The following is a 57,671-nucleotide window of genomic DNA, read 5'->3' on the forward strand; positions in this document are numbered from 1 at the left end:
TTCTGGCGGGACGCTGAGCATCCCAAGGGTCTCTGGCGGCGAACCACCTGGGAGAGTTACACCGGCCCCGCCACCGAGTGGGAGGTCCTGCTGGATGTAGACGCACTCAGCTCCACGGAGGACACCGAATGGGTCTGGGGCGGCGCACGGTTCCTGCGGCCCGAGGACGGCAACTCTTACCGCAGGGCTCTGGTGATCCTCTCCCCCGACGGCGGGGACGCCTCCCGATACCGGGAGTACGACGTCGTGGACCGCGCCTTTGTGCCCGGCGGCTTCGACCTGCCGGTGGCCAAGACCCAAGTGTCATGGGTCGGAGAAGACACCCTGTACGTCGCCACGGACTTCGGCCCGGGCAGCATGACCACGTCCTCCTATCCGCGCACTGTCCGCACGCTGCACCGCGGAGAAAAGCCCGGGGATGCCCAGCTCTACTTCGAAGTGCCCGAGGACCACATGATGGGGTACGTCCACCATGACCAGACCCCGGGCTTCGAGCGGGACCTGGCCGTGGACATCATCGACTTCTACGACAGCATCACCTACCTTCGCCAGGACGGGGACTGGACCCGGATCGACGTTCCGCTGGATGTGAACGTTGACCTGCACCGGCAGTGGCTGGTCATGCGCCCGCGCACCGACTGGCTGGTCGGTGACACTCTGCATAAGGCCGGTTCGCTCCTGGCAGCGGACCTGGCGGATTTCCTGGCCGGCGGCCGGAACCTGCGCACTCTGTTCACGCCCGAACCCACAGTCTCGCTTCAGTCCTGGAGCTGGACCCGCGATTACCTGCTGCTGAACCTGCTGCGCGACGTCTCCTCCGAGATCCAGGTACTGGATCCTGGCGCGGACTGGTCCGCGGCAGAACTCGATGCCTGCCCGCCGCTGCACTCCGTGGATGCCTACGCCGTGGACGATGAGGACGAGGCAGCCGGGAACGACTACTGGCTGGTCAGCACCGGCTTCACCACCCCGTCCACGCTCTCCCGCGGCACCCTGGGCAAACCGGGGAAGCCCGCTGCACCCATCAAGACTTCCCCGGCGTTCTTCGATGCCTCCAGTTGCACGGTGGAGCAGCACTTCGCCGTGTCCAAGGACGGCACCCGGGTGCCGTACTTCCAGGTGGGACATAAGGACATGGTGCTCGACGGCGGCAACCCCACCGTGCTGTCCGGTTACGGCGGATTCGAACAGGCCCTCACCCCTGCCTACTCCGGCGTTGTGGGACGCGGCTGGCTCGAGCGCAGCTACACGGACGATTCCGGCGTCCTCCGGCGCGGAGTCTATGTGCTGGCCAATATCCGCGGCGGCGGTGAGTACGGACCGGACTGGCACCGTGCCGCCCTGCAGCAGAACCGGCACCGGGCATACGAGGACTTCGCCGCCGTCGCCCGGGACCTTACGGAACGCGGAGTCACTTCCCGCGAGCACCTGGGCTGCACCGGGCGCAGCAACGGCGGCCTGCTGGTGGGGAACATGCTCACCCTGTACCCGGAACTTTTCGGCGCCGTGTCCTGCGGTGTGCCGCTGCTGGACATGCGCCGATACACCAAGCTCTCCGCGGGTGCGTCGTGGATCGCCGAGTACGGTGATCCGGATGATCCCCAGCAGTGGGAGTTCATCAAAACCTTCTCCCCGTACCACCTGCTCCGTGAAGACGTGCAGTACCCGCCGGCGCTGATCTGGACGGCCACCAGTGATGACCGGGTGGGGCCCGTCCAGGCCCGCAAAATGGCGGCCCGGATGAAGGCTCTGGGTGTGGACCGGGTCTGGTTCCACGAAGCACTGGAGGGCGGTCACGCCGGAGCTGCGGACAACCGCCAGTCCGCGCGAATGCATGCGATGTCCTATGAGTTCCTCTGGGAAACGCTGACCGGCCGTCTCTCCTGAACCTGTTTTGCCGAAAGCACCCCGTTGTGGGTAGTCTTGACAGGCTGGCAGCGTGAGTTTGCCAGGGCAATTGGAGACGTGCCAGAGCGGCCGAATGGGCTTCACTGCTAATGAAGTGTGGGCCTAAAGCCCACCGGGGGTTCAAATCCCCCCGTCTCCGCCAACGTGCTGACACCCCGGTCTTCGGACCGGGGTGTCTTCATATCCGATCAATTGCATGAAGGGCAGGTGAACCGCACGCATGGACGACGGAAACAGTCGATCTACCGAACCGCGCGGGCCTCGCCTTCGCCCGGGGAACCTTACCTTCGCGCCCTCCCGGCTCTAAACGATTTCCTGCCGTTTTGCGGCAGTCTCCGGGACGGCCACGCAGATCAGCTGCGTGCCCCTCGATTCCCTCCGGCCTGAACCCGTGCGGTTGCGGCAGCGCTCCGAGACAGCACATTCATTCCCCGCACGCTCCGCGGCTACACCGCGGCTTTCTTAGGTGCGCCCCCTCAGGAGGGAACCGGATCATGATCAAATCACCCACTCTTTCGTTCGACGCCAGCGCCGAGCGGCTCGCTGAAGCACTCAGCCAGAACAGCATGCCCCTGGTTGCCCGGGCCCTTGAGCCCCTGGACGTTGCCGAGACCCTTGAACAGCTGGAACGGCTGAACACCATCGACCGGGCACTGGCTTACCGCACGTTGCCCAAGGGACGTGCGGTTGAGGTCTTCGAGCGCCTGGACGCCCGGCTGCAGGCTGACCTGGTGACCGGGTTGCAGGATGCGCAGGTGGCTGAGGTCTTTGCTGCCCTGAGCCCGGATGACCGGGTGGCACTGCTCGACGAGCTGCCGGCGTCGGTGGCCAACCGCCTGATCCTGGGACTCAGCGAAAAGGAGAGGGCCCTCACCAGCACGGTCCTTGGCTACCCGCAGGGTGCAGTGGGACGCTACATGAGTCCCCAGTTCGTCACCACCCACCCGGATATGACAGCTGCCCAGGCCCTGGGCCGTGTCCGAACCCGGCTCGACGACGCCGAGAGTATCTACACGCTTCCCGTCACCGATGAGAGCCGTCATCTGGTGGGCGTGGTCTCGCTGCGGGACGTGCTGCGCGCCCCCGAATCCGGCCTGGTCACGGAGTTCATGAAGGAACCCCTGTCCGCCCCTGCCACAATGGACGCGGAGGAAGCAGCCCGGTACTGCGCTGACGCCAAGGTCCTGGTTTTGCCGATCGTCGATGCGGAAAACCGGCTCGTCGGGATTCTGACCGTGGATGATGCGCTCAGGATTCTTGAGGACGCCGAAAGCGAGGATGCCGCACGGGCCGGCGGTGCCGAACCGCTGCGCCGCCCGTATCTTGCCACCCCGGTGCGCAGCATCGTCCGGGCCCGGGTGGTGTGGCTGCTGGTCCTGGCAGTCGGCGCCACGCTGACGGTGAAGGTCATGGGCACCTTTGAAGCTACCCTCGCCGAACAGGTGGTCCTTTCCCTCTTTATTCCGCTGCTCATCGGCACCGGAGGGAACACCGGCAACCAGGCAGCCACCACCATCACCCGAGCTTTGGCGCTGGGCGATGTCCGGCCCAGGGACGTGTTCAAAGTTGTTGCCCGCGAGGTCCAGGTAGGGGCCTGGCTTGGCCTGCTCCTCGGCGGGCTGGGGTTTGCCGTTGCGGCCACCATCTTCACAGTGCCCCTCGGCCTGGTGATCGGGGTGACGCTGCTGGGTGTCTGCACCATGGCAGCCGCCGTAGGCGGTCTTATGCCGCTGCTGGGCAAGGCCCTGCGCGTGGATCCTGCAGTGTTCTCCAATCCGTTCATTTCCACCTTCGTCGACGCGACCGGACTGATCATCTATTTCCTGGTAGCCGCGGCCATTCTGGGACTTTGACAGGGAAGTTCCCCTCCCCGGGTGCCCCGTCTCCCGCCCGTGGCCCTCTACACTCACCTCAGGACCAGCGGGAGGACACTGGAGTGGGCGAACAACGCATAGCCATCATCGGCGGCGGCATCGTGGGCATTGCCCTTGCCCGGGCACTAACCATCCGCGGGCTCGGGGAAGTCACCGTCTTCGAAAAGGAAACCCGGCTGGCCACCCACCAGACAGGCCACAACTCCGGAGTGGTCCACGCCGGGCTGTATTACAAACCGGGGTCGCTGAAGGCCCAGCTCTGCGCTGACGGCAGGCAGCGGATCCGGGACTACTGCCAGGAGAAATCCCTGCCCTACCGCGAGGTGGGCAAGCTCGTGGTGGCCGTGGATGAGGCAGACCTCCCCGCCCTGGCGGACATCGAGTCCCGTTCCCTTGCCAGCGGCGTTCCCGGCCTGACCCGCATTGACGACCCCGCGAAGCTCCGCGAGATTGAACCCCATGTGGCCGGTATCGCTGCCGTCCACTCGCCGTGCACCGCCGTCGTCGACTACGCCGCCATCACCGAGGCCATGGCCCAGGACGTGCGCACCGCCGGCGGCACCATCCAGCTGGGACAGGAAGTGACCGGGCTCTACACGGAGAACGGCCGGGTGCGTGTCCGGACCGCGGTCTCCGAGCAGCTCTTCGACCAGGTGATCGCCTGCGCAGGCCTGCAGTCCGACGTCGTGGCCCGGCTCGCCGGAGCGGACCCGTCGCCGAAAATCCTGCCGTTCCGCGGCGAATACTGGGAGCTCAGCCCCACTAAGAACCACCTGGTCAACGGGATGATCTATCCGGTCCCGGATCCGGCGTTCCCGTTCCTGGGTGTGCACTTCACCCGCGGGGTCTACGACGACATCCATGTGGGCCCCAACGCCGTCCCCGCCCTCGCCCGCGAGGGGTACAGCTGGGGAAAAATCTCCGTGAAGGACACCCTGGAGTCGCTGCGCTGGCCCGGGGCGCGGCTGCTGGCAAGGCGGTACTGGAAGATGGGCCTGGACTCAGTGGGCGAATCGCTGTTGAAGCCCGTCTACTTCTCACGTGCCCGCCGGTTCATTCCAGAGCTGAGGCCCTCCGACCTCACGGCCAAAACGGCTGCCGGTGTCCGCGCCCAGGCATGGGGCCGAGACGGCTCCCTTGTCGATGACTTCGCCGTGGACCGGCGCGGACCGGTCACACTGCTGCGCAACGCCCCCTCGCCCGCAGCGACGTCGTCCCTGTCCATTGCCGACTACCTGATCGGGAACTACCTGTTCCCGGGAGCCTGAACCCCGGCCACCGCCGGCACGCCACCTGTTCCGTGCCGCGGGATGGGGCTTAGGCTGGAGCGCACCACCACGAACCGGTTCGGAAGGAAATACCCATGGAGATGCGCCTGCTGGGCAAGAGCGGCACGATTGTCAGCAACTACGCCCTGGGCACCATGACGTTCGGCAATGAGACGGATGAAAAAACCTCGCACCGGATGCTCGAGGACTATCTGGCAGCCGGCGGTAACTTCATCGACACGGCAGACATTTACAACGAAGGCGCCTCTGAAGAGATCGTCGGCAAATGGCTGCATGCCAACCAGACGGCCCGCAACACCATGGTGCTGGCGACCAAGGCCCGCTTTCCCACCGGTGAAACCGCGAACGACGCCGGCAACTCCCGCCGTCATCTGCGCAGGGCCCTGGAGGCCTCGCTGCGGCGGCTCGGGGTGGACCACATCGACCTGTACCAGCTGCATTCCTGGGATCCGCTCACGCCGCTGGAAGAGAGCCTCGGCTTCCTTCAGGACGCTGTCACCGCCGGTCTGATTAGTTACTACGGTTTCTCCAACTTCACCGGCTGGCAGCTCACCAAGGCCGTGTGGATGGCGAAACTGCACAATTGGCGGGCTCCGGTGACCCTGCAGCCGCAGTACAACCTGCTGGAACGGGAAATCGAATCCGAGATTGTGCCGGCAGCGCTCGACGCCGGACTTGGACTGCTCCCCTGGTCGCCGCTGGCAGGCGGCTGGCTGACGGGCAAATACCACCGGGAGACCGTTCCATCCGGCAACACCCGCGTCGGCGAGAACCCGGCACGGCAGTTCCAGGGCTGGGACCTTCGCAGCTCCAATCCGCAGACCTGGGAGGTTCTGGATGCCGTGCACCAGATCGCCTCGGCCCACGGAGCGACGCCGGCACAGGTGTCTCTGGCCTGGCTCGCCGGCCGGCCCGGCGTAACGTCAGTGATTCTTGGTGCCCGGACTCCGGACCAGCTGGACGGCAATCTGCAGGCAGCGCAGCTGGAACTGACCCCGGCGGAAACCCGGATGCTGAATGATGCCAGTGCTCCGAACGTGGGCAACTACCCCTACGGGCACGATGGCCGGAACCAGCGGGCGCGGACGCTTTAGAAGTCTTCGGGGCGCAGGTTCTGCGCCCAGCGGCTGATCTCGGCGTCGTCGGGGGCGGCCGGTTCCTTGTCCTTCGCCTTGTCCTGCGGCTTGTCCTTCCCGGCTGCGCCGGTGCCGGCTGCGGCCGGGGTTGCGCCGGCGCTGCGGGGAGCAGCGTCCCGGGTAGCGGCGTCGCGCGCGGCAGTCTCCTGTCCCGCCTGGTCTTCCGGAGCAGCTTCCTTCGCCGGCTCTGCAGCCTCAGCGGGCGCGGAGTCAGCAGCTGGCGCGGCTGCGGCCGGTGGCTGTTCCTGCTGTTCGGGCCGCGGCTGGGGGCGGGTGAATGGAACCGGGTGTGAGGCCATGGAGGCTACCGCGGCGCTGGCGGCGCGCAGGCCGCAGCCGGTGTTCTGGGCATAGATCTGGATGGCGCGGATTGGCTGGCCCTGGGCAATGGCGGCGTACACCTGCTGGTGACCCTTTTCGTCCAGCTGGGCCACGGCTTCGCGTGCAGCCTCCAGGGATGTTCCGGCTGGGGTGCGGAGGGGTTTTGCCGAGTTGCCGGCGCTGGGCTGCTGCTTCGGTTTCTCAGCTGCCGGGCGGCCGGCACGCTTGCGCTGGGCGCGTCCGACCAGAAAGTTCACGAGCACGATCGCAGCGACGAACAGGACAATGACCACAAACTCCATACCTTGATCCTAGCTTTTTCCCGGCTGCCCAAGACGCGCCGCCGGTATATTGGCGCGCAGGACACATCCGGGGCTACCCGCCAACCACGTAAGGACGCCATGAAAACCGATTCCGAACTGCGCTCCCTGCACGTCACACTCAACGGTCCGGTGGCCGAGGTGCAGCTGATCGGCCCCTCAAAGGGCAATGCCATGGGCCCGGATTTCTGGACCGAGCTTCCGGAGGTGTTCGCGGAACTGGACGCCAGCGAGGACGTCCGCGCCGTCCTGCTCTACGGGTCCGGGGAGAATTTCAGCTACGGCCTGGACCTGCCCGGCATGGAACCGGTGTTCCGTCCGATCCTTCAGTCGCGGGGTACGGATGCGCGGCTGCGCGCGGAGTTCCGGCTGAAGATCAAGGCGCTGCAGGATGCCGTGAGTTCCGTGGCCCGCTGCAGCAAGCCGGTTATTGCAGCTGTGCAGGGATGGTGCATTGGCGGCGGGATTGACGTCATTTCGGCTGCGGACCTCCGAATCGCAGCCCCCGGCGCCCGGTTCAGCATCCGGGAAGTCCGCGTCGGCATTGTGGCGGACCTCGGCTCACTCCAGCGGCTTCCGGCCATTATCGGTTCCGGCGCCACCCGGCATCTGGCGCTCACCGGCGAGGACTTCGACGCCGTCCGTGCCCGTGACCTGGGTCTGGTCACAGAACTGGCGGACGACGTCGTCGGGCGCGGCCGTGAGCTGGCAGCGCAGATCGCTGCGAACCCGCCACTGGTGGTGCAGGGTGTGAAGCAGGTCCTGAACCAGGGCAGCGAGCCGGCTGCGCAGGCCGGGCTGGACTACGTGCAGGTGTGGAACACGGCCTTCCTGCCCAGCCGTGACTTCGCCGAAGCCGGCGCTGCCTTCGCCGAGCGCCGTCCCGCCGTCTTCACCGGCGACTAATCCCTGCACCCCGGCCCCCCTCCCCTAACATCGAGAGGCCAGTTACGGCTCTTTTCAGCCCTGAAAGGAGCCGTAACTGGCCTCTCGATGGGGGAAGGGGCGGGGACGGGCAGAACTAGACTTGGGGCATGGCAGTAACGGACGAGGCGATCACCAAAATCAAGGCAATGCTCATCAGCGGTGAGCTGAAGGCCGGTGACCGGATTCCTCCGGAGAAGGATCTCAGCGAACGCCTTGGCCTCTCCCGCAGTTCGCTGCGCGAGGCGGTCAAGGCTCTGGAACTGGCCCGGGTGCTGGATGTACGCCGCGGCGACGGCACCTACGTCACCAGCCTCGAGCCGGCCATCCTGATGGAAACCATGTCATTCGTGGTGGACCTGCATCAGGAAAGAGCAGCCGCAGAGCTGCTGGAAGTGCGGCGCATCCTGGAACCGGGGTCAGCCTCCCTGGCCTCCCGCCGCATCACCGAAGACGCAGCCACGGAGCTCAGAGCATGTGTGGCAGATGTGGAGGAGGACTCCAGCGTGGAGGACCTGATTGCCCACGACCTCGCGTTCCACGCCCTTGTTGCCAAAGCCTCCGGCAACGCCTACCTGCACGGCCTGCTCGAAGGGCTCTCCGCCGGCACCCTGCGCGGCCACATCTGGACCGGCCTGATGCAGGACAAAGCAGTGTCCGCCACCCTCGCCGAGCACGCGGCCATCGCCGAGGCCATTGCCGCCGGGGACCCGGATCTGGCGCGCGCCCTGATGACAGTGCATGTCAGCGGCGTTGAGTCGCGCGTCCGCACCGCCGCCTAGCCAACCCGGGCTACGCCTTCAGCGCCAGCACAAACGGCAGCACGGATTCCGCCCCGGCCAGGCGCAGGGTGCGGCCCGCTTCGGTGAGCGTCCACCGGCTGTCCGCAAAGTCATCCACCAGCAGCACCGGTCCCGGGTTAGCGGCAAACCAGGCAGCACCCTCGGCCGGTACGGCGAACTGCTCCCAGACCGACGCCAGACGGAACGCACTGTTGCCGCCCGGACCGCCCGTCGGCCCCCCGTGTGGCAGCTGCAGGGCTCCCAGGTACGGGATGCGGCCCAGCTCCGAGAGCCCCTGGGCCAGGGAGCCCACCAGCTGCGGCCGGGACCGGCTGGGCACGGAGACAATCGCGACGGGCCGCTGGGACCAGCCCCACTGGGCGAGGACCTGGACACAGCCGTTGAGCAGTGACTGGTCCACCGGGGCGTCCTCTGCGCCGGGACCAAAGATCTCTCGCAGCCGTCCGCCCCAGCCGAGGTCTGTCAGGCGTGCCAGCGCGCGTCCGGTGGAGACGACGGCGTCGGGCTTGATTTTGCCCTTGACCGGCACGCCCAGGCGGTCCATGCCGGTGGGGTACATCCCGCGCGGATCAATGTCCACGCCCACCCGGGAGAGCGCCTGCCCGGCGCTGTCCGCTGCCTCGGTGGCGACGTCGTCGGAGTACCAGCGGCCGGCGCAGTTGTCGCAGCGTCCGCAGGGAGCGGCCGCGGGATCATCCAGCTGCCGGGACAGGAACTCCATCCGGCAGCCGTCCGTGTTTTCGTAATCCAGCATGGCCTGCTGTTCCCGAACCCTGGCTGCGGCGATCCGCTCGTAACGCTCCCGGTCATAGGTCCAGGGCCGTCCTGTCCCCCGCCAGCCGCCGGTGACGCGTTCGACGGCGCCGTCCACGGCCAGTACCTTCAGCAGCAGTTCCAGCGGGGAGCGCTTCAGGTTTACGAGGGTTTCCAGGGCGCCGGTGGAGAGCACCGATCCGTCGGCCAGTTCACGCAGCACCGCGTTGGCCGGTCCTTCAGAGGGCATGGAGGATGTAGCGAAGTACTCCCAGATGTCCCGGTCCTCAGAACCGGGCAGCAGCAGCACGTCAGCGTTGGGGGTACCGCGGCCGGCTCGGCCCACCTGCTGGTAGTACGCCACGGGAGAGGACGGCGCGCCCAGGTGAACCACAAAGCCAAGATCAGGTTTGTCGAAGCCCATTCCCAGTGCACTGGTCGCTACCAGTGCCTTGACCTCGTTGTTCTTCAGCGCAGCTTCGGCGGCTTCACGGTCTGCCGGGTCAGTCCGGCCGGTGTACGCGAGGACCGGATGCCCCGCTTTTTGCAGCAGCCGTGCGGTGTCCTCCGCGGCAGAGACGGTCAGCGCGTAGATGATGCCGCTGCCGGGCAGGTCATTCATGTGGGTCAGCAGCCAGGCCAGCCGGCTGCGCGGACTGGGCAGCCGCAGCACCCCCAGCCGCAGGGAGTCCCGGGCCAGCGCCCCGCGGATGGTGAAGACCTCCTCGCCGCCGGCAGCGAGCTGCTCCTCTACATCCTTGACCACGCGTGAGTTGGCCGTGGCCGTGGTTGCGAGGACCGGCACAGAGTGCGGCAGCTGTTCGATCAGGTGCCGGATGCGGCGGTAGTCCGGCCTGAAATCGTGGCCCCAGTCGGAGATGCAGTGCGCTTCGTCGATCACCAGCAGCCCGGACCGGCGAACCAGTTCGGGCAGGTGGTTCTCCCGGAAACCCGGGTTGTTCAGCCGTTCCGGGGAGACAAGAAGCACATCGACGGTGTCCGCTTCCAGCTGCGCGGAGATATCCTGCCACTCCAGCTGGTTGGCAGAATTGATGGCTGCGGCACGCACGCCTGCCCGGGCGGCGGCGGCAACCTGGTCCCGCATCAGGGCCAGCAGCGGGGAAACAATCAGGGTGGGGCCGGCGCCCCGTGCCCGCAGCAGCAGGCTGGCGACGAAGTACACAGCGGACTTGCCCCAGCCGGTGCGCTGGACCACCAGCGCCCGCCGTCCGCCGCGCACCAGCGCCTCAATCGCCTCGTACTGGCCTTCGTGGAACTCGGCGTCGTCCCGGCCCACCAGGGCACGCAGCAGCGCTGTTGCCTCCGCGCGCAGAGCGGCGGGGTCGTCGGGTTCCCGGGAAGCCAGCGGGGCGGACGGATTCTGGGCGGATACAGGTTCCATACCCTCCACTATTCCAGCCGCCACGGACAGGATCCGACGCCGCAGGGGGAGATTGTGGAAAAGACCTCACCCGCTGCCTGCCCCGGCCCGCTGCGCGCCCCCTATAGACTGCAAGGCGTGACTACTGCATACGATCTTTCCGCGTCCTTCAAGGCTTACGATGTCCGGGGCGTTGTTGGCGAGACCATAACCCCGGAAATCGTCAAGGCTGTTGGCGCTGCCTTTGTCGATGTCCTTGGCCTGGCCGGGGAGACCGTCCTGGTGGGCGGTGACATGCGCCAGTCCTCACCCGAATTCATCAAGGACTTCGCTTCCGGAGCCACCGCACGCGGTGCCTACGTGCTGCTGCTGGACCTGATTTCCACCGACGAGCTGTACTACGCCTGCGGCTCGCTCAACGCGGCTGGTGTGACTTTCACCGCCAGCCACAACCCGGCCCAGTACAACGGCATCAAGATGGCCAAGGCGGGGGCGATTCCCATCTCCTCTGAAACCGGGCTGAAGGAAATCCAGGCCGCGGCGGAACGTTACCTGAACGCCGGCATGATCGACTCCGTGGAGACCCCGGGGCAGATCAGCGTGCGCGATGTCCTCGGTGACTACGCCGCGTACCTCCGCGAGCTGGTGGACCTGCGCGGCATCCGCCCGCTGAAGGTGGTGGTGGACGCCGGCAACGGCATGGCGGGCCTGACCACCCCGGCAGTGCTGGGCGACTCCATCCTTCCGGGCCTGCCCCTGGACATCGTGCCGCTGTATTTCGAACTGGACGGCTCGTTCCCGAACCACCCGGCCAATCCGCTGGAGCCGGAGAACCTGCGGGACCTCCAGGCCGCCGTCGTCGAGCACGGTGCTGACCTGGGCCTGGCGTTCGACGGCGATGCTGACCGCTGCTTTGTCATCGACGAACTCGGCGCCCCGGTGAGCCCTTCGGCGATCACCGCGCTGGTGGCACGCCGCGAGATCCTCCGCGCTCAGGCCTCCGGTGAGGAACGCCCGGTCATCATCCACAACCTGATCACTTCCCGGGCCGTCCCCGAACTGGTGGAAGCTTCAGGCGGCCGCGCAGTGCGCACCCGTGTGGGCCACTCCTTCATCAAGGCGCTGATGGCGTCCGAGGGCGCCGTCTTCGGCGGTGAGCACTCCGCGCACTACTACTTCCGCGACTTCTACAACGCGGATACCGGCATGCTGGCCGCCATGCACGTCCTGGCTGCCCTGGGCGAACAGGACCTGCCGCTCTCTGACCTCGCCCGCGAATACGAGCCCTACTTCTCATCCGGCGAGATCAACTCGAAGCTCGACGACGTCCAGGCCGCCGTGGACCGCGTCCGTAACGAATACGACCGCGCAGCCGTCACCGTGGATGAGCTGGACGGATTGACTTTCACCGCAGATGACGGACAGTGGTGGTTCAACCTCCGCGCGTCCAACACCGAACCCTTCCTCCGGCTCAACGCCGAGGCAGAGGACCTTTCCACTATGGAAATGGTCCGCGACCGTGTACTTGAACTAGTAAGGAAATGAGCTCATGGCTGATGTTGAACTGACCGGCGGAGAACCTTCCGCCCAGGTACAGGATGACCTGAACTCGCTGCTGGGCACCGCCCTCGGTGTCACGCAGGAACAGCTGGAGGCGCAGGGCGCCTTCCTGCCCGCAGCACTGGTAGTCCAGGCCGACGGCGAGCTGCGCATGGTTGCAGTCTCCCCCGAGGAGAGCGACGAGGATCTGGACGCCGAGGCCATGATTGATGACCTCTACACCGTCCTGCGCGAGCAGAAGGACCAGAACCGCGCGGTGGCCGTGTTCTCTGATATCACTCTGCCGGATGAGGGCACGGACGCTATCCACGTGGTGGCGGAGCACTCTGAGGGCGTCTGCATCTCTGCTATCCAGACCTACTCCGAACAGGACGGGAAGTGGACGTTCAACGACCCCATCTGGGAGTCCGGCGAGCCGATCGTCTGGGAAAAGGACGCCGAAGCACCCGCTGAGTCCTAGTCCCAACCGGACTTAAAAAGCCGGGCCCCGCACTCAGTCGCTGAGTGCGGGGCCCGGCTTTTTGGTTTACTTCGCCGCGGCGAAGCGCTCCTTGAGTTCTGCCAGCTTGGCCGAGAGTTCCTCGGGCAGCGAGGCACCGAAGCGGGCGTACCACTCGTCGATGCCGGCCAGCTCGGTCTCCCATTCGGCCGGATCAACGCGCACGGCTGCTTCGACGTCGGCCGGGGTCATGTCCAGGCCCTTGAGGTCGATCGAATCGCCGGTGGGCACAAAGCCGATCGGGGTCTCGACGGCGTCTGCCTTGCCTTCGAGGCGCTCGATGACCCACTTGAGCACGCGGGAGTTCTCGCCGAACCCGGGCCAGGCGAACCCGCCGTCGGCCGTGCGGCGGAACCAGTTGACCAGGAAGATGGCGGGCAGCTTCTCCTGGTTGGCCTTGGAGCTGAGCGTGATCCAGTGCTTGAGGTAGTCACCGGCGTCGTAACCCATGAACGGCAGCATGGCCATCGGGTCGCGGCGCACAACGCCCACGGCACCGGCGGCTGCCGCCGTGGTTTCCGAGGAGAGCGTTGACCCCATGAAGATGCCGCTGGTCCAGTCGCGGGCCTGGGTAACCAGGGGAACGGTGGTCTTTCGGCGTCCGCCGAAGAGGATCGCGGAGACAGGCACGCCGTTCGGGGAATGGTATTCCTCGGCCAGCATGTCGATCTGGTCGATCGGGGTGCAGAAACGGGAGTTCGGGTGTGCGGCCGGGGTGCCGGACTCCGGCGTCCACTCGTTTCCGCGCCAGTCGATCAGGTGCGACGGCGTCTCATCCGTCATGCCTTCCCACCAGACTCCGCCGTCATCGGTCAGCGCCACGTTGGTGAAGATCGAGTTGCCCTTGGCGATGGCGCGCATCGCGTTGGGGTTGGTGCTCCAGCCGGTTCCGGGTGCGACGCCGAACAGGCCGGCTTCCGGGTTGGTGGCGCGCAGCTCACCGTCGTGGCCGAAACGCAGCCAGGTGATGTCGTCGCCGAGGGTCTCGACCTTCCAGCCTTCGACCGTCGGGTCCAGCAGGGCCAGGTTGGTCTTGCCGCAGGCGGACGGGAACGCAGCGGAAACGTAGTAGTCCTTCTTTTCCGGGCTGGTGAGCTTCAGGATGAGCATGTGCTCGGCCAGCCAGCCCTCGTCCCGTGCCATGACGGAAGCAATGCGCAGGGCGTAGCACTTCTTGCCCAGCAGCGCGTTGCCGCCGTAGCCGGAGCCGTAGGAGTAGATGGAGCGGTCCTCGGGGAAGTGCACAATCCACTTCTCCTCGTTGCACGGCCAGGCAACGTCTTCCTGGCCCTCTTCCAGGGGCGCACCCACGGAGTGCAGGGCCGGCACAAAGAAGGCGTCCAGCTCTTCCATCTTGCGCAGGACATCGGTGCCGATACGTGCCATGATGCGCATCGAGGCGACCACGTAGGCGCTGTCGGTGATTTCGACGCCGAACTTCGGGTCCTCGGCATCAAGGTGTCCCATGACGAACGGAATGACGTACATGGTGCGCCCGCGCATTGAACCGGCGAAGAGCCCGTTCAGCTTGGTGCGCATCTCCGCCGGGTCCATCCAGTTATTGGTGAAGCCGGCGTCTTCCTTCTTTTCGGAGCAGATGAAGGTCTGCTCCTCTACCCGGGCCACGTCCTTCGGATCGGAAAACGCTGCGAAGGAGTTCGGAAAGGTCTCCGGGTTCAGGCGGGTCAGGGTTCCGGCCGCAACCAGCTCATCCGTAAGCGCCTTGTTCTCGGCTTCGGAGCCGTCGACCCAATACACTTCGGCGGGCTGCGTCAGCTCTGCCACTTCCTGGACCCAGGCGAGCAGGGCACTGTGGGTGGTGGGTGCCTCACTGGAGGCCCCCCGGTTCTTGCTGTCCTGCAACTGGCTAGGAGCAGCGTTGCCGCTCTCATCGAGAACTAGCTGACGCGCGTCATCGCCCATGACTCTTCCCTTCGTTGGGTCAGTGGTATTTTTTGATGCTATTTCCAAGGCCCGGGGCTCCTGAGGCGGAAAGATGTTACCTATGTGGCGTACGACTCCAAGTTTGCCTAGATTTCAAGGGATATTCAGACCCGGTCACCCTTTTGTGTGACGAAGGTCATATAGACCGGTCTAGTTTTTGACCGTAACGGAACTCGATTGGCGTTCCCCCCAAAACCCCGCTATAGTTATTCACGGCCAAACAGCCACGGAAGAACTTGAAAGAAGCAGGGGAAACCCGGCAACTTCCAGAATATTCCTAAATGCGTGCGTAGCTCAACGGATAGAGCATCTGACTACGGATCAGAAGGTTGGGGGTTCGAATCCCTTCGCGCGCACCACGGAGAAACCCCGCCTGACCAGGTGAAAACCCGGTCAGGCGGGGTTTTTTGCTGTCCGGCGATCCGGGCGCACTTGCCCGCTGCAGCAGAGACTGAAAAGCTCTGCGGCATGAGCGAATCCCTGGAAACAGACGTAGTGGTCCTCGGCGCAGGAGCCGCGGGAGAAAATGCGGCCGGCCGGGTGGTCGGCGCCGGGCTGGAAGCAGTCCTCGTGGAGTCGGCACTGGTGGGCGGGGAGTGCTCCTACTGGGCATGTATGCCCTCCAAGGCACTGCTGCGCCCGGGCACTGCCCTGGCCGAGGCCCGCGCGGTGGACGGCTCACGCGAAGCGGTCACCGGAAGCCTGGACGCTCCGGCTGTCCTGCGGCGGCGGGACTCCTTCACTTCCGGTTGGGACGACGCCTCGCAGGTGCAGTGGGTGAAGGACACCGGCATTGGCCTGGTCCGCGGACGCGCACGCCTGACCGGGGAACGCACCGTGGAGATCACGGACGACGCCGGAACCCGGGTGAGCATCACCGCCCGCCACGCGGTGGTGCTGGCCACCGGCTCCGTTCCCGTGGAGCCGCCCGTGGACGGCCTGGCGGACGTGGACTACTGGGGCACCCGGGACGCGACCTCTTCGAGTGAGGTTCCGGCCCGCCTGCTTGTGCTGGGTGCCGGCGTCGCCGGCACCGAATTGGCCCAGGCCTACGCCCGGCTGGGGTCCAAAGTCTCCATGGTCGCCCGGCACGGAGTCCTAGACTCGCTTCCTGAACCGGCCGCGAAGCTGGTCGTCGAATCCCTGGAAGCGGACGGCGTCGAAATCCACACCGACACGTCCCCGCAGCGGATCTTCACCGACGCTTCCGGCTCGATCGTGATGCAGCTCCCGGACGGCCGGTCGCTGAGCACTGACCGGCTGCTGGTCTCCACCGGCCGCCGCCCGGCGCTGCAGGGCCTTGGCCTGGAGGACCTCGGCCTGGACCCTGCCTCGCTGCAGACGAATGACTCAGGCCTGGTGGCCGGCGCCGGCACCTGGCTCTACGCCGTCGGCGACGCAGCCGGCAAAGTGCTGCTGACCCATCAGGGCAAATATGAGGCGCGTGCCACGGGCTCGGCCATTGCCGCGCGGGCCCGCGGTGAGATCGGCTTTGGCGAGCCGCCGGCATACAGCCGCTTCGCCGCAACAGCAGACCACACCGCAGTGCCGCAGGTGGTCTTTACCGATCCGGAAGTGGCCATGGTTGGCCTGAGCTTTGAGGAGGCGGCAGAGCGGGGCATCCGTGCCAGCGAAACGTCCCTGCCGCTGAGCGTTGCCGGCTCGTCGCTGTTCGCGGACGGGTACAGCGGCTGGGCTCAGATGGTGGTGGATGAGGACCGCGGCGTTCCCGTGGGGTTTACCTTTGCCGGGCCGGGGGTCGCGGAACTGCTGCACGCGGCCACCATTGCGGTCACCGGCGAAGTGCCGCTGGACCGGCTCTGGCATGCGGTACCCGCTTATCCCACCATCAGCGAGGTCTGGCTGCGTCTGCTGGAGAAGTACGGGATGTGAGGACCTACCCCCGCGGAACCACAAAGTCCGTGATGCGTGCGTCCCGGCCGTCGAGTTCCGCCCACGGCGCCTGGACCTCCATCACGGTCAGTCCGGAGGTTGGATAGTGCGTAGCCATTTCCATCACGGCGTCTTCATCCGAGGTGACGGAAGCCAGCCGCATGGCCACTTCCTGGACGCCCGGCATGTGCGCGATGACCAGCAGGCTGGTGACCGTCTCCGGGACATGGTTGATGACAGTGAGGATTTCGGTGGCTGAGGCGTCGTAGAGCCGGTCTTCGAGCTTGGCGGTAGGCGCCTTCTCCCCCAGCTCGTCGCAGACCCAGGTGCACGTCTGCCGGGTGCGCAGCGCTGAAGAGCAGAGGATGAAGTCCGGAACGGCGTCGTTCTCCCGCATCCAGATGCCGGCCTGCGGGGCATCCCGGTGCCCGCGCCCGGACAGCGGACGCTCATGGTCGGAGGTGACCTCGCGCGGCCAGTCTGCTTTGGCATGCCGCAGCAGCATTAGTTTTTTCAGGTGGTGGCCGCTCATGGGCCAAGTCTATCGGCGCCGGGGATCCGGACCTGGCTGCGTCCCGTCCCGGCCGGATCCGCCGTCCCCGAGATAACAGAAAGTGCTGGTTTGGAGGCCCAAACCAGCACTTTCTGTCATCTCGATGCGGTGCCGCAGGAGCAGCTAGATGCTGTACTCCGGTGCAGCCCAGACAACGACCTCGGGGTGTTCGTAGAACCGGTAACCCTGCCCGCGCACGGTACGGACCGTGTTGGCCAGGCGTCCCAGCTTGGAGCGCAGACGGCGGATGTGGACGTCGATGGTCCGCTCGTTGGGCACTTCCTCGGCATTGCGCCACAGCCCGGAGAGCAGTTCTTCACGGCCCACGGTGCGGGAGGCGTTCTCCACGAGGTAGTTCAGGAGCTCGAACTCCTTGAACGTGAGGTTCAGTGTCTCGCCGTCCAGGTGCACCTCGCGGCGGGAAAGGTCAATCAGCACACCAGAGGGGCGCGGGGCACTCTGCTGGACAGGCGACGGCGAGGACGCTTCGGGGCGCGGAGCCCGGCTGACCGTGGGGTCGCCCAGGGCCTGGCGGACCACGTCGATGTCCGACCCGGCGGCGCCCGCCGGCGCCAGCGCGACGGCGGCGTGGCTCTGGGCACCCGGAACAAGTGTCTGGACGTGGGCGCGGATTTCCTGCGCGAGTTTGGTCAGCGTTGTGCCGCTGGCAGCTGCCGTGTCCTCGTCGAGTCCCACGTAAATCACGAAGCCACGGGCTACGGTGTCGCTGCTGACGGGCTGCGGCCCGGGTGTTCCGGAAGGTGCCACCACGGGAGTCGGAGCGGTGAGCGGCATTCTCTCACCCAGAGGGGACCGCGGGGAACGCATCCCGGTGGGAACAACCTGGCCTGGGAACTGCTGTCCCGCGGCGGGCGTGCCGAATGGGCGGGGGAACCCGGCCGGACGTGCAGGCATTCCTGCTGCCCGGCTCTGGGCATTGCGGAGTGAAATGTGGACGTACCCGGATGCTACTGACATTTTGGGACCTCAGTGGTGAATTGCCGTGTGCACGGCACTATGCAGGGAGTGTGCCCAGGAGAGCGGCGCAGGGGTTGCGCCCTTCAAATGGACGGGTGTGTTGCCCGGGGATGGGGGGTGGTTCTCCCTAGGCCTGCATTCGACGACAGCAGCTCTTCCTGCCAGCATTGCTGCCGAAAAGAAGATCTGCGACACATGCTGTCGTGTGGATGTTCACGTTACGGATTATTGCATGTAACAAAGCCCTACGCACAAGTAACAATGATGCTTATGTCTCACCATATGGACACAAGGGGGCTCTTTGTGAGAGAAATCACTTGAAACGTCGGCATTCCTCGAGTCCACTTGGGGTTTGCCAATCACCAGAATCCGCGGACTGACAAGGATTTTTTTCGACTCCGGAGGTTAACGACAGCGGCGGCTCGTAAGCATGCTTACGAACCGCCGGAAGTCAAGTGAAGAGCAGTGTGTCCAATATGTGAGACATATTGGCCCCTGGGTGGGGCTTTTTGGGCTAGTGGACGATGCCGTAGAGGCGGTCTCCAGCATCTCCCAAGCCGGGCACGATATAGGCCTTTTCATCCAGGCGCTCGTCGATCGAGGCGAGGACGATGGTGACGTTGGCGTCGGCCAGTTCCTCTTCGAGGACGCTCAGGCCTTCAGGCGCACCCAGCAGGCAGATGCAGACGATCTCCGCTGCACCCCGGTTGAACAGGAACTTGATGGCTTCGCGCAGCGTACCGCCGGTGGCGAGCATCGGATCCAGGACAAACACCTGGCGCCCGGTCAGGTCATCCGGAAGGCGCTCGGCGTAGGTAATGGCTTCGAGGGTTTCCTCGTTGCGGGCCATGCCGAGGAAGCCGACCTCCGCGGTGGGAACCAGCCGGGTCATGCCTTCGAGCATGCCCAGCCCGGCACGCAGGATGGGAACAACCAGCGGCGTGGGCTTCACAAGTCCGGTGCCGACGGTCGAGGTGACGGGGGTTTCAATATTGACGGGCTCAACCCGGACATTGCGGGTGGCTTCGTACGCCAGCAGGGTCACGAGTTCTTCGGTGAGGAGCCGGAAGACGGGGGAAGGGGTGTCCTTGTCCCGGAGTACCGTCAATTTGTGGGCTACGAGGGGATGATCCACTACTAGTACGCGCATGGTTCCAAACTACCACCGAGGCCCCCGCCGAACCGGGCGGAATTACTGGCCGCGGGGCTATTTGGGGGACCATGTCCCTATGGAATCGCCCACAGCCGCCCGCCAGGACTGGATGGGGCTTGCCCTGGAGCAGGCCCGCGCCGCTCTGGACACCGCCGACGTCCCTATTGGCGCCGTCGTCGTGGGTCCTGACGGGACCATTCTCGGGACCGGACGTAACGAGCGCGAGGCGACCGGGGATCCCACTGCCCATGCCGAGGTGGTGGCGATCCGGGAGGCCGCCGCAGCCCTGGGCAAGTGGCGGCTGGAGGGCTGCACCCTGGTGGTCACCCTGGAGCCCTGTGCCATGTGTGCCGGGGCGATCGTGCTCGCCCGGATCCCCCGCGTGGTCTTCGGAGCGTGGGATGAGAAAGCCGGCGCCTCCGGTTCGGTTTTCGAGATCCTGCGTGAGCCGCGGCTGAACCACTGGGTCGAAGTGTTCCCGGGCGTCCGCGAGGAAGAGTGCGCCCAGCTGCTGCGGGAGTTTTTCGGCTCACGGCGTACGCTGCGCGGTTCACAGGGCACTTAACCGTAAGTAGGCTTGCTTTTATTCGTGGAACCCACCCAGCGAACCCACAGCTAGGAGCAGGCATGACTTCAGAGCACCAAGAAGGCGTAGACCGCGTAGTCAAGATTCTGGAACACGCGAAAATCGGCAACCTGACCACCGTGGACCTGCAGGGCAACCTGGTGAGCCGGCCGCTGGCACTGCAGGAGACCGATTCGGAAGGCAATCTGTGGTTCTTCACCCAGGACCCCTCCCCCAAGGCTGACGAAATCCGCGCCAATCCGCATGTGAACGTGGCGGTGGAGGACAAGGAGGGTTACCTCTCTGTCAGCGGACTCGCTGAGATCAGCCACGACCAGGAGAAGATCCAGGAGCTCTGGAATGCCTCCGCGTCGGCATGGTTCGAGGAGGGCCGGGAAGATCCGTCGATCGCCCTGATCAAAGTCAACAGTGAGACGGCGGAGTACTGGGTGTCGGACGAGCCCAAGATCGCCACCCTGTTCAAGATCGGCAAGAGTGCCGTGACGGGCGATACCCCGAATGTCGGCAAGAACGACGTCGTGGACCTCTAGCCTGCGCGTACGCCCCGGACCCCGGAAGTTCCGGGTCCGGGGCGTTTTGGGGCTGGAGCCCAACACCCGGTAAGGTTGTTCCGTTGGTGACGTGTCCGAGCGGCCGAAGGTGCAACACTCGAAATGTTGTTTGGTGTAAAAGCCAACGTGGGTTCAAATCCCACCGTCACCGCCATTGAAAACCCCCGGGAAACCGGGGGTTTTCTGCATTCTACGAGTCTTCGTGGTGCATATTTGGTGCACGTTACCTATGTTCGTCGACACGCTGGGGTGATGCCCGTTGTTGCCTCAAACTGCCTCCGGACGGTGCCGTCTGCGCTAAGAGCGGCTGTTCAGGCTACTCTGACGGGGTGATTTCAGACTCGATTCCATGGCGCGTTGAACTTGGCCGCATCGCAGGTCGGCTCGAACGAAAATCACGCCAGGAGAGTTGGTCCGATCGCAGCACTTTTCGAACAGAGAAGGACCTGATGTTGGCTGGTTATGCGATCCGCCGTCTCAACGAGGCCCGCAAGCTGTCCGACAGCCTGGTTGCTACCCCAATAGCCGTCCTCCGGTACCCCCGTGCGGGAGCTGTTCCTGACGTGTACAACAGAGAAGAAATCGATAAGCTTTACGATTTGAATACACCAGTACGGACGCAGATATCACTCGGACACTTTTGTAATCAACTCGTCCATAGCTACATCATGATGCATAGCTTTGAGGACATTATCGAACCGGTCGAACAGGAAGACGGCACGATATTAGAGGGGCTGCGCTACTTCAATGGGGCGTTCGTAGCATCCGAACATGAGCGGCACAAACACCTCTACTTCTTCTCCTTGGAAGCGGTCATCGGCTTATGCAGGAAGATTGCGACCGAGAATGTAGTCGGTGTCGATATGCGGCGGGACAAGAATGGGCTCATGCACATCACTCGCGTCATCTCCAGTGCGGATCCAGTGCATGATGCTGATTGAGGACCGAAAGGAGACCTCTGGTGGCCGTAACCGTAAGTGAGGCTCGCCGTCACCTTGCCCGGCTCATAGAGCGAGTAAACCTCGACTGCACCGAGATCGAGATCGTCGCTAAGCGCGAATCAGCTGTCTTGATCTCAAAGGCTGAGTACGACGCATTGGTGGAGACAAGCTACCTCCTGAGCTCCCCTGCGAACGCCCGCCGCCTCATGTCGGCCCTGCAGTCCGTCCGGGAGACAGCTACCCATCGGAACGACCCTTCGTGAGCCCCGTAGCGGACTGGTTCTTCTTGTATGGCCTGATCAAGCACCGTGGTCATCTCTTGGAGCAGGTCAGGGTCTACGAGCCCCAGCGCTTTCACAGCGAATTCCCGCACCCCTAAGAGTCTTTGGAGCCGAAGCTGCGGCAGCACCTCTTTCACTTCCGGGGGAAGCTCCGCGTTCTCATGGAGAAGGTATTCGGGGTCGACACCAAATACGTTGGCGATTGCACGCAGGCAATCGTCTGAGACGACTTGGGCCTGGCCCTCTTTGAGCCGCGACCACCGAGTTCGGGACAGGTGGATGCCGAACTTTTGAACGCCGGCGCAGATCACAGAAAACTTGTACCGCTGCCCTGACGGGTCCACTCTGGCATCCAGCAGCAGATTGATCTTCCACGACAGGGCCTGAGCCCGACGCAGTACCTCTTCCTGAGCAAGTTTCCCTCGGATACCGAGGCGCGAGAATGAGGCGCCGCTGTTCTCCGCGGCCGACTCTCCCTCTGGCCACTGGCTGACCAACTCCTGGACGTCAACGGCGTCCACGTGTGCCTCGATAATCGATCCGAGGTAATCTGTGCCGGCGACGTCCAGGGTTCCCAGAATCTCCTTCAGCTTCGCACTGCGCTCCGGGTCGAGCTTGACGGTGAACGGGTGCCGGGGCCCTTTCGAAGGCCGACCCAGCTTTCTTTTCGAGTTTTCTTGCACGAAACAAGTATCGGTTGGTTTACAGCTTCAGAATTCTCCCCTTCTGCGAATCACCGGCTCCCTTGGATGGAATCTCCTCATAAACGAGAATTTCTATAGGCGAGGAAAATCACAAAACTCGTCTCCCGTCGCCTTCCTGGTGGGAGTGTCATTTGCTGGGACTTTCGGGCGGACCGTTCATGTCGGCAACTTGGTTGGAAAAGCTCGCTGCGTCGATCTTCCTCTGCATCTCCAGACCCCGGCCCTTCCACTGCTCGTAGCTGGGGCCGTTATAGCGGCCGAGGGCGTCGCTGCCGCGGCGCTGATACGCCGCGAACGACCGACGCTGGAACTCCTCGAACTTGTCCTCCAGCGTGGAGCCGTCCTTAAGTTTCATTCCCCTAAGGAACTTCGCGAGCAACTGTGGTTGTGCTCCGAGGATGTCCTGCCGCATCTCTTCGTAGGTCGGCGGTCCCGGTGTGGTGACGAGTTGCTGTTGGATTTGCGCACGTAGGGCCAACAGGTCTCGGACGGCGGCGCTATGGCGCCGTTCGGCCTCCGCAGCACGGCGCTCCGCCGCCCGGGCCGCCTCTCTAGCCTCTGCGGTTTCCTGGCGTGCAGCTGTTCGAGCAGCTTCTAACCCGTCGTCTATTGCTCTGCGCCTCAGACGGGGCAAGTCCTGTAGCTGTGCATCAAGTTGATGCCTGTCGTCTTTGATGGCCCGGGCCTCAACATCCAGCTTGGCCTTCTCCGCCCGCAGCTGCTGTCGTTCCTCCCAAAGCTTCCGACTATCCCGCTGGGCCACAGCGAGGGTGGCTCTTGTCTTGTCCGCTGTACGGGCATACTCGGCGCTGGAGGTCCGTTCGGTCGACCTGTCGCTGACCGAGCGCTGGGGGTCATACCCCGCTGCTTCGAGGGCGTCGCACAGCTCTTTGCGCTGCTTCTTGAAGTGCCCCGGCCCTCGGAAGAAATCCTTTTGTGAGAGCCTGCAATCTTCGGTGACCGGCACGACTGACAACTGCAGGTGCGGGCTGGTTTCGTCCAGGTCGAGGGATCCACCGACGATGTTCTGCTGCCCGAACTCCTGGCAAGCCCAGTCGAGCTGGGTCTGAACAAATCGGTGTGCCTCGTCGTTGAGCCCATCGGTGCGCCAGTCGGGGCAGTGCGCATCGAACCACTTCGGATCAAGCTGGAGCATGACGCCGCGCATGATTACTGCATCCTTGCGCAGCGACTTCTTCACCTGAGCCACCCTAGTGTCTCGGTAATCGGCGAATTCAGCGCTGGGAGGTCGGTCCTTACCCTTCGGATCCTTCGTCACCACCGGCTCGCGGAAACCGCCATTGCCGTCGTTGACGAAAGACTTATTCATCCCCGACCGGGCCAAGTCGATGTTGGGATTCCGATGCCCGAAATCGAACCCGGCCGCCAAGTCCGGAGCCCGTCCAAGGTGGCGATCACGGTTGACCGCATGCGAACCGGTGCGCTTGACCTTTGCCTCCGGGGAAGCGTCGTAAGTGACCGTCCAACTCACCGCAACCACCTCCGCGATGCTCCGGTGGTGCCTCCGGCGGCGCTCCCGCGGGGCTTCCGTTTCTGAAGTCCGTTGCTTCTCCGCTTATGGGACCCTGCACCCATAAACGGAGCCTCTGCACCGCCCTTCAGTAACGGAAGTGTTGCCCCATACACCTTTACGCTGCGCTCCAAGGTTCCCGGTGCCCTCCGGGGGCCGCTGCGCGGGGCATCCTCGGCGCTGCGCGCCTCGACCAACAGATCAGCCAGCGCTCCACCGGAGCCCTGAGGGATCGGCAGGTGCTGTCCGTCGTAGACGTTCATGCTGCACCTCCCCCGGTGAGCAAGCCGCCGTTCGCACGGATCCCAGCGACCTTCGCGTCCAGCTCCTCCTGCCGCTTTCGAACCCGCTTCAGGCGTTCCTCGTCAGGCAGCACCGGACAGTCAGCTCCGTGCAGCCAGGCGGAGGGTGGGAAGCCCTCACACGTGCACATCTCGCGGAGGCGCTGCATCTCTTCTGCCCGCCTCAGTTCGGCCTGCCGACGTTCGCCCTCCACGCGTTGCTGCTCTGCAACGATCTCGGCGTCGTGCCCGGCGCCCGTCTTCGCGACGGCGACGTCAGCGATCGGTTGGATCGACTGGCCGACGTCGGCGAACTCGGCGAGGATGTCATCGGCGCTGGCCTCCTCGAGGACCGGCTGCGCGATGCGGTCGTGGTGTTCCAGGATCGGGGCGACCGTCTGGGCCTCAATGTGGTGGCGTACCCGTAGCCGCTCAGCCCCGTCCTTAATTGCTTTACACCGGCGGGCAAGCAGTTCCAGATCCTGGCGCATGCGCTCGTACTTCTCGTACGACTGATACTCCCGAGTGCCGTTCAGGACTCCCAAGTTGACGTAGATTCCGAACTCTCGCTCCCCCACCGGTATGACCAACGGGAAACGCCGGTATCCCTGCCCCAGATTCTCAGCCTGATGCTTGACCCTCACGCCGCCCTGCATCGACTCGTACTCGCCAGCCAGGCCACGGAGGAAGACGTCGTAGCCCTCCGGCCCCGTAACGATGTTCACCCGGTTGAGCAGCTGGGTGTGCGCGTTCTTGATGTTGACGACTGGCTTTTCGTCGGGCTCCCGCCACGGGCCAAGGATGCGGAAGAGCATGCCACGGCTCTTGGCGGTGCGAATCATGTCGCCGACACGCATGTCTTCCCAGATCACCACCGGCTCCCCGTCATAGCCCTCCCAGCTGACGTTGTCGCCACCGACCTTGAAATAAGGTCGTTCGGCGTCAGGGGCGAGCGACCGAGCGAGTGCCTTAGCCAGCAGGTCCTTACCAGTTCCGCCTTCTCCGAACACGTAAAAGTTCATGACCGCCCCAGGCGCGTCTTGATGCGCGAGGAAATCCCCTCGAAGTTTCTGAAAGTGGGCCAAGTTGCCCTTGGCGAAGTAGATGGCCGGCTCCTGGTCGCGGACCTGTTTCAGGGTCAGGGACCCTTGACCCACAGCCTGAAACAGCTTGCTGATCTTCGCTCCGCCGCCGCCTTCCGCGACGTTGTGGCGAGTGGCCATGTGACCGTCGAGTGCTGAGCCGAAGTCAAAGTTGGAAGTTACGCGGCCCCTGCCATATTGGTACTTACCGGGATTGCCCGCCTGCGATTCGTCCACGAGGTAATGCCGATCCGGGTGATGCATGCCCACCAGACCGGAGCTCGTGCGAGTTTCGTGGACCAGATACTCGCAGAGGTCGAAGAACGCCTTTTCAGCAGCGTTACGACCCTTGTGATCCGCAATCCCTTCCTGCGCGGCAACCTCGTTCGGCACCCGCACCCGCGGGGAAGGGATCGTGAAGGCGTCGGAGACGGTGCGCACCGTGGGTCGAGAATCGCCTGCGTCTTTGACCCACAGCACAAGATGTACATGCAGACCTTTGATGCCTACACAGGCCATCTCCATGGTGCCCTCATCCACCTCCACCAGGCGGTCGCTGTCATGCCAGATATAGGCCCATCGATAGAGGCAGCCACCCAGGGAAGCAAGGCCGTCGTTCAACTGCTCCTGTGTAAAGATCACCGCGCCGGTCTGCGGATGCTCGTGGTACTGCATCACAGAGAACACCCGCGAACGCGTCCGCGCACGCTTCTTCTGTTTGGAGGTCTCGGCAGCCTTAGCATCGGCGAAGAACTGGCGTACGGCGGCAACATCCTCAGGCGTCGAAGTGACCACGTACGGAGGAACGCTGTCACTCTCATCGGCGCCCGGGATCGGCAGCTCCGACAGATCGAATAGTTGCTGCGCGTTTGCGTCCGTTTCCGTTTCGGACGCGCGCGAACCCAAGGAGTCGCGCGCGTTAGATCCCTGTGATCCCGTGGAGACCAAGGCGTCTACGGCAGCGGGTGCGTCCGTATGTCCATTTGACTCGGTTTCGTCAACGGCTTCGGGTAGCAGGCTCACCGACTGAGGGATAGCGGCCAAGCTAGACCCTTCCGGGCGGGCGGGGTCGGCTGGAGCAGATTCATCACGGCACTGGGCACTCATCGGATCACCGTTCTTCCGAGGTACTGGTGCGCTGCTGGCTCAGAAGCCAGGCATCCACGGACTCCGGCGCATAGCGGACACTGCGCCCGACCCTGATGAAGGCGGGGCCCTTTCCGGTGATGCGCCACTCATCCACCGTGCGGCGCTTGGTACCCAAGCGCTCAGCCAGAGTGTCCGGATGGATAAGGGAGTCGAGCAGGGGTGTGGTGATGACAACGGAAGGTGACGACATCAGAGAAGTCCTTGCGGAAGGAGCGACCGCTCTACTCCCGTTCGTGAAGGCGGTAGTTCCTCACGACATGGACGAAATTTCAACATCGAGCGGTAGTGCACCCAATGCTGTGGCCGGATCAGTCACCACTCCGGCCGCCTTGATCGAGGTGGAAACCAGGTGGTGAACCCGGCTGACGCCAACCTCTTGCGTTTTTCTGAGACGAGAATAACACGGTAGCCTCACAACTGCTCACTGAATGTCACACCCACAAGATCAATCCTTTCGAGCGGAAACGAGCACAATGGGCACCGTCAAGGCGTACCAGACCAAGACCCGGGGCAGGCTGTACGAGGTCTGGTACACAAAACCCGATGGCACCCGGGGGCACGACCGAGGGTTCAAGCTGAAACGCGATGCCGAGGCTCATCTAGCGACCGTGGAGGTCTCAAAACTCAAAGGATCCTATGTCAACCGCTCCGATGCCAAAGCCACCGTCTCGGAGCTCGGAGTCCAGTGGCTCGAACAACACAAGCCGAAGATCACCCCAGCGAGTTACCACTCCGTGGAAAGCGCCTGGCGGGTACATGTCCAGCCGCGGTGGGGCAAGTACGCCATCGGGGCGATCACCAGGCGCGACGTACAGGCATGGCTGAACGAATTAGGAGAGAAACGCTCTCACACGACCGTTGCCCGCGTTCGCGACCTCCTGGCCGGCATCCTTGACCATGCCGTAGAGGACAACAGAATCACAAAGAATCCGGCACGGGATCTCACGATCAAGAAGAAACCAATCCCTGATGAGGTGTTTTTGTCACACGCCCAGGTCGAGGCTCTGGCCCTCACATCACGGCACCCTGATCTGGTTCGGTTCCTTGCTTACACAGGTCTGCGCTGGGGGGAAGCCACGGCCTTGCGAGTGAGAAACGTAGACACCAAAACTCGCCGGGTGAATTTCCGCGAAGCTGTCGCCGAGGTCAATGGCAAGACTGTTCTCGGGAGCGTCAAAAGCCACGAAAAACGCACGGTGGCCTACCCAGAATTCCTTAATGCCGCAGTATTGGCTACATGCAATGGGAAGGGCCAAGAAGACCGTCTTTGGAACTCCGAGGTGGGCGGGTTCCTTCGGCCAGGCAATACGGCTTCCGGTTGGTTCGCCGGGGCGGTGAAGCGCGCTCAGGCAGCTGACGACACCTTCCGCCGGATCACGCCGCATGACCTCCGGCATACGGCTGCATCTCTAGCGATCAGCGCCGGCGCCAACGTGAAAGTGGTGCAAAGGATGCTTGGCCACAAGTCGGCCAAGGTCACTCTGGATACCTACGCTGCCCTGTTCCCCGATGACCTTGACTACGTCGTAGACGCTCTTCAACGGCACCGCCAGGAACAGCTACGAGTTGGCCGGTGACGTATCCCGACAGCACCCACTGGCTAGCCGTCGGACAGCGAAGGGACGTCAAGCTGGCGCTGCGGAAAACGTCTGGCTGGGCACGGCCCGGAGCGCGACGAGGTAGTCGTCTCCGGCCTGCGTGAGCTTCCAATAAACCGCCTTGTCACTGACGGTGCGCTTCTTGGTGCCGGTTGTAATCAGGCGAAGCGCCCGCAACTGCACAATGATCGTCCCCCAGGACTTGTCAGAGATCTCTGCCGACTGTCTTGACCATTCAGATGTCCAGTCGCCCGTCGGGGCGTTCTGAATTTCGCTCAGCATGTGCTTGTTGAAGGTATTGCGGAGAGAGGGCTCAGGGGCTTCCTCAATCATGAACGGACCGAGAGTCGCTATGACTTCTTCCCACGTGTATGTCAGGTCTCCCTGCTCTTCGATTGCGGCATAGCCGTACATGCCCTTGTGGGTCAGCGATAGCTGCACCTTTTCCGCGCCGTGAGCGAAACTGTCATCGAGCTGCACAGCAACAGCCGACCTCGTCTCGATTTCATTTTTCTCGAATTTGGCGATCTTCGCTTCGAGCTCCGCAATCTCGGCGCGCGTCTCTGGAGTCATCGCTAGGTCGCCACGGACCCATCCCGGACGAGGATTGTTCTTGATGAGGTGGAGTAAGCCACGAGTGACCTTCGATCCGAGGTCCTCTGCGTTCTTCCAGTCCTTCGTCATCTTGAGTTGGACCTTCTCACGGAACTCGTCGAGCTTCTTCGTGGCAGCCGGGTTCCTGTCCGTTTTACCGACGGGGATCGCGTCTGCGTCTGCCGGCACGAATCCCATCACTGGGATTCCGCACTCTATGGCGAAGTCGTACTCCATCTCGGTGTAGCTGATTCCTTCTTCGGACATCGATCCATAGCGTCCCCCGAGGATTACCAGATAGTAGTCACTCTGCTCGATGACACCCTTAATCAACGTCCATTGGTCTGTGTCGCCGGCAGGAAAAAGCTCCATTCCGGCAGGGAGACAATCCATTTCAAGCAGAGCCTGCATAACCTCTCGCCGTTCGTCGACGAGGTCGACAAACGTGGAACTGATAAAGACCTGATAGCGCTTCTCCATAGGTCGATGCTATCGGCACGGCCCGATATATCCGGTACGCCTTGACGCTGGACTGCTCCCTCCGATAGCTGGGGTGGGCACGACCCAACAGCAGGAACGCGCTCTTACTGAGGTGACAGCCCCCTGCTCACGGCCAACGATCGGAGAGTTGAAAGCATCCGCCATATGCACGAAACAACTTCCCACGGCACCGGGCGGGGCCAAGGTGCTGCGTTTACGGTCAATCCCCTAACTTGACCTCGGGCTGTAAGGTCACCGGGCGCCCTGGGCGATCTTGTGGCACAAACGGTCCACGGTTATCGTCGCCGTGGAGCACAATGGAACTGCCCTTTGTTAGCCGACTTCCGAATATGTCTGCATCGAAGGTGCAGCCTCGGAAATCAAGTGCACCAGGCATCAAATTGGAGGAATCCAGCAGAATTGGCGATTTAAACAGACAATCAACAAAACGGAGCTTAATTGACCTATTTGTTCCTCCAGGGAATACGAGACGGGTACCTGTAAAGGTACAATTCTGGAAGGTTACAGCCCCCTGGTAGTTGACTCCTTGGTAGGGATCATCCTCCAGAGAGACACTCATTACCCCTCCCATAAACCTGGACTCGTTCACCATCACCGATTCCCGATCAAGATTGGCTTCATGCATAACCAGTGATCCAGATTCGAGGGTTATACGATGAAGAATCCCCTCGAGGTGGTCTGTAGGCGTCATGCCGGAAATGTCGAGTGTCGCATCTTTGATGTACACATTACTGACCTGAGGAGGGGTTGCAGAGCGGAGTGGAATAACGGCATCCCAATACCGCTCTGGAGGAGTTTCAGCGGAAAGGTGCGTCAATATGGTTTCCACAACCAGTTGCCGCGTCGAATAGCGAACGGCGTTTTCGCCAGAGGTAGATACATAGGAGCATAGAAGGTTGATGCAGATTTGCCGATCATTGCCCCTCTGCAACTGGTGCCACTCGTCGGCAAGAGTTTCTAATGAGTGAACGCCGGCGACGACTAGAGCAAAGCTGTCTGCCCCAAGTTGTTCTGCAGCGCGGCTAAACCTTTCTCGCAGGTCCTTTATGTTCTGATCAGCCCTTCGATCCTTATCTAACTCATATTGTTGGGTGGCTAGAACGAGAGCATTTGATGCATTTGTCTGGGCTTGCACACCCAGCTTGAATGTCCTCTCGGCTGTTTTTTGCTTCCTATAGGAGAAGAACAACGTGATCCCCACACCGAGGGCCGCAGCAGTGGTTACAGCGTTGCGGATGAGTGCAAATAAATCGTCTTGGGTGAGACGCTCCTCTGATCTCCAAAAGCGCCAAGTTTGATGTTCATAGGCAAGCAGTACCCATAGGCAGCCACCGACGAGGAATAATGAGAATGTCAAGCCAAGCACAAAAATCAGCCATAGCTTAAATTCTTTGGGGTGGTCATTGTTATCTGACTGCACTGCTGGATAGGTCACATTGAAAGGGTACATGCGCTTGTCAGCTTCGCGCGTCACGCTCGTCATCCCGATTAATGAGCCAAACGGTAAAAGAAGCAGTGGGAATGTCTTCCCGGTCGTTGCTCTCGTAGATTGCCGTTCAGTCGAAGCAGCAGCTCTGCGCAGTCGCTCCCACGAAGATAGCGCATAACAACCAGGCGCAGGTTGCGCGGAGACCAACTTAGTAAGCTGGCCTCGGACCGTGCAGCACCCTTCGTGGTGCATTTTGGTGCAGGAGCACCTGTGACTACCTGTTTGGACTTGTGAGCGCAACGACCAAGTCAGCCTATTTTACGGGCTTACTGGTGAGCCACCCTGCCCCTTCCGAACGTCAGCAATGGGTTCAAATCCCACCGTCACCGCCAACTGAGAAGGTCCGGATTCCCGATGGGAACCCGGGCCTTTTTGTTTTCCCGCGGCTCCCCGCCGGCCCTAGGCCAGACTCTTATCAAGCGCCTCACCGATAATCCGCGCAGCTTCGGGAAACCGCCCGGGAGCAGGCCCGGAGTAGTTAAGGCGAAGGAAGCGGCCCGCCGGTTCCGCGGGGAACCAGTCGTCGCCAGCGGCGATCACCACTCCCCTTGCCTCGCATTCGCGCGCCAGTGCCGACAGGTTTGTTTCCGCCGGCAGCTGCAACCACAGGTTCAGCCCGCCGCGGGGAAGCGCTTCGAGATGCGCTTCCGGGACGTACTCGCGCAGCGACTCCGCGAGCAGGTCCCGCCGTGCGGTCAGTTGCTGGCGCAAGTTGCGGAGATGGGTTTTCCAGCCGGGGTCGGTGACGACGTCGAGCGCCACGGACTGCAGGACTCCGCTGACGTACATGGCCTGGGCCTGGCTGTCCGTCCGAATACGCTCCAGGGCCGGGCCGCGGGCGATGAGGCCCGCCACCCGCACCGCCGGAGAAACGCTTTTGGTCAGCGACCGAATGTACACCACGTGTCCGCTGTCATCGCGGGCTGCCAGCGGCAGCGACATTGCGGTGATTCCAAAATCATGCGCCCAGTCGTCCTCGATCAGAAAGGCGCCGTGGTTCCGGACAATGCCAAGGACAGATTCGCCCGGGCCAGGCAACCACTGGGCGCCGTGCGGGTTGGCAAAGTTTGGCTGGGCATAAAACGCCCGTGCGCCGGTCTGCTCAAAGGCCCTTTCGAGGTCCGCTGGATTGGGGCCGGCCGGGCCGCTCGGCACCGGCACAAGCTGAACGCCGACCTGCGCGGCGGCGACAATGGCTCCCCAGTACGTCGGCGACTCGATGAGCAGTGGTTTGCCCGCGCCAACCAGTGTGCGGAAGAGCGTGCTGAGCCCGTTCTGACTGCCGGGCAGAAGAACCACATCGCTGGCATTTGGAGCAGTGATGCCAGGTGGAGTGACCGCTGCGAGTTCCGCGGCGAACCACGACTGCAGCGCCGGCACACCGGCTGCCGGCGGGCGGCTGAGCGCAGCGTCGCTTCTCCCGGCCCGGGTGAACGCCGCCCGCACCAGGCGGTCCGGCAGCAGCTCCTTGTCCGGGTAGCCGGAGTGCAGGGCAATGACATCGTTCGACGCCGCCCGCAGCGCCGACGAGGGCAGTGCCATGCCGTGCTGGACAGGACCCAGCGCGGCCGTCTGCCAGCTGTAATCACCGGGACGGGCGGGCCGGACCGCGCGGACAAACGTGCCGACGCCGGGCCGCGCCTCGATCACTCCCTCGCCAATGAGCGTGCGCAGCGCTTTCTGCACCGTGACCGGGCTCGCTTCGAACTGGCTGACGAGACTGCGGGTGGAGGGGAGCCGGGCCCCGGCAGGCGCCGTCGCAATCCACTTCCGCACTGCCAAGACGATGCGGTCACTGCTACTGTTGGACATGAAACTAGACGATACCGCTACTCTTATTTCCGCGAAACCGTTATCGAAGAATCCCTCCGGGCTCCTGTGGGGTTTGCTAGGTGTCACCGCCTTTTCCTTCACGGTGCCCTTCACCCGCATCGCCGTAGCTGACGGGCAGCTGTCCGCCCTGTTTGTTGGATCCGGACGGGCAGTAGCAGCGGCGCTCCTGGCCGGCGCAGCCCTCTTCCTGACCCGCCAGCGGATCCCCCGCGGGAGGCAGTGGATACAGGTGGCAGTGGTCGCGGGTGGTGCGGTCGCCGGTTTCCCGCTTCTCACCTCGTTTGCCCTGGCGACAATTCCCGCGAGCCACGGCGCCGTCGTCATTGCCGCGCTGCCGGCCGCCACGGCCGTGATGGCCGTCCTCCGGACCGGCGAGCGGCCGGCCCGGACGTTCTGGATAGCGGCGGGCGCCGGAGGTGTTGCTGCGCTCGGCTTTGCCATGCTGCAGGGCGGCGGTTTCGGCTCCCTGCACTGGTCCGATCTGCTGCTCTTCGCCGCTGTTATTGTCTGCGCCGTTGGATATGCCGAGGGAGGCATCCTGTCCCGGAGCCTGGGGTCCTGGCAGACCATCTCCTGGGCGCTGGTGCTCGCCTCGCCGCTGATGATTCTGCTGACCGCACTGGCCGTAGCGCAGCAGCCTCCCACTGGAACCGCAGCCCAGTGGGGGGCCTTTGCCTACCTGTCCGTTGTCAGCATGTTCCTTGGCTTCATTGCCTGGTACCGCGGCCTGTCCATCGGTCCAATGCCGCAGGTGAGCCAGGTCCAGCTCACCCAGCCCGTGATGAGCATTTGCTGGGCAGCGCTCCTGCTGCATGAGGCCATCAGTCTGCCCACGGTTTTCGGGGGCGCCGCCGTGATTGGCTGCGCGCTGCTGGCTGTCCGGGTGCGGAACCGCGGGTCGTCCCGCCCGGAGGGCACGGGTGCCCGCCCGGAGACCGGCTCGGCCAGCCGGCAGGACTAGCCGGCGTCGTCGTCCGTTTTCTTCGGCCGGTGGCCGGCGACGGCGGCGCGGGTATCGCCGGGCTCAGCGCCCTTCTTCCCAAACGGCAGGACCTTCTTCACCAGGAACAGGATTCCCATGACCACCAGGCCCCAGGCCAGCCCGGCAACCGCAGAGCATAGGGTGTTCACGAGCCAGCCGAGGAAACCGCCCACGACCGCTATCCCGGTGAAGGGGTGCTCCAGCACGTGCACGAGGTCGTACGGGGCATGCCAGCCAAGATCCGATGCGCCGACCAGCATGATGTGGCCGCCTACCCAGAGCATGGCGATGGTTCCCACGAAGGTGATGGCAGCCAGCACGGACGGCATGCCCTTCACCAGCAGTCCTCCAACGCGCTTGGAGGCCGCGGAGTCCTTGGAGGCCAGGTGCAGGCCGATGTCGTCCATCTTCACGATCAGCCCGACGGCGCCGTAGACGAGCACCGTGATCGCGATTGCCACGACCACCAGGATCACGGCGCGGACCCAGATGGAGGCGTCGCCCACCTCGTTCATGGCGATGACCATGATCTCGCAGGAGAGGATGAAGTCGGTGGTGATGGCCCCCTTGACCACCTTGGACTCGGCCTCGGGTCCCCGTTCGACGGCGGGTTCCTTCTTCGCCTCGTGATGGCCGAAGAACTTGTGCCACACCTTTTCCGCGCCTTCGTAGCAGAGGTAGGTGCCGCCGAGCATCAGGATGAACGGAATGATCCAGGGGATGAAGGCGCTGACCAGCAGCAGTGCCGGCAGGATGATGAGCAGCTTGTTGCGCAGCGAGCCCCAGAAGATTTTCTTGATCATCGGCAGTTCGCGGGAGGGGTCCGCGCCGGAGACGTACTGCGGTGTCACCGCGGCGTCATCAATGACGACGCCGGCAGCCTTGGCTCCCGCTTTCGCGGCACCTGCTGCGATGTCATCCACCGAGGCGGCCGCGATGCGGGCCAGGGCAGCGACGTCGTCCAGCAGGGCGACGAGTCCGCCGCTCACTGTGCGGCTCCGGTGAGGAAGAGGGGATGCTGGGTGGCGCCGTTCAGACGCGGAGTTGCCATACCGGGATTATAGGTCCGTGCGCCGGTAGTCATAGTCTCTCCCCCGCCTGTGGCCTGAGCCTGGTAAGGCCCCCACCTTACGTTTACTGCCGGCAGTTCAGTCGATTTTCTCGAATGACCAAGCCCTCGGCGAGAGACCGAGTAGATTGTTGACCCAAGACGTGGCTTGCTCGAACGCCCCGACTTCGATACGGAACTTTCCGCCCTCCGCAAGTTCTGCCGCCACCTCCTCGCGGTTTGAGGAGTTCACCCCCGAAGTCAGCAAAAGCGTTCCACAATCCGAAGTACGGATAACCACCTGCGACCACGAAGCAGAGCCCCGGCCGCTGGCAGACCCTTTATCCGCCTCCGCGCCGGTCACCATGCACTCGATCGACACACGATGCTTTTCATCGTATTTTCTAGTTACCGTTGGCCCGAAACCTAGCACCAATCCCAGTATCAGGAGTCCGGCCAGCAGACTAATGGCCGTCAAGCGGCCCCTCCAAACCTTCGAAGACGTCGGGTTTTCTGCGTCCGGCGAGTTTTCTGATGGCATTCCTGTCTCATTTCTCCAGCGATCAATCTCGCCTACTGTTCGAACTTACGGTGCCCGGTGCACCCCAACTGTCGGTCCGTCTGCGCCGTTGAGGAATCCCAGCCAGAAGGACGTCGATACAGCGTCTCGTCCGCCATTATCCCCCTGCCTGCCTCCAGGACGTATGAGCTCATTGACTGCGCCTTCGACACCCCCAGCAAAATGGTTCGTTACAAGGTCGACGCCAGTGGTCCACCGCGCTACATTCGGGGCCATGGCGTGCGCGCCCGCACCCGCGGGGTACACCGGCGTGATCTTCAATCCAGACGTCACGGCATTGGAAATGCTGCTACCGGCAACTCCGAATCCAAAACCGGTTCCGAACCCGGTCGCTGCAGAACCTACGTAACCGGCAACGGTTTTTTCACCGTCGTAATTGAATTGATAGTTCCCCAAGTTCGCGGTGGCACCCGATGTACCCGCGGCAGTCGCCGCACGTCCCGTACTGCTGAACGCGAAACGCAGAGCCGACTGCGTCGCCCCTGTACCGGCCTGAGCCATGGACGGCGCGGCCTTGGACATGACCCCGGCTACGCCCCCACCGGCCAGCCCCGCCGCGGCACCGATCATCGTGTCAACGCCAACCTGACCCCAATCCACCTCCCCGTTGAAGTGCTTCTGCGAAGCGATCGAAACGCCACCACTAATCAATGCCCCGGAGGCGGCACCAATCAGGGCCACACCCACCGGCCCACCAATACCCGTAGCCATCAGTGCAACGCCGGCAACGACAGCGGCACCGGCAACCACGTACTCCCAGTTGTTGTCCCACCATTCCCCGGCAGCGGCTGCCGCATTGGCCAGGAAGCCCTTACTGGAACCGTCGTAGGCCTTCAGTTCCTCATCGGTCAGCGGTCGCAGGCCGGTGGGATCCGTGGCGTTGAGTGGGTTGTTGCCGGCGTAGGAGTAGGGATTGCCGTCCCATCCGGCGCCGAGCACAGGGGCCAGCGGATCGGTGGAGAGGAAACCACGGGCCCTGGGGTCGTAGGCGCGGGCGCCGAGCCATTCCAGGCCTGCGATTTCCAGGCCGCCGCCACCGGTCAGGCTTACCCCGGACGGCAGCGTCCCTGCCGGCCCGGACAGTCCGGACAACGCACCCGGCGCACCCATCCCGGGCACCGCACCGGGGTCCGGAACCACCGACACACCGAGGACCGCCCAGGGGTCGGTGGCGTCGGTGGGCCGGGCGGCACGCCACCCGGGCGCCAGCCATGATTCCCCGAAACCGGTGACGCCGCCGGGCAGGTTCAGCACCTGCTGGTCACTGATACCCGCCAGAGAGGGGACGGGGTTCGCGGTGTCCCACCAGACCGGGCACCCGTCCACCGAGGCGAGTTCGCCCAGGGCATCCACCCAGAGTTCATGCCCGGCAACCTTCTGCCCGTCAGGGGTGCGGTCCGTGGTTCCGCGCAGATACCCGGTCTCGCCCCAGGCGTATTCGGTCCAGGACCCGTCCGGGCCGATCAGCCGGGACCGGCGTCCCAGCCCGTCATAGACATACTCCGTCTGGGACCCGTCCGGTTCGGTCACGGACACGAGCTGCCCGGCAGCATCATAGGCAAACGACCGGGGCCCGGCCGGGGTGAACTCCCGCACCAGCCGGCCGCCGTCGTCGTACTGCCACTCCGAGACCTGTGTCCGGGCCGAGGACGCGGCACCGGATTCTCCCAACGGGGTGGTCGCCGCAGCGATCAGCTGCCCCGCGCCGTCATACCCGTACCGGGTGACTGTACCGGCTCGGGTCAGGCCCGTGATCCGGCCCTCCTCGTCCCGGCCGATCAGCGTGACATCCGCCCCCGCCTCCGGGTCCGACCCGTTAACCCAGGTGTGTTCGGCCAGGAACCCGTTCCGGTAGGCCCATTCCTGCACCAGCTCTCCGGCCGATACCGCGGTCAATCGCCCCGCACCATCGTGGGTGAACCGCGCGTCGCCCAGCCTGGCGTTGTGCACCGTCGTCACCCGGCCGGCAGCATCATGCCGATATGTGGTGGTGGTTCCGGTGGTGTCGGTGAACGCGGTCCGGTGCCCGTCCGCGTCATAGGACCAGGACAACCCCTGCCCGCCGCGGGTGCGGGAGGTCAGTTGGCCGCGCCGGTTGAACCCGAGCTCGTGCTCCACGACCAGCCCGTCCTCCCCGGTGTGGTCGGTAATGACCACCCTGCGGGCCATGGCGTCGCGGTCCACCGTCGCCTGCAGTTTCCCGTTCCAGGAGGTGCTCTTCTCCCGCCCGGCAGCGTCATAGCCCCAGGCAGTCGTGTTCCCCTCCGCATCGGTCTGGGAAAGCTGCCGCCCGGCCGGATCGTAGGTCGCGGTGGTGACCCGGCCCAGCGGGTCCGTGACCGAAGCAACCTGATCCGTCTCCGTATACGTGCGGACGGTGACCCCGCCGGTCGGGTCGGTGATCCGGACCAGCCGGCCCCGGGAGTCGTACTCGAACCGGGTCCGGCCGCCCACACCGTTAACCGTCTCGACCAGTTCCCCGGCCAGGTTGTACTTGAACCGGCGGGTCCCGTACCAGGAGTCCTGGGAGAATATCAGCCGCCCGGCCTTGTCGTACCCGTAGCGGGCCACCCCGGTCCCGGGGCTGCGGCGCAGCACCAGCCGCCCGCACGCGTCGTAGCCGAAGGTCTCGGTGTCTCCGGTCGGCAGGGTCCGGGCCACCACCTGCTGGTCGACGTCGTACACCAGTTCCGTCACCGCACCCAAAGGGTCCGTGGTTTTCCAGGGCCGGCCGCAGTCGTCGTACTCGTACCGGGTCACCGCGCCGGACGGGGACGTGACCGAGACGATCTTCGCGGCCGCGTCCCGGCCGAGGACCGTCAGTCCGCCCTCGCCGTCGAGCAGTTCCAGCGGATTCCCGGCCGAGTCGTACGTGACGAGTTCCGCCGTACCGTCCTCGGTCTCTGCCCGTACCGGCCGCCCGTACTCATCGAAACGATAGGTGGCTGCGGAGAACGCATCCCGGATCGTTGCGGTCCCGGTTTTCCGGTCCGTTGACGCGTCGATCCGCACCCCGGTGGGATCCACGACGGCGCTCAGCGCACCCACCTTGTCGTACTCCCGGATCCAGTCATGGCCGGCCGGATCCGTGATCCCGGTCAGCCGAGACAGGCTGTCATGGGTGAAGCCCCAGCGTGCGCCGTCGGGCAGGAGTGCCGCGGTGACGTTGCCGAGCTCATCGAACACCCGCTCCACCGTGCGGCCCAGCGGGTCGGTAGTGCGGACCAGTTCGCCGTTGGCGGCGTAGTCCAGCCGGGTCCGCCCGCCGTCCGGTGCGGTGACTGAGGTAACCCGGCCCGCGGCGTCGTGCTCGAAGGTCCAGGCAGCACCGTCCGGGTCCTCACGGCGGACGAGCAGACCGGCTGCGTTGTAGCTGAACCGGGTCTGCGCGCCGGAAGGACTGACGGCAGCCACCGGCCTTCCCGCGGCATCGCGGACAATCCGGGCCGTGTCCCCCGCCGCATTGCGGGTGGCCGCCAGCTCGCCGTATTCGTTGTACTCGAAGGTGACGCTCACCCCGACCGGGTCGGTGACCCGGGTCAGCAGGCCGTCCTGCCAGGTCAGTTCGGTGCGCCCGCCCAGCGGATCCAGGATTGCCGACGGGTCCCGGCTGAGATCATCGGCGTACTCGTAGCTGACAACCGAGCCGGACTCCGTGACCAGGGTGGTGATGCGGTCCTGCTCGTCCCAGCCATAGCTTAGGTCGGCGCCCTCCGGGGTCACTGTCCGGGTCCGGCGGCCGCGCGCGTCATAGGCGTGGACCGTCACCGAGCCGTCACGTTCGGTGAAAGAGACCAGGTTTCCGTGGGCGTCGTAGGCCATGGACTGGCGCTGGTCATGGGAGTCCAGGACCCCGACCAGCCGGCCCTTGTTATCGGCGATCCAGGAGTTGGAGCGGGTGCCATCCTCGTCCGAAACCACGGTGACCCGGCCCGGGAGGTACGCGAACCGGGTCCGGCGTCCGTGCTGGGTGAGCTGCAGGATGACCCTGCCCTGTTCGTCGTACGTGTTTTCAGCCTCCAGGACACCGGCAGCGGAATGAACGGCGTCGATCAGCCCCTGCTCGTTCCACCGGTAGGTCCGGGTCCCGGTCTCCGTCGTCACGGAGGTCAGCCGGCCGGCGTCGTACCCGTATTCAACCCGGCGGCCGTCCGAGGCCCGAATGACGGCCACGTACCCGTCGGCATAGTCCACGTCGAGGAAGCGGCCCCGTACGTGCGCCAAGCGGATGACCGGGGGCACGGCATCCCCGTCCTGCTGGTTTTCGGTGCTGCGGATGACCGAAATGGTGCGGCCGGGCCCCGCTCCGCTTCCAAGCCATCGGCCGGCCAGGCTGTAGGCCCACCAGGAACCCTGGTTGTCCCGGACCACCAGTACGTCGCTGCTGCCGGCGGGGAGGGATGTCAGTTCCGCCAGGAAAGGAGCGGAAACAGGTTCCCGGGTGAGCCAGAAGTTTTCGCCCACGCCCCGGGCCCAGCCGTCCCCGTCGCGCGGGAAATCGATGGCACGGCCGTCGGCCAGTACCCACCGGCAGCCGTCGTCGGAAAGCAGCAGCTGCTGGTCCAGGACGGATGCCCAGCCCGGTCCAAAGACCCCGGGTGTTTCAAGACCGGATGCCAGTGAGTTGTACATGCGCGTCAAGGCCAGGTTGGATGCAGCGCCGGCGAAGCCCAAATCGGATTCGGGCTCAATGAAGTTGCCGGTGGCCGTGTTCACCGGGTCATTGGCGTATCCCGTGCTGGGCATGGCGCCGGCCGCAGTGGGCGGATCGATGACGAGGCCCGAACGGGTGGCGCTGACTCCGGCAGCAGCCAGCGCTTCGTTCAGGGCCGCATCGGAGAGCGTCGAGACGTTGCCTTCCCCTCCGGCCGCGGCGAACGCATCTGCAATGGTGCCGGCCCAGCGGGCATCGTTCTCGTTGGCTTCCAGGTACTCACGGTAGGCGCGGATTACCCCGGCGGCTTCGATCCGTCCCCAGTAGCAGCTGGACGCGAAGGAGGACAGGTGCCCTTCAAGGGTTCCCGGTGCAGAGGCCAGTTCCTGGTCCAGGCTGCGGGAGGTGACCGAGAAGCTCCGAAGGTTAGCCGGCCGGGCGGAGGATGTTCCCCCGCCGTACCCGCCGCCGGGAGGCGGGGTGCGCCGAGCTCCGGTGGCAGCGGTTGCCGGGGCGAAAACGGGGGCGGGACCCGGATCCATGTTCGGCCGGGCGTCTTCGCCTGTCAGCCAGTCCCAGCCCTGCTCCAGCCAGTTGCGGTCGTTATGCTCCCGGACCCACTCGTTGTTCTCCCGGCGCCTCGCGTCTTCATCGCGTCCGGCATCGATCATCTGCCCCACGTAGCCTGCCACGGTACGCAGAGCGTCAGCGAGGGCGCGGGCATCACTGGCCGCCGTTGTCGCGTTCGCCTGGAACACCTCGGAGAAATGCCCTTTGAAGTCCTCTTTTGCCGCAGCTACCGCGGCATAACGTGACCCGGACTGACCGTCTAAGCGTTCCGCTGCCCGTTCGAAGCCTGATTTCACCGCCCCGGCCACGGCGTAACTGAACCGCCCTCCATGCGATGCGTCCGAAGCCGGCAATAACGGCATTTCAACGAACTCGGTCACGATCAGCGCCCCCCACTGAATAAAAGCCAAAGAAGAATGTCCACGCCGCAGTTCTGCCTCGGCAAATTCTGTACGGAGGCGCGCAGACGGCAATAACGTCCGCGCCCGCGGACCCGATTGGAAAAAAGCCTGAGCATCCCAGGCACGCCGGGATTAGTGTTCCATGCAAGCGGCCGGGCGGCTCATGCCCGTTGATCGGCGAAGCAGCCCGGCCCTTACACTCCGGAATGCGCGCTTATGCGCCGCCTCCGGCAGAGAAAATGTTCTGCGAGATCTGCTGCAGCTGCCCGCGCAGCTGCTCGAGCTCTTCCCTCGCCTTGTCGAGAGCTGCCTTGGTCTCAGGCCAGGTGGAGCCGCGGAACTGGGCTGCGAGAGGACCGTCCCACACATTCGGATCGGAGAGGATCTTTCCCTGGGCGTCCAGCGCCGCAATCTGATCCGTGAAACCGCCGTTGATGATCGACTGAACCTGGCCAATGGCAGACTTTGCCTGCTCGGTTGACAACACACGTGACATTAGAATTCCCCCTAAGAAAAGCGCTTCTCCACCGGATGGAAACCCTCCGGCGACCGGACGAAGGCACGATACCAAGATTGCTGACTAATTCCAACAGTGCGGAAAAACGGCACTCCAAACCTCGGTAAATCCCCACCGCGGACCGATTAGTCATTCACACGAACACGCCCTATGATCATCATGCTTACGGCTGCGGACGCGGGGGGACGATCATGCCAATCTTTAACAGAGCCGGAAAACTGACCACAGGACGAGTGCTGCCTGCACGGCAATTGATCGGCGCTTCTCTCATTGTTTTTGGACTGGTCGCTGCCACTTCCTGCACACCGGCACCCGAGCCGGAGCCCGTCGCCGATCCCGTCAAGATCCTGCAGAACGTTAGGGTCGGCCTGTCCCCGGCGGCCGGGATCGAGACCGTCTCGGGAACCACCATTTCCGTGTCCGCGACGGGTGAATCTTCCGCCGAGGAAACTGACTATGACGCGGCCCAGGTAGTGGGCGATCTCCCCGTACGGGTGAGCCTGCAGTACCGGGCCGGAGAGGCATCCGGATCAGACCTCGCCGAGCTGCGGGGCCACACCGGGCCGGTTGAGATCAATCTGACTCTGGAGAATCTCACGGTCAAGCCCCGGGTTGTGGAATACGACGCCGCCGGTCAGGCCCGCTCTGAAACCGCCCTCGTCGGCGCGCCGCTCACGGTAGCCGCATCGGCGAAGCTCAACGGCGTTCAGGCGAAGGACATCACGCCCGGCTCTGCGGACGGGACCACGGGAACCAACGGAGTTCTGAGCAGCACCGAAGACGGTGCCGCCGTTGTTCAGTGGGCCAGCGTGCTGGCTCCGCCGCAGTCCGGGGCGAGCACCACGCTGAGGCTCGTCGCAGATGTTGAGGACTTCCAGATTCCCTCCATCGACGTAGCAGTACAGCCTGGCCTCGCCACCGATCTGAGCGCCGACGGCGTACTGGCAGGCGCGTTCACCTCCGGCCCGGACTCGGAAATGGATCTGCAGCGCCGAACCATCACCCTGGTCTCCGAGGTCAACACTGTGCTGCTGCAGGCCGGATCCACGATTACCGAGGTCCGGCGCAATCTGCAGGAGACCTCCCAGACCCTGGGTGTCAGGACCGCAGGGGAACTCCGGGATAACTCCCAGGCCCTTGCATCGACCATGTCCGGTCTGAAGGACCAGCTGCAGGTGCTTGGCGGTGACTTGGAATCTGCCACGAAGTCCACTCAGTCCACGACCTTGTCCCAGCTGCAGCAGACAGTCTCCGCCGTTGACTCCATGCTGGGAGATACCTCATCTGCTCCGCCGCGGCCGGCGGTAGACGGCGCCGGCTGCGAAGCGGAAGTTGCGAAGCCGGAACAGGCTTCGACGGTTTACTCCAGCATTCTCACCATGGCGTCCCAGCTGGATGCCTACGCCACGGTCAGTGCGGAGTGCCGGGACACCGTAGCGGATGCGATCACGGAAACGATGGGTCCTGAGAACCCGTCCCCGGAGCAGTGTCAGGAACAGGGGTCCATGACCTGTTTCCTCTACGGTTCCGCCGTAACGGTCACCGGAGCCCTGCTGTCCCTGGTTCAGGAGGGCGACGAACTCGTGGCTGGACTTCAGCCAGAGCTGTTCGGGAACGCGATCACGGATCATGCTTCTTCCGCTGCCAGGCTGGAGGAGGCTCAGGCTGATCTGCAGAGCCTGCTTGCGGGCATGGAACCCGGCGTTGACTACACGGCAGCGTTGACGGGCCTCAATGAGGCCATCGCGTCAGCCAGGACATCCGTCGAAGGAACCCGCAGCGCCGCAGCGGCGGCGCAGAGCAGCGTGGATGGTCTCCGGCAAAAGCTGCTGGACATCCAGGACGTCGCCCAGGACTCACGGGACGAGCTGACCGGCGGCCCGCTCTGGAACCGTTCGATGACCGCACAGACGCAGGCACTGGCTGAGGAACTCTGCGAACTGAGCGGCGGAGCCATCCCCCTGGCCGGGGAGCTCTCCGCTGCCGACGTGGAACAGCTCCGGTCCTTCCTGACGGATGCCCCCTGTGATCCTCAGGACCCGGTACTCGGCGCACCCCCCGGGTTCCAGGAACCCCTGGAAGCCCGTCTGGAGGCCCAAACGGCCGCCTGGGATTCGGTCCTTTCCTCGGTGGACACCACCGCGCCCGACGAGGCAATTGCCGGTGCCTTCGCCGCTCTGGACGCTGCGGTCACAGATATCGACTCCAAACTGGATGCCGTGGACGAAGCTGTCGACACCCTCGACAGCACCGCCACGGGGAACATCAGCGGCACCCGGGGCGCACTGGGGGAGCTGGCGGAAAAACTTGCGGAAGCCATCAGCTCATCCGCGGCTGCCGGAACCACCCTTACCGCTCTCAAGGAGCAGCAGGATGAGCTGGGAGAAAACATCAGGACTTCTTTGGAAGACGTCACCGATGAGACCGCTGCGGCCGTAGAGGAGGCGCTGCAGGGCCAGGTGCGCGAGGTAGCTGAAATCGGTGCGTCAGGTTCCGAGACAGTAGTGGCCGCCTTCAACCGTTCGATCGCAGGCCTTGAATCCACTTCAGACTCCGTGCTCGACGATGCCCGGGGCACGGTGGATAAGCAGCGGAAGGAACTCCTCGGCCGAAGCGGGGCCCTGTCAGCCAGCCTGGACGAGAGCACACGGTCCTCCCTGGCGAACATCGCTGCCGGGACGTCAGGTTCAACCCGCGACGTGGAAGGTGCCGGTGCCCTTCTGTCCTCCAGCCTCAACAAGGTGATGCTCGATCTGGGTGACCGGTCCGTGAACGGATCGGGGCTGCTGGGCTCAATGGCCACCAGCGCGGCCAAGGCAGACACCGCCGATTACCAGCTGGCTTTGGCAGCGCAGAACGCGGAGGGATACAGCAATATCCGGTCCCGGGACGTAGCGGGGCTGCTGCTGCGGCAGGCGCAGTTCAAAGCTTCGCTCACGGCGGTGGACGAGCTCCCTGCCTTCCAGCTGCAGGTGCCCGGCGGTGCTGCATCCCAGACGCTGTACACACTAACGATCGGAGGCGGCGAATGAGCTACCGTGCTCGGTGGGTGACGGGGATTCTCGCCGTCCTCGCCGTGGTTGTCGCCGGTGCGGTTGCCCTCGCCGTGACGCTGAACCGTCCCGCAGAAGCACCCCGTCCTGATCCGGTCGCGGCGACCGTCCCCCTTGCCCTGACCGCGCAGAACCTGCCTGGGGACTTCACAGTCGGCGTCGTCCTGACATACGGCCAGTCCGGTGAACCCGGCTCCGAGTACAACCGGGCCGCGCAGGGTGCGGTTGTTGCCGCCCAGCGGTTCAGCCAGGGCGGTACCTCCGTCTCGCTGCGGGCCCAAAACGACGGCGGAACCCGGGAGGGTGCACGCGAGGCCGTCCGGGCACTGGCGGAACAGGGCGTCTCGGGCCTGGTGGTGGCAAGCACGGGAATGCAGGCTCAGGCCGCTGCCAAGGCAGCGGAGGAGCTGGGCCTGCCGGTTATTCTGCCCTATGCCGAACCGGCTGACCCGGCACCGTCCACCTGGACCACCAAGCCGACGGCAGCCTCCATCGGTTCCGCCGTCGAAAGCGCACTGGACGGGCGTAACCGGATCCTGCTGGTGAGTGATGGTGGCAGCCCGCCACCACTGGAACGCATTTCGCAGGAGCTCACCCTCGAGTCCTTCGACGACGTCATGGCTCTGGCTCAGGAGGCCGCAATCCTGACTGGAGACCAGCTGCGCCCCGCCGCCGGGGACGGGGCCCGGGGAACTGAAGCCTCCAGGGTTGCCGAAGCGGCGGACGCGGTGATCGTTTCAGCGGCTTCACCGCAGCGGCTTGCCCGGCTGGTGCATGCTCTGCAGTCCCGTGACGTTTCTGTGCCTCTCATGCTGCCGGAGGAAGCCGCTTCCCCGCACTTCGCGGCAGCGCTGGCCGAACTGGACGGGACCGTTTCCGGCCAGCTGATCAGTGTGGCAGCACCGGGAGGGGACAGCGCTGCACTGATGCAGGACGCTCCGGGACGCGGCATGTCTGCATTCCTCTCAGCTGTCCGGCTGGCTGCCGGAGACCCTGACGTCAGAAACCTCACCGCTGACGGCACCTTCACTGCTGATGCCTGGGCCGCGGATTCCTCAAGCCACGACGCGGTGATTGCTCTGGTGCGGGCTGCAGCCTTCGCGGAAAGCGGAGACCCGAAAAAGGTCGCAGCAGCCCTCGCAGGCATGTCCTTCGGAGCCGGCGAAGGCCTGGCTGGCCCGCCGCTCGATTTCTCCCGCACGGCAGCCATGACCTCCGAACCGGTCCCGGTCTTCGCTTCCAGCCAGGATCTTGGCCTTCGCCCTGCAGACGGGAACGCTCCGCGCCTGATTTGGATACCGGCCCCGCAAGATCCCTGACCCTCACCTGCCAGCCCTGAATGGACCGGCACCGCCCGACCCGGAAGGAACGCCCGGTGCGTGTACTGATCGATCTGGACGAGACTCGTCTTGAGTGCGACGTGGCACATGCTGCCCCCGCTACGACTCTTGCCGATTTGGTGGAGACCGCCGGCGGACAGCGTTTGGCGCCCGAGGAACAGATCTACGTCGATACAGCCGAAGTGAGGGGAGCCACGCCCGTTTCGGAGCTGCTGCTTCTGGAAGGCAGCAGGATCTCCCGCGCACCGTGGCCCGTCCCCCGGCGCGCAGCCGGCTGGACGGTCACTCTTGCAGGCGGGCAGAGCGCCGGCCAGGTTGCGGAGGTTCCGCAGGGCCGCGAAATGCTCATTGGACGCTCGCCGCACGCTGATCTCACCCTGCCGGCCGAGAGTGCCTCCTGGGATCACTGCCGCCTCCGCCGGGAGGAGGACGGTCTGCGCGTACTCGACTGCGGATCCACCAACGGCACCCTGGTCAACGGCGAACCGGTTGACGCCGACGGCGTGCTGGTCAGCGGCAACACAACAGTCATTGCCGGCGGAACGGTGCTGCTGGTGCGCAGGTCACTCGATGAGACTCCAGCCCCCCAGCCGGGCACTCTGCACAATCTGACGCCCGCGGCGACGGCGCCGTTCAACCGTCCGCCCCGCCCGGGCACGCCCGCGGCGGGAGATCCGCTGGTCCCTCCTTCGCCCAAGGATGTGCCGCCCGCCAGTAAATTCAGCTACATCACCGTTCTGGCCCCTCTGGTCATGGCCGTCGCGATGGTGATGATCCTGCGTGACCTGCGCTTCGCGATGTTCGCCATGCTGAGCCCTGTCATGGCCGTTGGAATGTGGTTCGAACAGAAACGCCGCTTCACCCGCGGACTCAAGGAAGAAGATGAGCGGTTCACCGGTGCGGTCAAAGAGTTTGAGCAGCAGATTCGCACCGCTGCCGCAGCCGAAACCGAGCGCCGTCACCGGATGATCCCCGACCCCGCGACGGTGGTGCGCCGGCCCGCCCTTCCGGCCACGTCCCTGTGGCAGCGCCGCGCAGATTCCGACGACTTCCTTGCCCTCCACGCCGGCACGGGCGACGTACCGTGGAAACCCGCGCTGGACCGGAACGCAGGACCACGACTGGATGAGAAAGTGAAGACCGCCCTGGCCAACGCCCGGTTACTCTCCGCACCGGTGCTGGTGGACCTGACCAACGCCGGAGTAGTGGGCATGGTGGGGCCCCGGGAAGACACCCTGGCACTGGCCCGGTCCCTGCTGGCCCAGGCGGCTGTCCATGTTGGTCCGGCGGACCTCACTGTAGGAGTCTTCTGCGACCCCGGACGGTCAGAGGACTGGGAATGGGCGTCCTGGCTTCCGCACACCCGCCAGGCAGGCAGCAGCACCGGCCAGCGGTGGATGTCTTCCCACCGGGAAACCAGTGTGTCCATGCTGCGCGTCCTCAAAGATACGGTCCAGGAGCTGCCCACACCGGCACTGCTTGTTGTACTGGACTCGGAGGTGCTCACCGAAGGCAGGGACGCCCCGGCGCGGGCCCTGCTGGGCATGGGCCGCGCCGCCCCCGGAAGCGCTGGCGGGACAGACCGCTCACGGGTAGCCGGCATAGTCATAGCCACCTCGGAGGAACAGCTCCCAGCCTCCTGCACCACCATCATCCGGGTAGGCGAAGACTCAGCGGCCACCGCGGAGCAGCCGGAAGACCTTAGCCGCGTGGAGGATTTCATCCTGGCGGGCCTCAGCCGGGAGGAAGCCCTGCGCTGCGCCACACGGCTGGCACACTTTGACGACCCGGAGCTGAGCGTCCCCGGCGCTTCCCTGCCCTCCCTGGTCCGCCTGCCCGGGCTCCTCGGATACGAGCGCCCGGATCCGTCCGTCATCCGCCGCATGTGGCAGTCATCCAACGGAGTTTCCACTCCAATCGGGACCGGAGAAGAAGGTCCCCTGACCCTCGATTTGGTCAAGGACGGCCCGCACGGACTGGTGGGCGGCACTACCGGATCCGGGAAGTCCGAGTTCCTCCGTTCCCTGGTGGCCGGTCTGGCCGCGCGCAACGACCCCACCCGGCTGAACTTCATCCTCATCGACTTTAAGGGCGGTGCCGCGTTCAAGGCCTGTGAGCGCCTCCCGCACACCATCGGCACTATCTCCAACCTGGATGAGCAGCTCGCCGACCGCGCCCTGCTGGCCCTGGAAGCTGAGATGGAACGGCGCCAGCGGGTCTTCGCGGCGGCAGGGGAAGGCATCGACAACCTAAACGCCTACCTGGCCACCAACCCTGCCGAGCCCATGCCCCGGCTGCTCCTGGTAATCGATGAGTTCGCCATGCTGGCGAAGGACTTCCCGGATGTCCTCAAGGCACTCGTCAGCGTAGGCGCCGTCGGCCGCACCCTGGGCGTGCATATGATCCTTGCGACGCAGCGCCCGGCGGGCGTAGTGAGTGACGACATCCTGGCGAACACCAACCTTCGGGTGGCCCTGCGTGTGCAGAGCCGGGAGGATTCAAACAACGTGATCGGCGTGCCTGCTGCTTCTGAAATCGGCAGGGCACAAATGGGCCGGGCATATGTGAAGCTCGGCCAGGATGACATCACCCCTGTCCAGACAGCCCTGGTTACCGGCCGGGCCCAGGTCGGCAGCGGACCCGATGTGGACGTCCGCGAAGTGGGGCAGTTCGGCATCCCTGTTCCACCTCCCGCCGCACCGCGCTCCGCACTGGCCGATGAGAATGACCTGGACCTCCTCATCGATGCCATTGAACGGGCTAACGCCGAGGAGGGATACGCCCCGCCACGGCAGGTCTGGCCCGAAGCGCTCGGCGAACGGGTCGAACTGGCAGGTTTCCTGGCTGAAACCGGCGACGGCGGCGCAGCGGCCTCAGCGTCCGGCGCTGACCGGCCGGAGGGCCTTGCTGCCGTGGGCGGTGTCCTCGGGTCCTCGGTGCAGGTGACTCTGAGGGATGAGCCTGAGCTTCAGCGCCAGTCCCCGTCCGGATGGGACATGTCCGCCGGGAACCTGATGCTGATGGGCGTGGCGGGCTCCGGTACAACTACCGCCCTCGCTTCCATCGCGCTGGCCCTTGCCCGGGACACCGATCCCGCGGATCTGGACCTGCTCGTCCTCGACCTGGGCTCACGCGGACTCGAGGCATTGGAACGCCTGCCGCATACCGTGGCGTACGTGGGCACCGGAGCCGGAGCCAAGGAACAGCAGGCACGCTTCCTGCGGCACCTGAATACTGAGCTGGAGCGCCGCCGGTCCGACCCCGGCAGCCACCGCCGCGCCGTGGTGCTGCTCGATGGCCTGGCCTCGCTGCGGGACGAGTTCCAGGACTACGAAGGCCAGCAGATGCTGGACATGCTCTATCGCGCCTACGCGGATGGACCTGCCCTGGGTTTGTCCTTCGCGGTGTCCACGACGCGGGCCAAGGCAGTACCGTCGGCAATGAACGAAGTGACACTGCAGCGCTGGCTTTTCCGGCTCGCAGACACTTACGACTACTCCTCGCTCGGGGTACGCGGGAAACAGATCCCGGCACCGGTCCCCGGCCGGTGCGTGGACCCGCGCAACTCCCTGCAGATGCATGTAGCCACTCCCGGCATTGGTTTGGAGGCTGCTGTTGAGCGTGTATGCCGGGACTGGGCGCACGCGCCGGCAAAGGCCGCTGCGATTAGGCGGCTGCCCACGCACCTCACCCTGGACCAGCTGGGTGTTGCACCGCAGCTAGAGGGTGAACCGTGGCTCATTCCCGTCGGCATGCACGAGGCAGACCTCTCGCCGGCCTTCCTGGAGATCTATGAAGGCGAGCACGCCCTGGTGGCCGGGCCTGCCCGGTCGGGGAAGTCCACGCTGCTCCTGGCCCTCGCAGCGGAGCTCCGTTCAGCTCCGGCACCCCGGGGCCCGGCCCAGGTATGGGGCATCTGCGACCGGCGCTCTCCGCTGGGCAGTGCCGAGCTGGACCGCGTCGCCGTCGGCGCTGATGAGGTACCGGCGCTGCTGGCGGCCCTGCGGCTCGAACGCGGCCCCGTTTTCCTCCTGATCGATGACGCCGAGCGGTTTGAAGACACTGACCAGTCCATCGCCGGGTGCGTGGCATCGGGCCAGCCGGGACTGTGCATCATCGCTGCCGGACGCTCCGCCGACCTGCGCGGGCTGTACAGCCACTGGACCAAGACCGTGCGCAAGTCCCGTCTTGGTGTCCTGCTGCAGCCGGATGTTGATTACGACGGCGAGCTGCTGGGTGCCACGCTGCCCCGCAGGGCGCCGGTTGCGCTCACTACGGGCCGCGGTTACCTGGGCGTCGGCGGACGTACCGCATTGATCCAGTCAGCGGGGATTGCAGGATGAGTCTGGCTCAGACCGGCCAGGCACTCGGTGCCTCCTACCGTTTCGGCGAACGGGTGGGGTCCGGCGCCGTCGGTGAGGTCTGGACTGTTCATTCGGCGGACGGCCGGACCCTGGCGGCCAAGGTACTGCGTCCGGAACATGCTGATGACCCGTCGCTCGTTGAGCGGTTCGTCCGCGAGCGCTCTGTTCTCCTCGCGCTGCAGGCTCCCTCCATTGTTCCGGTGCGGGACATGGTGGTTGAGGGTCCCAGGCTGGCCATTGTCATGGACTACATAGCCGGCGGTTCGCTGCGGGAGGCCGCGAACGACGCCGGTCCGCTGCGGCCCGCAGACGCGCTTACCCTTACCGCCGAGGTATTCGATGCCCTGTCTTTCGCCCATTCGCGCGGAGTGACGCACCGCGACATCAAACCGGACAACGTCCTTCTGGCCCGGCCCTGGGCCGAGTGGTCTCCCGGGGATGTGCGCGTCTCGGACTTCGGCATCTCCGACGTGGTGGGCGAGAAAATCCGGCAGACTACCGGGCTCATCGGCACGCCGCAGTACATGCCGCCGGAGCTCATCAGCAAGGGCCGGTCAGGCCCGGCCGGTGATGTGTATGCGGCCGGCATCCTGCTGTACGAGCTGCTGGCCGGACGAACCCCGTTCGCGGGCCCGGGTCCGGATTTCAGTGTGGCGTACCGGCACGTTTCCTCCCGCCCGCCCCGGATCCCGGTGGATGACGCACTCTGGGAGGTACTGGACCGCCTGCTATCCAAGGATCCGGCTCTCCGCCCGGCCGCCCCGGAGGCTGCCGCGGCGCTGCGCCGGCTGGCTTCCCGGCTTGCGGATTCCGCTGCCCTGGAGCCCAGTGGGAACCCCGACGAGTTCGACGACGTTGAGCGTCCCGCCACGGTGGTGCGCGGCGCGTTCACGGACGAGGAACTCACCGCACTCGCCGCGGCGCCGGCTGAGGAGTCTTCCGACGTACCGGATCTGGGGCACGCGGGCAGCGCTACCGTTATCCGGTCCATACCGCGGCGTGATGCGGGGCCAAAGCCGGAGCCCGGCGGACAGGAACCGGCCAAAACCGCGTTCTGGCGCACGCGCAAGGCCCTGCTGCTGGCCGGTACTGCAGTGCTGCTGCTCGTTGCGATGGTTGTGGGGTTCATCGTGCTCACTCCCGGCCAGAAGCCCGAACCCGCAGCTGCCGGCGAGCAGCTGTTTGCGCAGCTTCAAGACCAGGCACTCCCAACCGGTCTGACCATCTCGAGGCGGGCCGCCTTTGACCCGTCATCGGGTGAGACCAGGCTGACCGTCGGGTACGCGGCACAGAAAGCCCCGCTTTCCGGCGATTTCCTTGAAGTGGTTCCGGATTTGGCCGACGGCGCTGCCTGCCCCGCGCTGACCTGGGAAGGAGCGGAGGTGACCCGCAATCAGGGCTCCGTCACCGGCGTCGACGTGGAATGCGGATGGAAGCTTTCCGGCCTTGAAATTCCGCCGGGCGGATCGGTGGAAGTGACCGCCGCCGTACCGGTGGCGCCGGCCGACCAGCAGTCACTGGATGACTGGCTGCGCTCCGTCTCAGAGGCGACCGGAGCCGTAGCGCAGGATCGTTCTGTTTCGGGCACGTCCTATCCCGCCCAGCGGCTCACGGGGGTTGAGGTGCGCACACCTTCCCGGGTTGTGACACCGAGCCCGCTGATGATCACCGTGGTTCCGGTGTGGGCCGGCGGCCCGGATGAGCTGAACCCCCTGTATGTCAGCCCCGCAGCCGGCAAGCCCTCGCAAATGCTGAACGCCGTGGCCGGCGGAGAGAAGGGAGTGCGGTTCTCTGACGGATGCGGCGGGGCCCTGGCGGTGGACAGTTCAGGACTCACGGTGACTGCCCTGCAGATTTCCCCGGAGTGCACTGTCCGCGCCAGCATCGGGAATTTCACCGAGCTGCAGTCCCGGCCCTTCAGCATTACTTCCCGGGAGGCTTCCGGAGACTAGCTCCGGGCGACGCCGTTTTCGCAGTGTCTGCTGCCCTGTCCGGCGCCGCCTCGGCCTGCTAGTGTCCTGCCCTCAGCCAAACGGTTCTGCTACGGCCACAGGACGGGAGAACTCCGTGAGCGTAAGGATTCTGCGGGCAGACGGCCCGGTGGAAGAACTCGACGACGAAGAGAACGGCACACGCTACGCCTACCAGGTGGCACCCGGCGGAGTGCTGCTGGTGATGGAATGCCCCGACGACGGCAAGTGGCTGGTTCGCAAGGAAGTCTCTGCCAACCGCTGGAACGAGGTTTCCGGACGGCGGTACATCGGCGACGTGACCGGCGTCGGCGGGATTGAGGGCGGCAAGGCCGACGGGCGCCCCAAGTCGACGAAGCTTCCCCCGCCGTAGCGGGAGTCAGCCGGTCCAGAAGTCCCGCATCGCCGCAGCAGCTTCCGCGCCCTGGCGCCGTCCGGCCGCCGACGCCGGAATCCGGGTGGAACGCAGCAGCGGGTTCGCGCCGAAATCACTCAGGGCTGCTTCATCAGCCTCGATGACAAACGTACTGCTGTGCTGCTGCAGCTTCGCCAGTGCCTGCGGCAGGCTGGGTCCAAACGGGCTTACCGGCGCCTCCGGCCCGCAGGCCAGCACCAGCACCTTCCCGTATCCCTCGGCCACGTCGGCGTTGGTGGCCGAACGCATCCCTCCGTCCATATAGGGCCGGCCGAGGATGGTAACCGGCGGCCACACCGTGGGCACCGCACAGCTGGCCGCAACCGCACGGGCCAGTTCGACGTCGGACGTTGCGTCCATGACCGTGAAGGATCCGTCCTCGGCATCCACCACCGAGATCCCAAACGGTTTGTCCGGCCACTCCGGCTGCGGCAGCAGGGACCGGATGCTGGAGACCCACTCGCCCTCGGTCATCACCGCGGGCGTGGTGCGGGCCAGCTGGCCTACCCGCGCCCGTGCCGCCTTCTCATCGCCGTCACCCCGCCCCGCCGTCGCGGTAAGTTCGATGAAGGCTTCGCTGCTGAAGCCGCTGGGATCCTGGTACGGCACATCGGTTCCCTGCGCTGCCAGCGCCTCCCCGGCGTCGTCGAGCTGTGCCTTCAGGACCTGGAGCAGCAGGCCGGAGCGCAGTGCGGCCCCCACCATGGATCCGGCGGAGGTTCCCACCACCAGGTCCGCCGCGTTGAGGTCAATCCCCTCCTCCAGAAGCGCCGCCAGCACGCCCATCTCCCATGCGATCCCCGCTACTCCCCCGCCGCCGAGGACAACCGCCCGTGTCTGGCTCATTCTGTGCACTCCGTTCGTTTACGGCCCAATGCCCGGGAGTCTAGACCTGCGGGCCGCCCGGCGGCAGCCGCGCCGTGCGTTTCTGACCCGGCCGCGGCCGGTATTGAATAGAGTCATGGCATTACGCGTTCTGATGGTCGGCCGAAAGCACGAGGACTGGGTAGTTGACGGGATCCGCCGCTATGAAAAGCGGCTGAAAAAGCCCTTCGACCTGACCTGGGTGTCAATTCCGCACTCCGCCCGGGAAAACGACGCCGCCCGCAAGGAGGAATCCGAGCGGCTCCTGGCCAAGCTCGGCAGCGACTACGTGATCCTGCTTGATGAGCGCGGCAAGGCCATCACCTCCCCGCAGCTGGCCCGGACACTGCAGAAGCCACTGGATAATTCGCGCAACGTCACGCTGATCATCGGCGGCGCCTACGGCGTGGACCAGAGTGTGCATGACCGCGCGGACTTCGTCTGGTCACTGTCCCCGCTTGTTTTCCCGCACCAGTTGGTGCGGCTGATCCTCGCGGAGCAGGTCTACCGGGCCCAGGAGATCGCAGCCGGCCGCCCGTACCACCACGAATAGCGCTCCGACCGTAACAATTCGGTGTGCTTTACGGCAGCACCGCGGTGCGGTTTGACCACGTCAGGCCGCAGGTTCAGGGTGAACCCATGAGAACCAAGGCTTCTGCTTCCCCATCCCTCCTCGTTGCCGGGCTGGTCGCCGCCGGTCTGGCCCTGACGGCCTGCAGCGGCGGCAACAATGCAGAGGAATCCCCGAGTCCTTCGGCCAGCTCGACGGTGGGCGCTACGGCCAGTGCCTCAGCATCCGGCTCCGCTTCAGCTTCCGGCAGCGCGACGGCGGCGCCCGAAACGTCCGCTTCTGGACCTGCGGACGGCGTTGCGCTGTGCACGGCGGACAAGCTCGCCGCGGAGATCGAAGACACCCCGGGCGGCGGTGCTGCGGGCAGTGTCTACCGCGATTTGGTGCTGACGAACACCTCCGGGGAACCCTGCACAACCTTCGGATACCCGGGCGTCTCCTACCTCGGGATATCAGGGACGCAGGTCGGTGCTCCGGCTACCCGTTCCGGCGGAACTGACGCCGTGGCCGTGCTCCTGGAGCCGGGGCAGTCCGCCGTCGCTGCCCTGCGCGAAACCCGCCCGGAGAACTATGGCGAGGAGTGCTCGATGGTGCCTGTTTCCGGACTCCGTGTATTCCCTCCGGACGATACCGCCTACGTCAATATTGCCCGTGCCGGATACGGCTGCAGCAGCGAAGAAGTCGAGCTTTTGGAGGTTGGTCCGCTGGCTGGTCCGCGCTAGCACGGCGCCCTGCGACACCCAAGTCCCGCAGCTTGCAAATTCGCCGTGAGCTAAATCGCTTGGCATACTAATGGGCACTTGTGGCCTGCGACACCGTTCCAATCCGTGTGTGCAGGCCATTCTGACCCTGACCAACGTGATACGGAACTGACCGGAACGGCTACATGACTGACGAAACGTACAAGCTGATTGCCCTGATTATCTATATGGCTGCCATGCTGGGCATCGGGTGGTGGGCCTACCGCCGCACCTCGAACCTGGATGACTACATGCTGGCCGGGCGGGGGCTCAAGCCAGGCGTCGCAGCACTCAGCGCCGGCGCCTCGGACATGTCCGGCTGGCTGCTGATGGGCCTGCCGGGCGCCATCTACCTCGCCGGACTCACCGAGGCCTGGATCGCCGTCGGGCTCACCATTGGTGCCTGGCTGAACTGGAAGTTCGTGGCTCCGAGGCTGCGCTCCTACACCCTGGTGGCCAACAACTCGATCACCGTGCCGAGCTTCCTGGAGAACCGCCTCAAGGACCGCAGCCGGATGCTGCGCGTGCTCTCCGGCATCATCATCCTGGTCTTCTTCACCTTCTACGTCTCCTCCGGCATGGTGGCCGGCGGCGTCTTCTTCGAGAGCTCCTTCGGATCCAGCTACACCACCGGCATGCTGATTGTGGGCGGCGTGACCATCGCGTACACCCTCTTCGGCGGATTCCTGGGTGCCAGCTACACCGACGTAGTGCAGGGCCTGATGATGCTGCTCGCCCTCATCGCCGTTCCCGTTGTGGGTATCTTCCTGGTGGGCGGCCCTTCCGGCATGGCCGAATCACTGCGCGAAATCGATCCCGACATGCTCAACCCGATTGCTGGTACGACGGCGCTGGCCGTGATCTCGGCCCTCGCCTGGGGCCTGGGCTACTTCGGGCAGCCGCACATCATCGTCCGCTTTATGGCCCTGCGCTCTCCCGCCGACGCCGTTGCCGGCCGCCGCATCGGCGTGGGCTGGATGGTGCTGAGCGTAGTCGGTGCCGTGTTCACCGCCCTGGTTGGCGCGGCGTACTTCCAGCAGAACGATCTGACCCTCAGCGATCCCGAGGCCGTGTTCCTGAGCATGGCGCAGGCCCTGTTCCACCCGCTGGTTGCCGGTTTTGTGCTGGCCGCCGTCCTGGCCGCGATCATGAGCACCATCTCTTCCCAGCTGATCGTCACGTCCTCCGCCCTGGTGGAGGACCTGTACAAGATTGTGGTCAAGAAGGACGCGTCCCAGCGGATGCTCGTGATGCTCGGCCGCGGCGCAGTGCTGGTGGTCTCCGTCGTCTCCATTCTCCTGGCGCTGGACCGCAGCAACTCCATCCTGGATCTGGTCGGCTTCGCCTGGGCAGGATTCGGAGCCGCCTTCGGCCCCACCATCCTGCTCTGCCTGTTCTGGCGCCGCCTCACCACCGCGGGCGCGCTGGCCGGCATGGCTGCAGGCGCCGTCACCGCCTTCGCGTGGGGCAGCTCGGAGCTTTCCGCCACCCTCTACGAGATCATCCCCGGCTTTGCCGTTAACCTGATGCTCGCCGTCGTCGTCAGCCTGCTCACCCGGGCTCCGGCCGGACTGGACAGCGACTTCGATGAGGCACGGGACCTGGCCCGGCGCGGTGCAGAAGAGCCGGAAACCGTTCCGGCCCGCTGACCTGCCGAGCCGTTCTCCCCATCGAGATGCCAGTTAGGGCTCTTTAGAGCGCTCTAACCAGCCCTAACTGTCATCTCGATGTGTCCTCGGAGTCCTCGTAGGTGCCTTCGTCGTCATCCTGCTCGTGTTCCGCGGCCGGGATCTCGGTGAGGAGCATGGCCCCTCCCCGGTAGGCAACCCGCCATTCAAAACGCTGCTTCCACCTCCCGCGGGAGACGAGCCGTTCCCGTCCGGCACCGCTGTACGGCGCGTACCATTCCAGCTGCCAGCCCGCCCGCACCCTGGCCAGGGCAGCTTCCACATCCCCAAACGCCTTGTGCTGCGCGGCCTCGCGCCGCCGGCGCAAGTATGATTCCGGGATCCACAGCAGGAACCCGAGCGCCAGGCAGCCCACCAAAAGCCAGGCCACGGCGTCGCCGGCCCGCGGGGGAAGCATCTCCGCGAAGGGCAGCAGGAGCAGCAGCGGCAGCAGCAGGCCCCAGCTGGTTAGCATGAGCCACTGCACGGCTGCACAGCGCCGCCGCACCCGGGCCAGCCGGGCGACGGCGGGACTGGTTACCTCGATCGAACGAAGGGCGACCTCAGCCATGCCGGCCGCCGAGGGTGGTCTCGCGCAGGATCAGGCGCGTGGACAGATTGCCCGCTTCCGCCGGCTGTCCGGACATCACCCGGGAGGTCAGCTGCTCCACAGCCTGTGCGGCTATCAGCTCGGGATCCAGGTCAATGGCGGTGATAGCCGGTGTGGCAGACCGGGTCTGCTCTGAGTCGGCTCCGGCAACCAGCTGGACTTCCTCCGGCACCTTGATGCCCCGGGCTGTCAGCTCATCCAGCATTCCGCGTGCGTGGCGTCCGGTGAGGCAGTAGACCGCATCCGGAAGCTCACCGTGCTCCAGCAGTTCCGCGACGGCGTCCCGCCCGCCTTCGGTCCCGTCCGCCTCGGGCCGCGAAACCACCCTGACCGGCATTCCGTGCCCCGCTGCCCATGTCCGGTAGGCCGCGGTGGAATCCAGGTTCCACGCGTTGCGGTCGCAGCCGGTCACCAGTGCTATCCGGGCCGCACCCTTCTGCCGGAGCATACGCAGGATCATTTCAGTCTCTTCCTCGTCCCGGGAACCCACCCAGTCGGTGAACGCCGGCCGGTCCGGAACGCGGCCAATGGTCACGAACGGCAGCGATGCCTGCTGGAGCAGGTCTATGACCGGATCCGCATCCAGCGGGTCGGCAATAATATAGCCGTCCAGAGCCAGGGCAAGCGGCTGCCGCGGCAGCTTCGACAGGTCCCGCAGCAGCATCAGGCTCAGGTTCCGTTCCAGGCACTCCACTGCCACCGCACCGATCAGCCGGGTGAAATAGTCGACGCCGGTGGGCCGGTAGGTCCCAAGTGCGTCCAGCGGCCGGAGCATCAGCCCCACCACGCCGAGCGGGCTGCTGCGCAGGCCTCGGGCCAGCGGATCGGGCTGGTACCCCAGCCGGTCCGCAATCTCCATAATCCGCTGGCGGGTGGCGGCCGAGAGCGTGCCCTTGCCGTTCAAGGCATGGGAGA

Annotated in this window: 43 protein-coding genes and 3 tRNA genes (2 of these 46 running past the window's edge); 26 read left to right on the forward strand and 20 right to left on the reverse strand. The window is 65.0% G+C overall.

Annotated elements, in window-relative coordinates; translation table 11 throughout:
* The 5 genes from ACWGQ2_RS08635 to ACWGQ2_RS08655 all read left to right on the forward strand — a co-directional run.
* Positions 1–1,887, forward strand: partial view of a prolyl oligopeptidase family serine peptidase gene (locus ACWGQ2_RS08635; RefSeq protein WP_452016287.1) — the 3' portion only. It extends 228 nt beyond the left edge of the window; the window shows 1,887 of its 2,115 coding nt (coding positions 229–2,115); its start codon lies beyond the left edge, outside the window; the stop codon is at positions 1,885–1,887.
* 72 nt (positions 1,888–1,959) lie between these two features.
* Positions 1,960–2,050, forward strand: a tRNA-Ser gene (locus ACWGQ2_RS08640).
* Between the two features lie 352 nt (positions 2,051–2,402).
* Positions 2,403–3,761, forward strand: a complete 1,359-nt coding sequence (mgtE, locus tag ACWGQ2_RS08645; protein ID WP_452016289.1) for a magnesium transporter — start codon at positions 2,403–2,405, stop codon at positions 3,759–3,761.
* Between the two features lie 83 nt (positions 3,762–3,844).
* A complete protein-coding gene (gene lhgO / locus ACWGQ2_RS08650) occupies positions 3,845–5,050 on the forward strand; it encodes an L-2-hydroxyglutarate oxidase (protein WP_452016291.1) in 1,206 nt (401 codons plus the stop codon).
* A 95-nt stretch (positions 5,051–5,145) separates the two neighbouring features.
* Positions 5,146–6,165 carry an aldo/keto reductase gene (locus tag ACWGQ2_RS08655; protein WP_452016293.1) on the forward strand — a complete coding sequence of 340 codons (1,020 nt, stop codon included), beginning with the start codon at positions 5,146–5,148 and terminating at the stop codon, positions 6,163–6,165.
* Here the strand turns inward: ACWGQ2_RS08655 and ACWGQ2_RS08660 are convergent.
* The gene (locus ACWGQ2_RS08660) at positions 6,162–6,830 is read right to left on the reverse strand and encodes a hypothetical protein (RefSeq protein ID WP_452016295.1); all 669 of its coding nucleotides are present in this window, start codon (positions 6,828–6,830) and stop codon (positions 6,162–6,164) included. The genes ACWGQ2_RS08655 and ACWGQ2_RS08660 overlap by 4 nt on opposite strands.
* A 99-nt stretch (positions 6,831–6,929) precedes the next feature.
* Between ACWGQ2_RS08660 and ACWGQ2_RS08665 the strand changes: the two genes are divergently transcribed.
* Together ACWGQ2_RS08665 and ACWGQ2_RS08670 are read left to right on the forward strand one after the other, a co-directional pair.
* A complete protein-coding gene (locus ACWGQ2_RS08665; protein ID WP_452016297.1) occupies positions 6,930–7,754 on the forward strand; it encodes a crotonase/enoyl-CoA hydratase family protein in 825 nt (274 codons plus the stop codon).
* Between the two features lie 128 nt (positions 7,755–7,882).
* On the forward strand, positions 7,883–8,554 hold the full coding sequence (locus ACWGQ2_RS08670; protein WP_452016299.1) for a FadR/GntR family transcriptional regulator: 672 nt from the start codon (positions 7,883–7,885) through the stop codon (positions 8,552–8,554).
* Between the two features lie 10 nt (positions 8,555–8,564).
* Here the strand turns inward: ACWGQ2_RS08670 and ACWGQ2_RS08675 are convergent, their stop codons facing one another.
* Positions 8,565–10,730, reverse strand: coding sequence for a RecQ family ATP-dependent DNA helicase (locus ACWGQ2_RS08675; protein ID WP_452016301.1), 2,166 nt, complete (start codon positions 10,728–10,730; stop codon positions 8,565–8,567).
* 117 nt (positions 10,731–10,847) lie between these two features.
* Between ACWGQ2_RS08675 and ACWGQ2_RS08680 the strand changes: the two genes are divergently transcribed.
* Together ACWGQ2_RS08680 and ACWGQ2_RS08685 are read left to right on the forward strand one after the other, a co-directional pair.
* On the forward strand, positions 10,848–12,254 hold the full coding sequence (locus ACWGQ2_RS08680) for a phosphomannomutase/phosphoglucomutase (protein ID WP_452016303.1): 1,407 nt from the start codon (positions 10,848–10,850) through the stop codon (positions 12,252–12,254).
* Positions 12,255–12,258: 4 nt separating this feature from the next.
* Complete coding sequence (locus ACWGQ2_RS08685; RefSeq protein WP_452016305.1) at positions 12,259–12,729, forward strand: hypothetical protein; 471 nt, start codon at positions 12,259–12,261, stop codon at positions 12,727–12,729.
* A gap of 66 nt (positions 12,730–12,795) precedes the next feature.
* Here ACWGQ2_RS08685 and ACWGQ2_RS08690 read toward each other — a convergent pair whose 3' ends face one another.
* Positions 12,796–14,691 carry a phosphoenolpyruvate carboxykinase (GTP) gene (locus ACWGQ2_RS08690; protein ID WP_452016307.1) on the reverse strand — a complete coding sequence of 632 codons (1,896 nt, stop codon included), beginning with the start codon at positions 14,689–14,691 and terminating at the stop codon, positions 12,796–12,798.
* Between the two features lie 304 nt (positions 14,692–14,995).
* Here ACWGQ2_RS08690 and ACWGQ2_RS08695 point away from each other — a divergent pair.
* Positions 14,996–15,071: transfer RNA gene (locus ACWGQ2_RS08695), tRNA-Arg, on the forward strand.
* Between the two features lie 109 nt (positions 15,072–15,180).
* Positions 15,181–16,605: a dihydrolipoyl dehydrogenase family protein gene (locus ACWGQ2_RS08700; RefSeq protein ID WP_452016309.1), complete on the forward strand. Its 1,425-nt coding sequence runs from the start codon at positions 15,181–15,183 to the stop codon at positions 16,603–16,605.
* Between the two features lie 4 nt (positions 16,606–16,609).
* Here the strand turns inward: ACWGQ2_RS08700 and ACWGQ2_RS08705 are convergent, their stop codons facing one another.
* The 3 genes from ACWGQ2_RS08705 to upp all read right to left on the reverse strand — a co-directional run bounded on the left by ACWGQ2_RS08705 (position 16,610) and on the right by upp (position 19,286).
* The gene (locus ACWGQ2_RS08705) at positions 16,610–17,137 is read right to left on the reverse strand and encodes a SixA phosphatase family protein (RefSeq protein WP_452016311.1); all 528 of its coding nucleotides are present in this window, start codon (positions 17,135–17,137) and stop codon (positions 16,610–16,612) included.
* A 144-nt stretch (positions 17,138–17,281) separates the two neighbouring features.
* The gene (locus ACWGQ2_RS08710; protein WP_452016313.1) at positions 17,282–18,136 is read right to left on the reverse strand and encodes a winged helix-turn-helix domain-containing protein; all 855 of its coding nucleotides are present in this window, start codon (positions 18,134–18,136) and stop codon (positions 17,282–17,284) included.
* A gap of 514 nt (positions 18,137–18,650) precedes the next feature.
* Positions 18,651–19,286 carry a uracil phosphoribosyltransferase gene (upp, locus tag ACWGQ2_RS08715; protein WP_325791317.1) on the reverse strand — a complete coding sequence of 212 codons (636 nt, stop codon included), beginning with the start codon at positions 19,284–19,286 and terminating at the stop codon, positions 18,651–18,653.
* A 79-nt stretch (positions 19,287–19,365) separates the two neighbouring features.
* On the opposite strand from upp, the gene tadA reads away from it, so the two are divergent.
* The 5 genes from tadA to ACWGQ2_RS08740 all read left to right on the forward strand — a co-directional run bounded on the left by tadA (position 19,366) and on the right by ACWGQ2_RS08740 (position 21,630).
* Complete coding sequence (gene tadA / locus ACWGQ2_RS08720; protein WP_452016315.1) at positions 19,366–19,854, forward strand: tRNA adenosine(34) deaminase TadA; 489 nt, start codon at positions 19,366–19,368, stop codon at positions 19,852–19,854.
* A 62-nt stretch (positions 19,855–19,916) separates the two neighbouring features.
* A complete protein-coding gene (locus ACWGQ2_RS08725; RefSeq protein ID WP_452016317.1) occupies positions 19,917–20,405 on the forward strand; it encodes a pyridoxamine 5'-phosphate oxidase family protein in 489 nt (162 codons plus the stop codon).
* Positions 20,406–20,490: 85 nt separating this feature from the next.
* Positions 20,491–20,580: transfer RNA gene (locus tag ACWGQ2_RS08730), tRNA-Ser, on the forward strand.
* 175 nt (positions 20,581–20,755) lie between these two features.
* Positions 20,756–21,367, forward strand: coding sequence for a hypothetical protein (locus ACWGQ2_RS08735; protein ID WP_452016319.1), 612 nt, complete (start codon positions 20,756–20,758; stop codon positions 21,365–21,367).
* A gap of 20 nt (positions 21,368–21,387) precedes the next feature.
* The gene (locus ACWGQ2_RS08740; protein ID WP_452016321.1) at positions 21,388–21,630 is read left to right on the forward strand and encodes a type II toxin-antitoxin system Phd/YefM family antitoxin; all 243 of its coding nucleotides are present in this window, start codon (positions 21,388–21,390) and stop codon (positions 21,628–21,630) included.
* Here ACWGQ2_RS08740 and ACWGQ2_RS08745 read toward each other — a convergent pair.
* The 4 genes from ACWGQ2_RS08745 to ACWGQ2_RS08760 form a co-directional block, all read right to left on the reverse strand.
* Positions 21,537–22,331, reverse strand: a complete 795-nt coding sequence (locus ACWGQ2_RS08745) for a hypothetical protein (RefSeq protein ID WP_452016697.1) — start codon at positions 22,329–22,331, stop codon at positions 21,537–21,539. The two genes, ACWGQ2_RS08740 and ACWGQ2_RS08745, sit on opposite strands and share 94 nt — an antisense overlap.
* Positions 22,332–22,479: 148 nt before the next feature.
* Positions 22,480–23,844 carry a plasmid recombination protein gene (locus ACWGQ2_RS08750; protein ID WP_452016323.1) on the reverse strand — a complete coding sequence of 455 codons (1,365 nt, stop codon included), beginning with the start codon at positions 23,842–23,844 and terminating at the stop codon, positions 22,480–22,482.
* 298 nt (positions 23,845–24,142) lie between these two features.
* Positions 24,143–26,152 (reverse strand): RNA helicase, encoded by a 2,010-nt coding sequence (locus ACWGQ2_RS08755; RefSeq protein WP_452016325.1) that lies wholly within the window; start codon positions 26,150–26,152, stop codon positions 24,143–24,145.
* 205 nt (positions 26,153–26,357) lie between these two features.
* Complete coding sequence (locus ACWGQ2_RS08760; RefSeq protein WP_452016327.1) at positions 26,358–26,585, reverse strand: helix-turn-helix transcriptional regulator; 228 nt, start codon at positions 26,583–26,585, stop codon at positions 26,358–26,360.
* A gap of 283 nt (positions 26,586–26,868) precedes the next feature.
* Here ACWGQ2_RS08760 and ACWGQ2_RS08765 point away from each other — a divergent pair, with 283 nt between their 5' ends.
* Complete coding sequence (locus ACWGQ2_RS08765) at positions 26,869–27,972, forward strand: tyrosine-type recombinase/integrase (protein ID WP_452016329.1); 1,104 nt, start codon at positions 26,869–26,871, stop codon at positions 27,970–27,972.
* Positions 27,973–28,020: 48 nt separating this feature from the next.
* Here the strand turns inward: ACWGQ2_RS08765 and ACWGQ2_RS08770 are convergent, their stop codons facing one another.
* From ACWGQ2_RS08770 to ACWGQ2_RS08780, 3 genes are all read right to left on the reverse strand, one after another.
* Positions 28,021–29,067, reverse strand: coding sequence for a DUF4062 domain-containing protein (locus ACWGQ2_RS08770; protein ID WP_452016331.1), 1,047 nt, complete (start codon positions 29,065–29,067; stop codon positions 28,021–28,023).
* Between the two features lie 220 nt (positions 29,068–29,287).
* The gene (locus ACWGQ2_RS08775; protein WP_452016333.1) at positions 29,288–30,523 is read right to left on the reverse strand and encodes a hypothetical protein; all 1,236 of its coding nucleotides are present in this window, start codon (positions 30,521–30,523) and stop codon (positions 29,288–29,290) included.
* Between the two features lie 453 nt (positions 30,524–30,976).
* Complete coding sequence (locus ACWGQ2_RS08780) at positions 30,977–32,389, reverse strand: aminotransferase-like domain-containing protein (RefSeq protein WP_452016335.1); 1,413 nt, start codon at positions 32,387–32,389, stop codon at positions 30,977–30,979.
* Here ACWGQ2_RS08780 and ACWGQ2_RS08785 point away from each other — a divergent pair.
* On the forward strand, positions 32,388–33,371 hold the full coding sequence (locus ACWGQ2_RS08785; protein ID WP_452016337.1) for a DMT family transporter: 984 nt from the start codon (positions 32,388–32,390) through the stop codon (positions 33,369–33,371). The two genes, ACWGQ2_RS08780 and ACWGQ2_RS08785, sit on opposite strands and share 2 nt — an antisense overlap.
* On the opposite strand, the gene ACWGQ2_RS08790 is transcribed toward ACWGQ2_RS08785, so the two are convergent.
* The 4 genes from ACWGQ2_RS08790 to ACWGQ2_RS08805 form a co-directional block, all read right to left on the reverse strand.
* Positions 33,368–34,381: a DUF808 domain-containing protein gene (locus tag ACWGQ2_RS08790; protein ID WP_452016339.1), complete on the reverse strand. Its 1,014-nt coding sequence runs from the start codon at positions 34,379–34,381 to the stop codon at positions 33,368–33,370. The genes ACWGQ2_RS08785 and ACWGQ2_RS08790 overlap by 4 nt on opposite strands.
* 159 nt (positions 34,382–34,540) lie before the next feature.
* The gene (locus ACWGQ2_RS08795; RefSeq protein WP_452016341.1) at positions 34,541–34,918 is read right to left on the reverse strand and encodes a hypothetical protein; all 378 of its coding nucleotides are present in this window, start codon (positions 34,916–34,918) and stop codon (positions 34,541–34,543) included.
* 108 nt (positions 34,919–35,026) lie between these two features.
* Complete coding sequence (locus tag ACWGQ2_RS08800; protein WP_452016343.1) at positions 35,027–40,552, reverse strand: DUF6531 domain-containing protein; 5,526 nt, start codon at positions 40,550–40,552, stop codon at positions 35,027–35,029.
* A gap of 307 nt (positions 40,553–40,859) precedes the next feature.
* On the reverse strand, positions 40,860–41,141 hold the full coding sequence (locus tag ACWGQ2_RS08805; RefSeq protein WP_452016345.1) for a pyrophosphorylase: 282 nt from the start codon (positions 41,139–41,141) through the stop codon (positions 40,860–40,862).
* Between the two features lie 212 nt (positions 41,142–41,353).
* Here ACWGQ2_RS08805 and ACWGQ2_RS08810 point away from each other — a divergent pair, with 212 nt between their 5' ends.
* The 5 genes from ACWGQ2_RS08810 to ACWGQ2_RS08830 all read left to right on the forward strand — a co-directional run bounded on the left by ACWGQ2_RS08810 (position 41,354) and on the right by ACWGQ2_RS08830 (position 52,262).
* Positions 41,354–44,194, forward strand: a complete 2,841-nt coding sequence (locus ACWGQ2_RS08810; RefSeq protein ID WP_452016347.1) for a hypothetical protein — start codon at positions 41,354–41,356, stop codon at positions 44,192–44,194.
* The gene (locus ACWGQ2_RS08815; RefSeq protein WP_452016349.1) at positions 44,191–45,534 is read left to right on the forward strand and encodes a hypothetical protein; all 1,344 of its coding nucleotides are present in this window, start codon (positions 44,191–44,193) and stop codon (positions 45,532–45,534) included. The genes ACWGQ2_RS08810 and ACWGQ2_RS08815 overlap by 4 nt, the downstream gene beginning before the upstream one ends.
* 56 nt (positions 45,535–45,590) lie before the next feature.
* Positions 45,591–49,898 (forward strand): FtsK/SpoIIIE domain-containing protein, encoded by a 4,308-nt coding sequence (locus tag ACWGQ2_RS08820; RefSeq protein ID WP_452016351.1) that lies wholly within the window; start codon positions 45,591–45,593, stop codon positions 49,896–49,898.
* Positions 49,895–51,871, forward strand: coding sequence for a serine/threonine-protein kinase (locus ACWGQ2_RS08825; RefSeq protein ID WP_452016353.1), 1,977 nt, complete (start codon positions 49,895–49,897; stop codon positions 51,869–51,871). The genes ACWGQ2_RS08820 and ACWGQ2_RS08825 overlap by 4 nt, the downstream gene beginning before the upstream one ends.
* Positions 51,872–51,986: 115 nt before the next feature.
* A complete protein-coding gene (locus tag ACWGQ2_RS08830) occupies positions 51,987–52,262 on the forward strand; it encodes a hypothetical protein (protein WP_325791309.1) in 276 nt (91 codons plus the stop codon).
* Between the two features lie 6 nt (positions 52,263–52,268).
* Here the strand turns inward: ACWGQ2_RS08830 and ACWGQ2_RS08835 are convergent, their stop codons facing one another.
* A complete protein-coding gene (locus ACWGQ2_RS08835; RefSeq protein WP_452016356.1) occupies positions 52,269–53,150 on the reverse strand; it encodes a patatin-like phospholipase family protein in 882 nt (293 codons plus the stop codon).
* A 115-nt stretch (positions 53,151–53,265) separates the two neighbouring features.
* Here ACWGQ2_RS08835 and rlmH point away from each other — a divergent pair, with 115 nt between their 5' ends.
* From rlmH to putP, 3 genes are all read left to right on the forward strand, one after another.
* The gene (gene rlmH / locus ACWGQ2_RS08840; protein ID WP_452016358.1) at positions 53,266–53,721 is read left to right on the forward strand and encodes a 23S rRNA (pseudouridine(1915)-N(3))-methyltransferase RlmH; all 456 of its coding nucleotides are present in this window, start codon (positions 53,266–53,268) and stop codon (positions 53,719–53,721) included.
* 86 nt (positions 53,722–53,807) lie between these two features.
* Positions 53,808–54,461 (forward strand): DUF4232 domain-containing protein, encoded by a 654-nt coding sequence (locus ACWGQ2_RS08845; protein WP_452016360.1) that lies wholly within the window; start codon positions 53,808–53,810, stop codon positions 54,459–54,461.
* A gap of 164 nt (positions 54,462–54,625) precedes the next feature.
* Complete coding sequence (putP, locus tag ACWGQ2_RS08850; RefSeq protein ID WP_452016362.1) at positions 54,626–56,128, forward strand: sodium/proline symporter PutP; 1,503 nt, start codon at positions 54,626–54,628, stop codon at positions 56,126–56,128.
* A gap of 70 nt (positions 56,129–56,198) precedes the next feature.
* Here putP and ACWGQ2_RS08855 read toward each other — a convergent pair whose 3' ends face one another.
* Complete coding sequence (locus ACWGQ2_RS08855; RefSeq protein WP_452016364.1) at positions 56,199–56,717, reverse strand: hypothetical protein; 519 nt, start codon at positions 56,715–56,717, stop codon at positions 56,199–56,201.
* Positions 56,710–57,671, reverse strand: partial view of a LacI family DNA-binding transcriptional regulator gene (locus ACWGQ2_RS08860; RefSeq protein ID WP_452016366.1) — the 3' portion only. It continues 61 nt past the right edge of the window; only the last 962 of its 1,023 coding nucleotides appear in the window; its start codon lies off the right edge, out of view; it ends in the stop codon at positions 56,710–56,712. Before ACWGQ2_RS08860 ends, ACWGQ2_RS08855 begins: the two co-directional genes overlap by 8 nt.

It is taken from the genome of Arthrobacter sp. NPDC055585 (genome assembly GCF_053619115.1).

What these genes read in the sequence shown, in the direction of transcription:
- ACWGQ2_RS08810 (WP_452016347.1), top strand. Translation starts at nt 41,354, where the DNA reads ATGCCAATCTTTAACAGAGCCGGAAAACTGACCACAGGACGAGTGCTG.
- ACWGQ2_RS08665 (WP_452016297.1), top strand. Translation starts at nt 6,930, where the DNA reads ATGAAAACCGATTCCGAACTGCGCTCCCTGCACGTCACACTCAACGGT.
- ACWGQ2_RS08760 (WP_452016327.1), bottom strand. Translation starts at nt 26,585, where the DNA reads ATGTCGTCACCTTCCGTTGTCATCACCACACCCCTGCTCGACTCCCTT.
- ACWGQ2_RS08815 (WP_452016349.1), top strand. Translation starts at nt 44,191, where the DNA reads ATGAGCTACCGTGCTCGGTGGGTGACGGGGATTCTCGCCGTCCTCGCC.
- ACWGQ2_RS08700 (WP_452016309.1), top strand. Translation starts at nt 15,181, where the DNA reads ATGAGCGAATCCCTGGAAACAGACGTAGTGGTCCTCGGCGCAGGAGCC.
- ACWGQ2_RS08655 (WP_452016293.1), top strand. Translation starts at nt 5,146, where the DNA reads ATGGAGATGCGCCTGCTGGGCAAGAGCGGCACGATTGTCAGCAACTAC.
- ACWGQ2_RS08780 (WP_452016335.1), bottom strand. Translation starts at nt 32,389, where the DNA reads ATGTCCAACAGTAGCAGTGACCGCATCGTCTTGGCAGTGCGGAAGTGG.
- ACWGQ2_RS08685 (WP_452016305.1), top strand. Translation starts at nt 12,259, where the DNA reads ATGGCTGATGTTGAACTGACCGGCGGAGAACCTTCCGCCCAGGTACAG.
- ACWGQ2_RS08705 (WP_452016311.1), bottom strand. Translation starts at nt 17,137, where the DNA reads ATGAGCGGCCACCACCTGAAAAAACTAATGCTGCTGCGGCATGCCAAA.
- rlmH (WP_452016358.1), top strand. Translation starts at nt 53,266, where the DNA reads ATGGCATTACGCGTTCTGATGGTCGGCCGAAAGCACGAGGACTGGGTA.
- ACWGQ2_RS08825 (WP_452016353.1), top strand. Translation starts at nt 49,895, where the DNA reads ATGAGTCTGGCTCAGACCGGCCAGGCACTCGGTGCCTCCTACCGTTTC.
- ACWGQ2_RS08660 (WP_452016295.1), bottom strand. Translation starts at nt 6,830, where the DNA reads ATGGAGTTTGTGGTCATTGTCCTGTTCGTCGCTGCGATCGTGCTCGTG.
- ACWGQ2_RS08855 (WP_452016364.1), bottom strand. Translation starts at nt 56,717, where the DNA reads ATGGCTGAGGTCGCCCTTCGTTCGATCGAGGTAACCAGTCCCGCCGTC.
- ACWGQ2_RS08710 (WP_452016313.1), bottom strand. Translation starts at nt 18,136, where the DNA reads ATGTCAGTAGCATCCGGGTACGTCCACATTTCACTCCGCAATGCCCAG.
- tadA (WP_452016315.1), top strand. Translation starts at nt 19,366, where the DNA reads ATGGAATCGCCCACAGCCGCCCGCCAGGACTGGATGGGGCTTGCCCTG.
- ACWGQ2_RS08785 (WP_452016337.1), top strand. Translation starts at nt 32,388, where the DNA reads ATGAAACTAGACGATACCGCTACTCTTATTTCCGCGAAACCGTTATCG.
- ACWGQ2_RS08770 (WP_452016331.1), bottom strand. Translation starts at nt 29,067, where the DNA reads ATGGAGAAGCGCTATCAGGTCTTTATCAGTTCCACGTTTGTCGACCTC.
- ACWGQ2_RS08805 (WP_452016345.1), bottom strand. Translation starts at nt 41,141, where the DNA reads ATGTCACGTGTGTTGTCAACCGAGCAGGCAAAGTCTGCCATTGGCCAG.
- ACWGQ2_RS08670 (WP_452016299.1), top strand. Translation starts at nt 7,883, where the DNA reads ATGGCAGTAACGGACGAGGCGATCACCAAAATCAAGGCAATGCTCATC.
- mgtE (WP_452016289.1), top strand. Translation starts at nt 2,403, where the DNA reads ATGATCAAATCACCCACTCTTTCGTTCGACGCCAGCGCCGAGCGGCTC.
- upp (WP_325791317.1), bottom strand. Translation starts at nt 19,286, where the DNA reads ATGCGCGTACTAGTAGTGGATCATCCCCTCGTAGCCCACAAATTGACG.
- ACWGQ2_RS08690 (WP_452016307.1), bottom strand. Translation starts at nt 14,691, where the DNA reads ATGGGCGATGACGCGCGTCAGCTAGTTCTCGATGAGAGCGGCAACGCT.
- ACWGQ2_RS08835 (WP_452016356.1), bottom strand. Translation starts at nt 53,150, where the DNA reads ATGAGCCAGACACGGGCGGTTGTCCTCGGCGGCGGGGGAGTAGCGGGG.
- putP (WP_452016362.1), top strand. Translation starts at nt 54,626, where the DNA reads ATGACTGACGAAACGTACAAGCTGATTGCCCTGATTATCTATATGGCT.
- ACWGQ2_RS08725 (WP_452016317.1), top strand. Translation starts at nt 19,917, where the DNA reads ATGACTTCAGAGCACCAAGAAGGCGTAGACCGCGTAGTCAAGATTCTG.
- ACWGQ2_RS08765 (WP_452016329.1), top strand. Translation starts at nt 26,869, where the DNA reads ATGGGCACCGTCAAGGCGTACCAGACCAAGACCCGGGGCAGGCTGTAC.
- ACWGQ2_RS08675 (WP_452016301.1), bottom strand. Translation starts at nt 10,730, where the DNA reads ATGGAACCTGTATCCGCCCAGAATCCGTCCGCCCCGCTGGCTTCCCGG.
- ACWGQ2_RS08845 (WP_452016360.1), top strand. Translation starts at nt 53,808, where the DNA reads ATGAGAACCAAGGCTTCTGCTTCCCCATCCCTCCTCGTTGCCGGGCTG.